This is a genomic window from Acidimicrobiales bacterium (genome assembly GCA_035512495.1).
In the GTDB taxonomy this organism is placed as follows: Bacteria; Actinomycetota; Acidimicrobiia; order Acidimicrobiales; family CADCSY01; genus DATKDW01.
Window position 1 is genome coordinate 1 of record DATKDW010000015.1, and the last position, 42035, is coordinate 42035.

Genomic DNA, 42035 nt, shown 5'->3' on the forward strand with positions numbered 1-42035 from the left:
CGTGTACACCGTCGTCGAGCTCATCGGGACGAGTACGGAGTCATGGGAGAAGGCGGCCGCAGCGGCGGTGACGACGGCATCGCAGTCGCTACGTGATCTTCGGGTGGCCGAGGTCGTCGAGCTCGACATGCAGCTCGAGAAGGGGAAGATCTCGGCATACCGCGCCAAGGTCAAGGTCTCGTTCAAGTACGAGCCGAGTGCAAAGTCTCCGGCAAAGAAGAAGGCCGCCTCCCGGCGGAGCTGAGACAGAGGGCGACGAGGGCTGGTGTCACCTCGTCTAGCGTGGCTCCATGGGTGCAACAGCTGAGGGCCGCGACTCGAGCCGAGAGGCGTCCATCGGCGCAATTGAGCTCGAACCGGTAGCCGGGACGGGCGGTGATGCGGGCGCGCACCACGTCATCTGGATGCTCGGTTCCTGGGTTGCCATCGTGGTGCTCGTGGCCGTTGGTGTGCTGGCCGTCGGTGCCGTCGAGGCGCCTGAGGACAGGGCCACCGCGGTCGAGACGATCACGGACCTCGGTGGGCTCCGGTCTGCGATCCCCGGCACGTCGGAGTCATCCCGACCCTTCCGCATGACCATGGAGATGGACATCGAGTCCGAGGGTGATGGCTTGTCGGGGTCGTTCGGAATGTCGATGGACATGCGCAGCGATGGCCAGCGCTCGGCGATCGAGCTGTCGATGCTCGGCCGAACCACTTCGATGTTGGCGTCCACCGACATCATCTACCTCCCTACGGTCGGCGGCGAGGGTTGGGTCGCCTACCGGATGCCCGACGTGGATACCGCAGCCACCTCGATGTTCAGGGGCGCCGACCCGCTGGCGATGCTCAACGCCATGTCATCGAGACACCCCGTGGAACTGGTCGGCCACGAGACCATCGATGGCATCGACGCGACGCACTACCGAGTGCGCAACGACGTCAGTGGGTTGCTCAAGGACACGGTCAGCTCAGAGAGCCAGCTCGAGGCGATCGAGCGGCTCGGCTTCGGCGCGTTGCCGACCATGACCGTCGATGCCTGGATCGATGCCGACGGCATGATGCGGCGAATGGACATGGGCATCGACGCCGCCGGGAGCACACTCACGATGGTCATGCGGATCTACGACGTCGAGGAGTCGGCGGAGATCACCATCCCAACTGACGCCGAGGGGCCATTCGATGTCGATCCCAGCGACCCTGCCGGGCGCTTCAACACGCACCTGATCGGCCTCCTCACCGGCTGACCCGGCCATGACTGTCCGTCCCGGTCAGCAGGCCTACGACCCCGGCAGCTGACCGCGCACGGCGCCGGCGGGGAACGGCTCGTTGTGGACGTTGACGTAGTAGCCGGCCGGGTTGGCAGCGATGTCGGCGGCAAGGTCGGCGTCGGCGACGGTGCATCCGTCCCACACACCGTCGTCACTGGGGTCACCGAGTTCGACCACGATCGGTCCGGCCTCGTCGGGAGTGCCCTCGTGGATGTGGGCGGCGGTGGGCGGGTCGATGTTGTCGACCGAGACCTCGAAGCAGATCTCGGCGCTGGCGAGGTCGATGGTGACCTCGGCCGCGCCGGAGCCATCATCGTCGCCGGGTCCGGGCACTTCGGCGTCACCCGACAGGTCGGCCGAGAGCTCGACCTCCCCTTCGGCTTCGTAGCCGGAGGCGGCGGTGGTCGTCGTAGTGTCGTCGCCCGGCGTGAGGGCAGGATCCTGGTCGTCCCCGCAGGCGCCGAGGAGCAGCGCGGCGGCGACGGGCAGAGCGAACAGGGACGAGCGGCGGAGCATTGGCACGGCGGAACCTCCTGGTGGCGTGGTCCCCATTGTGCCCGAGTGCACCCACGGGCGGTCCGCGTCCCTCAGCCCCCGGCGCGCTGGGACTCGGCCCAGGTGCGGCCGGCCTCCACGTCGAGGTCGTGCGGGAGGCCGAGCACCCGCTCGGCCACGATGTTGCGCTGCACCTCGCTGGTGCCCCCGCCGACGGTGAGGGCGGGAGCGAAGAGGTAGCCGTAGTGCCAGCCGTGGTCGTCGCTGCCACCGAGGGGACCGGCGGTCGCCAGCATCCCGGCGCTGCCGCACAGGTCCTTGGCGATGGCCATCACCTTCTGGCCGTGCTCGTCGGCCAGCATCTTGCGGATCGACGCCTCGGGGCCGGGCGAGCGGCCCTTCACCACGGCGCTCACCGTCCGCAGCCGGATGAGTCGCAGCACCTCGGCTTCGATGGCCAGATCGGCCAGGCGCTGGCGCATCACCGGGTCGGTCACCCCGCCCCGAGCCCGGACGAGGTCGAGCAGGTCGCCGGCCGACGGCCCGTTGCCCCACAGGGCGCCCCCCGACGAGAGGGAGACCCGCTCGTTGGCAAGGGTCACCTTGGCCAGCGCCCAGCCTCCGTGCTCCTCCCCGACGATGGCATCGGCTGGGAGCCGAACGTCGTCGAGGAACACCTCGTTGAAGGTGTGGCCGCCGGTCATCTCGATGATGGGGCGCACCTCGATGCCCGGCAGGTCCATGGGGCAGATGAAGTAGCTGATGCCCCGGTGCTTCGGCGCGTCGGGATCGGTCCGGGCGATCAGGATGCCGTAGGCGCTGTGGTGGGCGAGGGAGGTCCACACCTTCTGGCCGCTCACCACCCAGGTGTCACCGTCACGGACGGCGCGGGTCGAGAGGGCGGCGAGGTCCGATCCGGCGCCGGGCTCGCTGAAGAGCTGGCACCAGATCTCCTCGCCGCTCAGGATGGGCAGGAGGTGGCGCGACTGCTGCTCCTCCGTCCCGGCGTGGAGGAGCGTGGGGCCCGCCCAGCCGATCCCGATCGGGTTCGAGGGGCGACGCACGCCGGCGGCGCGGAGCTCGTCGTCGACGATCAGCTGGTGGATCGGGTCGGCTCCCAGGCCGAAGGGGCGGGGCCAGTGCGGCGCCACATACCCGGCCTCCGCGAGGGAACGACCCGACGGGGAGGGATTGGCCTCGAGCCAGGCGCGCACCGCCTTCCGGCGGGGATCGTCATCGTCGGGGAGCTCGAAGTCCATGCGCGGAACCTACCCCCGGTGGCTGACCCGGGCGTCAGCGACTGGACGGAGCACACCCCGGGGGTGCCTACACTCGTGGCCGTTCACCACGTCGTCGAGGGGGAGTGCCGCTGTGCCCGGTTGGAACATCGCAGAGATCTGGGAGGCTGTCGCCGAGGCCCAGCCCGAGGCTCCGGCACAGGTCCAGGGCGATCGCCGCCTCACCTGGGCCGAGTTCGACCGTCGGGCCGACGGGGTGGCCAAGGCCCTCCTCGACCTCGGCGTCGAGCGCCAGGACAAGGTCGCCCAGTACCTGCACAACTGCCCCGAGTACCTCGAGTCGCTCTTCGGCGCCTGGAAGGCCGGGCTCGTGCCGGTCAACACCAACTACCGCTACACCGAGTCCGAGCTCACCTACCTCTGGGACAACGCCGACGCCGTGGCCGTCGTCTTCCACGGCGCGTTCACCGAGACGATCGAGCGCATCCTCGCCGACGTGCCCCGCGTCCGGCTCTGGCTCTGGGTCGACGACGGCAGCGGCCCCTGCCCCGACTGGGCCACCCCCTACGAGGACGCCGCCGACTCGGCGACCGGGCGCACCGTGCCCGAGTGGGGCCGCGCCGGCGACGACCTCTACATGCTCTACACCGGCGGCACCACTGGCATGCCCAAGGGCGTCATGTGGCGCCAGGACGACCTGTTCCACCTCCTCAACTCCTCCTCGCCCAGCGCCTACGACGCCGATGGCACCATCGACGACGTCAAGGCCAAGCGCCAGTCGGAGGGCCCCGGCTTCGGCGCTATCCCAGCGTGCCCCCTCATGCACGGCACCGGCGCGCTCATCTCCTTCGCCATCCTCACCGGGGGCGGCACCATCGTCCTGCTGCCCTCCCGCTCCTTCGATGCCGAGGAGCTCTTCGACGTGCTCGAGAAGGAGCAGGCCAACGCCGCGGTCATCGTGGGCGACGCGTTCGCCAAGCCGATGGTCCGTGCCCTCGACGCCGAACCCGATCGCTGGAACATCTCCAGCCTGCTCATGATGTACAGCTCCGGTGTGATGTGGAGCGAGTCGACCAAGCAGGGGCTGCTGAAGCACAACCCGGGGATGATGCTCATCGACGCCCTCGGCTCGTCGGAGGCCATCGGCATGGGCACCAACCTCTCAGCCGGCGAGGACGCGGCCAAGACCGCCAAGTTCTCCCTGGGCGAGAACGCCGTGGTCATCACCGACGACGGCCGCCTGGTGGAGCCCGGCTCGGGCGAGATCGGCCGGGTCGGCATCAAGGGCCGCGTCCCCGTGGGCTACTACAAGGACCCCGAGAAGTCGGCTGCGACGTTCCCCGAGATCGATGGTGTCCGCTACTCCATCCCCGGCGACTACGCGACGGTCGAGTCCGACGGCTCGGTGACGCTCCTCGGCCGTGGCTCGGTGTGCATCAACACCGGCGGCGAGAAGGTCTTCCCCGAGGAGGTCGAAGAGGCCCTGAAGACCTACCCGGGCGTCCGCGACGCCGTGGCCGTGGGTGTGCCCGATGACAAGTTCGGCGAAGCCGTCACCGCCGTCGTCGAGCTCGACCCGGGCGCCGAGGTCGACGAGGGCGACGTCATCAAGCACGTCAAGGGCAGCCTCGCCGCGTTCAAGGCGCCCAAGCACGTCATCGTCGTGGAGACGATCGGCCGGGCCCCCAACGCCAAGGTCGACTACAAGCGCCTCAAGCAGCTCGCAGCCGAGCGCATCGCCGTCCGCTCGTAGGGGCCAGGCCCGTTTCGCCTCGCCCGGAGGAGGGCGCGTAGCGTCCGGCCATGGCAGATCTCGGGTACGACGGCAAGGTTGCGATCATCACCGGAGCAGGCGGCGGGCTCGGGCGCGAGCACGCCCTCCTGCTCGCCTCTCGGGGCGCTCAGGTCGTGGTGAACGACCTCGGCGGCTCGGTCAGCGGAGAGGGCGGCGGCAACGAGGGCCCGGCCCACACCACGGCCAAGGAGCTGGAGGACCTCGGCGGCGTCGCCGTGGCCGACACCAACAGCGTGGCCACGCCCGAGGGCGGTGAGGCGATCGTGCAGACCGCCCTCGACGCCTACGGCCGGGTCGACATCGTGATCAACAACGCCGGCATCCTGCGCGACAAGACCTTCCACAACATGACGCCCGAGTTCGTCGACCCCGTGATCGACGTGCACCTCAAGGGGGCGTTCAACGTCACCAAGCCCGCCTGGATCAAGATGCGCGAGCAGGGCTACGGCCGCATCGTCAACACCTCCTCGAACTCGGGCATCCTCGGCAACTTCGGCCAGGCCAACTACGGCGCCGCCAAGATGGGCCTCGTCGGCCTCACCCGCGTGCTCGCCGCCGAGGGCGGCAAGTACAACATCAAGGTCAACGCCCTGGCACCGGTGGCCCGCACCCGCATGACCGAGGAGCTCCTCGGCCCGCTCGCCGACAAGCTCGACCCCAAGCTGGTGTCGCCCATCGTGGCGTGGCTCGTGCACGAGGACTGCCCCGTGAGCGGCGAGATCTACTCCGCTGCCGGCGGCCGCATCGCACGGTTCTTCATCGGCATGACCGAGGGCTACTACAACGCCGACCTGTCGCTCGAGGACGTCCGCGACAACTTCGAGCAGATCCGCTCCGAGGACGGCTACACCGTCCCCTCGGGCCCCGGCGACGAGTTCACCCAGCTGCTCAAGCACTTCTCCTGAGCGACGGCCGGGGCGGTCACGCCTCCGGGACGTCGTCCACGGCCACCCCCGCGGCCGCCGCCGCCCGCTCGACCACCTCGAGGTCGGAGGGCAGCGGCTCGTGGGTCACGACACCGGCCACGCAGCGCTCGATCAACTGGCGCAGGGGCGGTGTGCGCTCGGCCAGGCCCGCAGCCTCCAGCTCGGCGATGAGCTGGCCGGCGACGTTGATCAGCGCCGCCGACAGGTGCGGCAACGACGCCGCGCTCACGCGAATCTGGTCGAACGCCTCGCCCACGTAGCCGGCGTGGTCGTGATCGTGGGGGCACAGTCCACGACGGCCCTGGTCGCCCTCCAGGATCGACGGCGGGAGGTCGCGGTGGAGGATCTCGTGGAGGATCGACCCGAGGTGCACGATGCACTCGTAGGCGGTGGTGACGTCGTTGACCCCGGTGGAGAGCGCTCGCAGGGCGATGTCGACCAGCTGTTGGATCCCGAAGCCGGCGTCTTGCTGCATCGACCGCTCGCGGCCCACCACGAAGGACCGGTGGACCTCGCGGGCGACGACCTCCTCGTCGGGCAGCGGGCCCCAGACCGTGGCCAACCGCGCCCCGACGTGGACGAAGGAACCGACCCTCCGGTCGACCCGCACCACGCCTCCGGGCGGGAGCGCATCCAGCAGGCTCTGGTCGCCCACCTGCTGGAGCCACCCGGTGCGCAGCGCCCGAACCACGAGGCCGTCGCCCACCGGCTCGGGGGGCTCCACCGCACCGGAGCGCCCCTCCCCCAGCTCAGGGAACCGACGGGCGATCAACGATGTGGTCTCGTCGGTCACCCGCCGGATGAGCGAGGTTGCCTGGAGGGAGTGCACCGTGCGGTTGACGTAGGCGAGGATGGCGAACACGGCGAGGATGGCCAGCACGAGACCAAGGAGGGTGCCCAGGTTCGGCACCACGTCGCTGCCCTCGCCCTCCACGCCCCGGACGGCCCGCAGGATGATCAACGAGTAGGTGAAGGTGCCGACCATGAACCCGATGGCGGCCTGCTGGAACCGGTCGCGGAGGAAGCCACGGAGCACCCGAGGTGAGAACTGGCTCGACGCCAGCTGCACGGTCAGGGCGGTCAGGGCGAAGACGGTGCCGGCAACGGTGATGGTGGCACCGGCCACGGTGCTGAGCAGCGCACGGGCGTTGTCGACGCTGAACTGGAGGAACCGGGGCAGCCGATCGCTGTCCACCGAAGCGTCGACCAGGATCATCGTCTCACCGAGGACCACCGCGCCGATGACGAAGATGCCCGGCAGGTAGAAGAGGCTCTCCCGGAAGTTGTCGCCGGCCTTCCGGAGCTTGAGGATCACGGGGGCGAGCCTAATGGGGGTCGTTCAGCGCCTCTTCTGGGACGCTAGACGTAGCCTTTCGCCTAAACGGGCAGGACCATCCTGCCGAAATATGATGTGGCACTGCGTTGACGAGATCCGCTCGTCGAGCGAGGGATGGTGCGCCATGGGGCCAGGAGGACGCTGAGGTGCTGGACAGCCGCTCCCTGGCGCGCGTGGCCGCTGCCCTCTGGATCGGATGCGGAGGCCTCGTGCTCACCGCCAGCACCGTCCTGCCGATGGGGCCGAGGGCCGAGCGACCGCTCGTCCTCATGCTCGGCACCTTCGCCGTCGCTGTGGGCGTCACGGTGTGGTACCTGCCGTGGCACCGCTGGCCCGACCGCGCCACCCTCGCCCTCGTCCCCCTGGCGCTGGTGGTCGTCGCCGGCTTCAACCGCGCCGCTGACGACCCGTGGCTCTACAGCCTCTTCTTCATGGCGGCCTTCGTCTGGGTGGGCCTGGCCCACCGCCAGGGGGTCGCGCTCCTCAGCGCTCCCCTCCTCGTGATCGCCTACCTGGTGCCCCTGATCGGCCGCACCGACGATCCGCAAGCGGTGGCGGCCCTCGTCTACATCCTGCCGACCTGCGTGATCCTCGGCGAAGCGTCGGCCTGGGTGGCGTCGCGCCTCCGACGGGCGGAAGCCGCGACCGCTGCCTCGGAGGCCCGCTACGCCGCCCTCGTCCGCCACGCCGCCGACGTGGTGTTCGTCTTCGACGGCGACGGCCAGATCACCTATGTCAGCCCGGCAGTCGAGCGGGTGCTCGGGACGACCGCAGCCGATCTCATCCGGGACGGCGCCCCGGCACTGCTTCACCCCGACGACCTTGCGGACGCATCGGCGTGGTTCCAGAGCGCCCTCGACGGTGCCATCCTCGACCGCCCGTCGCTCTACCGGGTCCGGGGGTTCGACGGGTGGCGGTGGATGGAGGGGACCGTCAGCGACCTGCGCCACGACCCACACGTCGCCGGCGTGGTGGTCAACGGGCGCGACGTCACCGAGCGGATCCGCGCCGAGCAGGAGCTTGCCCACCTCGTCGACCACGACTTCCTCACCGGGTTGGCCAGCCGTTCCGCCTTCCTCCGCCAGCTGGAGCGGGCGCTCGCCGACGACGCCAACGCGGTGACGGTGCTGTTCCTCGACCTCGACGGCTTCAAGGTCGTCAACGACTCTCTCGGCCACGCCGTCGGCGACTCGTTCCTGATCGCTGTCTCGGAGCGACTCCGCCGCATCGTGGGCGCCTCCGAGCACGTCGCCCGCCTGGGAGGTGATGAGTTCACCATCCTCGTGGCGGGCGACGATCCGACCCAGGCCTCGGGGCTGGCCCAGCGGATCGTCACCGCCCTCCGGGAGCCCATCGAGCTCGACGGTCGACGCATCGTCCTGACCGCAAGCATCGGTGTGGCGACGACCACACCAGGGGTCACCGAGCCGGCCGTTGCCCTGCGCCACGCCGACCTCGCCATGTACCGGGCCAAGGAGCTGGGCAAGGACCGCTTCGAGGTCTTCGGTGACGAGCTCGAGCGGCGCGTGCAACGTCGCCTCGACGTCGAGACCGAGCTCCGGATGGCCCTCGACCGCCAGGAGTTGGTGGTCCACTACCAGCCCGAGTTCGACGCGGTGGGTGACCGTCTCGTCGGGATGGAGGCGCTGGTGCGGTGGGAGCACCCCGAGCGGGGGTTGGTGATGCCCAACGACTTCATCGACGTCGCCGAGGAGAGCGGGCTCATCGGCCCCCTCGGCGCCTCCGTGCTCGTCCAGGCGTGCGCCACCGCGTCGAGGTGGCGAGCGGAGCACGGTGAGCACGCTCCCGTGGTGGGCGTCAACGTCTCGGCGCGCCAGCTGTCCGACCCCACCTTCCCCAGCCTGGTGGCGCGGGTCCTCGCCGACGCCGGCCTCCCGCCACACCGGCTCCGGCTCGAGATCACCGAGAGCTTGGTGGTCGACGCAGCCGCCCCGACGGCCCTCGGGCGGTTGAAGGCGGTCGGCGTCGAGCTGGCCATCGACGACTTCGGGACCGGCTACAGCTCGCTCAGCTACCTCGACCGCCTCCCGGTCGACGTCGTGAAGATCGACCAGTGCTTCCTCACCCCGATCGACACCACGGCCGACCGGTCACCGGTGATCGAGGCGACGATCGTGCTGGCACGCAGCTTTGGCCTGCTGGTGGTGGCGGAGGGGGTCGAGACGACGGACCAACGGGAGATGCTCCGCCGCCTCGGGTGCGACCGCCTCCAGGGGTACCTCCTGGGCCGCCCTGTCGACGAGGCCACTGCCACCGCCCTGCTGCGGTCACGGCGCGGCGCGGCACACTGGCCCGGCGCCGACCCCGCGGGCAGCGCCCGTCGGCGCTGAACTGACCCTGCGCTCAGCGCGGCCGACGCAGCGCCCAGACCATGCCTCCGACGAGGAGGAAGACGCCCGGGATGACCACGAGTCCCAGGAAGCGGGCTGATGCCACGCGGGCGTCGGTGAGGCCGAGGGGGCGGTCCACCGGCAGGTTCGCCGACAGTGCCACCAGCTCCTCGTCCTCGGCGAGCCAACCGACCGACCTGCTGAGGAGGCTGCCGTTGGCCGCCTGCTCGACGAAGGCATCGGTGGCGAAGTCGATGTCACCCACGACCACGATCCGGCTCCGACGCACGTCGCCCGCCACGTTGCGGGAGCGGTCGGCAGCTGCCGCCACCGTCACCGGGCCGGGTCGGTCGGTGGCGGGGTCGAACTCGGCGGCGAGCGGTTCCCGCTCAAGGTACGAGAGGGGCGAGGTCTCGGCGAGGCCCGTCACGGTGAGGCCCTCGGCGCCATCCTCATCGTCGACCACGACCTCCTGGACACCAGGGAGGTAGGTGGGCGGCAGGCGGCGCGGGATCGGGTGCGAGCCCGAGTAGCTGCGAACGATCGGGGCGGTGACATCGCCACCGAGGACCGCCTCCGGGTCCCCCTCGAACACGATCCCCCGTTCGATCCCCAGCCCATAGGGCGCCAGGAGCGGTGAGAGCTCGAGCCCCGAGAGCGGGTCGAGCAGCACGAGGAGCCGACCGTCAGCATCGACCCAGGTCACCAGGGCGTCGAGGGCATCGCCGAGCGGCTCGGTGGGGCTGGCCAGCACCACAACGGTGCACTCCTCGGGCACCTCCGGGTCGGCGAGCAGGTCGATCGTGGCCACGGTGTACCCCTCGGCCTCGAGGAGCCCGGCGGCGCGACCCAGGGCCGGGCCGCCCAGGGTCGCCCTCATCCCGGGCTCGCCGTGGCCGGCGGTGACGCACACCCGCACCTCCCGTCCGCGCACGAGGCGGGCGATGCCCGAGGTGAGGTCCTGCTCACCGGCGGTGGGGACGACCTCCACGCGGTCCCCCAGCTCGATGGCGACGCCACCGAGGAACGGGTCGACACCGAGGCGCTGCCGCTCGCCGGGAGCCTCGTCCGGGTCGAGCACCCGGCCCTCCACGTGCGGGCTCCTCGCCCCGTAGCGCTGGAGCCGGGTGACCGCCTCCACCCGGCCGGGCTCGTTGCGCCGGACGAACGCCGTGATGCGCACCTGACGGTCGAGGGCGTCGAGGACCTGCCCGGTCTGAGCGGTGAGGGAGTTGGTCCGCTCCGCCGTGAGGTCGACGGTCCCGCCCACGGCGCCGGCCAGGAGGGTGAGGGCCACCACCGCGACGAGGGCGACGGCGGTGGCGAGGAACCGGCGGATCACCGGCCGGAGCCCGGCGAGCGCCGCATCCCGACAGCGGCGGCGGCCAGCACCACAGCCCCCACCCCGACGGCGAGGAACCATGCAGCGTCGGCCGCGCCGATGGCACCCCCGGCAAAGAGCCGGAACCGCTCGCTGAGCGACACCCGCGCAAGGGTCGACCCGGCCGACAGCGCGGCGTCGCCACGGTCGGCGAACCACAGGACGAGGACACCGAAGACCGTCACCATGGCGGCGACGGGCTGCGAGGTGGTCAGCGCCGACGCCAGGACCCCGATGCCCGCCACCGCGGCGGCGAGCAGCGCCAGGCCCACGAAGCCGGCGACGGCCGGGCCCAGGTCGGGCTCACCCCACAGGGCGATGAGGACGACGTAGGTGGCCGCCGGTGCCACCACGACCAAGGTCGAGAGCCACGCCGCCAGCCACTTCCCCGCTGCCAGCGCGGAGCCGGGTACCGGTGCGACGAGGAGGAGGTCGAGGGTGCCGGAGCGCGCCTCCTCGGCGAAGGCGCGCATGGTGAGCAGCGGCACCACCAGCAGCAGGAGGAACCCGGCGATGGGGAACAGCGGCTGGACCACCGCCTGACCGCGACCCTGGAGCTGGTCGACGACCAGCACGGCGAGCACGGCATGGAAGGCGGCCCCCGTCAGGTACGGCAGCGGCGACGCCCACAGGGTCGCGAGGTCCTTTCGCAAGATGGTGCCGGTCACGGCGCCGACAGCTCGGCCTCGGCCACGAGGCGGAGGAAGCGTGCCTCGAGGTCGCCCGCCTCACCCGGTCGCTCCTCGGCCACCACGCGGCCGGCGGCGATGACCACCACGCGGTCGCACATCGCCGCCGCCTCGGCCAGCAGGTGGGTCGACACGAGGACCGCCGCGCCGTCGTCGGCGAGGGAGCGCACGAGGCTCCGGGCGGACACGACCTGCCCCGGGTCGAGGCCGATGGTGGGCTCGTCGAGGATGACCGACGGAGGCCGCCCGAGCACCGCCTGCGCCAGGCCCACGCGCTGACGCTGGCCCTTGCTCAACCGACCGATGGGCCTGGTGGCGAGGTCAGCTACCCGCGCCTCGTCCATGGCGGGCTCGACCGCGTCGGTCTCCAGCCGCTTGGTGCGGCAGCAGAACCGCAGGTAGCCCCGCACGCTCATCGTGTCGTAGGCGGTGAAGGCCTCCGGCAGGTAGCCCACGGGGCGGGTGACGTCGGACCGTCCCGCCGCCGGCTCGAGCAGGCCGAGCAGCATCCGCATGGTCGTGGTCTTGCCGGCACCGTTGGGCCCGAGGAACCCCACCACCTCGCCCGGGCCCACCGAGAAGGTGACGTCGCGGACGACCTCGCGCCCGGCGAAGCTGCGGGTGAGGCCCTCGGCGGCGATCACCGAGCCGAGGTTACCGCCGGCTCCCCCTCCGCGGCGCGAAGGTCGACGGTGCCGATCGTGGCGGCCGACGGAGGCGGGGTGTCGTCCTCCGGAGGTGACCCCTCGCCCGGGCCATCCGCCAGGTCGGTGAGCGCGGCAACGATCTTGTGGCGCACGCCTTGGACGATGCCCGCCAGCCCGCCGCGGGTGCGCACGATCACCTCGATGGCGAGGATCCCCGTGCCGATCGGCACGATCCAGCGGTTGTCGAAGTGGAGCAGGAACGGCAGCCCGAACACCACGAAGGCGCCGAGGAACGACCCCTGGATCGCACCGAGGCCGCCGATCATCACCATGAGGACCAAGACCAGGGAGATCTCCGTGGGGAAGTCGGTGGCGTTGACGTTGCCGACCCGCACGGCGAACACCAGGCCGGCCAGGGAGGCGATGCCGCCCGACACGGCGAACGCCAGCAGGCGGGCGCGCACGAGCGACACGCCGAGCGTCGCCGCAGCCTTCTCGTTCTCGCGCAGGGCGTAGAAGCTCCGACCGGTCTGCGACGTGGCCAGGTTGCGGACAACCCACATGCTGGCCAGCAGGAGGACCAGGCCGAAGAAGAAGAGCGGACGGTTGCTCGGGTCGTCAAGGTCGAACGGGCCCAGCTTCGGCGCCTCCATGGGCCGGCCGGTCTGCGCGCCGCCCACCAGCTCACTCTTGAAGAGGAACAGCTCGGCGGCGTAGCTGAACGTGAGGGTCACCACCGCGAGGTAGAGCCCCTTGATGCGAAGCGCGGGAAGCCCGATCACGAGGCTCACCGCCATGCCGATGACGATGACGAGGGGCACCGTGAGCAGGAACGGCACGTGGAACCGCGTGAAGAGGTTGGCTGCGGCGTAGGCGCCCACGCCGACGAGGGCCCAGTGTCCGAGTGAGATCTGGCCGGTGTAGCCCATCAGCACGGTGAGGCTCACGCCGACCATGGCCGTGATCACGACCATGACGAGGGTGTCGTTGGTGGCCGAGCCGGTGACCATGCTCACGGCGACGGCGAAGGCCGTCATGGTGGCGATGCCGGTCCACCCGATGGCAGCGGCGAAGGGCGACTCGCGGAGCCGCGCAGGGAGGTCGCGCATGGTCGGCACGAAGGCCACCTTGTCCTCCGTCTCCTCCCGCTGGCCGAAGATCCCCTGGGGTCGCAGGGCCAACATGGCCACCACGGCGACGAAGAAGACGGCGTCGGCGGCGCCGATGGTCGACCTGAAGTAGCCGGAGATCACCGCCTCGCCGATGCCGACCACAAGACCGCCGACAAGGGCCCCCGGCAGGCTCGTGAGCCCGCCGATCAGGGCTGCCGCCAGGGCGCGCACCAAGAAGCCGGTCGACAGGGTGGTGGTGGCGAGCGAGCCCTGGTTCGCGGCGAGCAGCACCCCCGCCACCGCGGCGAGGACGAGGCCGACGACCCACGTGAAGCCCGCCACCCGGTCGACCGAGATGCCGAGCAGCCGAGCCGACTCACCGTTCTCGGCGGCGGCCCTGATGGCGACGCCGAACCGGCTGACCTTGAAGAACACGGCCAGCGCGGCACCGATGAGCGGGACGAGGACGAGCACCTGGATGTCGCCCCCGGTGACGTTGACGTCGCCCAGCCCGATGAACGACCGCACGACGGTGGGGATGATGCGCAGCGTCTCGGCCTGCTCCTGGTTCCGCTCGAAGAGGATGAGCACGATGCCGACCACACCCTGCCCAATGGCCAGGGTGGCCACCAAGGTCACCAAGCGGGGGGCACGCCGGAGCCGGCGGAACAGGGCCCGCTCGAGCGCCCACCCGTTGAGCCCCACCAGCACCAGGGTGAGGAGGAATGCCACCACGAACCGCGGGCGGGTGGACTCCTCGAAGGGCAGGAAGGCCGCCCGCGCCGTGAACCACCACGTCACAAAGGCACCGAGGAGGCCGAAGAACGGCTGGGCGAGGTTGAGGACGCGCGTGCCCTTGTAGATGAGCACGAGGCCGAGGGCGAGGATGCCGTAGATGAGCCCGCGGCTGAGGCCGAGGACGATGTACGAGAAGAGCTGCTCCACTACGCGCCTCCTGCGGCTGCGTCGGCGAACCCGGCGGTGGCGCCGGCGAGGAAGACGGATCGCAGAAGGTCGCCGCGCTCGCTGAGCCCCGCCGACGGGCCGTCGTAGCGGACCTCGCCCTTCTCCATGAAGTAGGCCCGGTCGGTGTAGCCGAGGGCGAAGCTGGCCTGCTGCTCGACGATGACCACGGTCAGCCCCTCGTCCTCGACCATGCGCTGCACCGTCTCCATCAGCCGCTCGATCACGAGCGGCGCCAGGCCGAGGGAGAGCTCGTCGATCATCAGGAGCTCCGGGCGCGTCATGAGCGCCCGGGCTGTGGCGAGCTGTTGCTGCTCGCCGCCCGAGAGGGTGCCGGCGGGCTGGCCGGCGCGGTCGGCGATCCACGGGAAGTAGGAGGTGACGCGCTCGACCTCGGCGTCGATCTGCTTCTCGTTCGGGTAGATGTAGCCCCCCATGCGGAGGTTCTCGGCGACGGTGAGCGTGGGGAACAGACCCCGGCCGCCCGGCACATGGCCGAGCCCCCGCCGCACGAGCTGCTCCGCGGGGATGGTGCTGATGTCCTCGCCCTTCCACCGGATCGTGCCTGCGGTCGGCGACACGAGGCCGGAGGCCGCCTTGAGGACGGTCGACTTGCCGGCGCCGTTGGTGCCGAGCAGGGCAACGCGCTCGCCTCGGCGCACCTGGATATCGACGCCGTAGAGCACCTGCACCTTGTCGTAGAAGACGTCGAGGCCCTCGATCTCGAGGAGCACCTCCGCCTCCTCGTCGACCTCTCGGATCGTCGGTGCAGCCGTGCGCTGCTGCTCGGTGGGAGTGCCGAGATATGCCTCGAGCACCGCCGAGTCGGCCTGCACGGTCGCGGGCCGACCCTCGCTGAGGTTCTGACCCGCATCGAGGCAGTAGATCCAGTCGGCGAGGCCCATCACCAGCGGCATGTCGTGCTCGATCATCAAGATCGTGGCGCCCATCGTGCGCTTGATGTCGAGGAGCAAGGGTCCGAGCGCCTCCGTCTCCTTCTGGCTGATGCCGGACGCGGGCTCGTCGAGCAGGAGGAAGGTCGGCTCCAGCGCGAGCATGCAGGCCAGCTCCAGCAGTCGGAGCGTGCCGTAGCTGAGCTCGGAGGCGAACTTCTCGGCGAATGCCTGCATGCCCACCAGCTCGACGATGCCCTGGGCCTTCTCGAGGACGGTGCGCTCCTCGTCGCGCGCCGACGGCAGTCGGAACGCCTGGGACATGGTGCCGACGCGGTGGTGACGGTGAAGGGCCACGCGCACGTTGTCGACGACGGTGAGGTACGGGAAGAGCCGGACGTTCTGGAGCGTTCGCCCGATGCCCAGGTCGGCCCGCGTGCCGGGGGGCCGAGCGAGGAGGTCCTCGTCGCGGTAGCGGACGGTGCCCTGCGTGACCCGCTGGAAGCCCGAGATGCACTCCATGAGCGTCGTCTTGCCTGCGCCGTTGGGGCCGATGAGCCCGACGATCTCACCCTCGCGGACCTCGAGGTCGACGCCATCGAGTGCCGCGAGGCCGCCGAAGCGGACGGTGATGCCGTCGCATCGAAGGATCGCCGGAGCATCGGAGCGGGGTTCAGGAGGAGGCGGGACCGGCGTCGCCTTCTTCCGCGCCACCATCAGAAGCCGTCCACCAGGCCGGGCGTGATCATCTTGAACTTGTTGTTGGACTGCACCTCGAGCACGGTCATCTGGTTGGCCCCTTTCATGGTGTTCGTGGATCCAACGAAGGTGATGGGACCGCTGACGAGGTCGTCGTAGCCGCTGTAGGAGTTCCAGGCTCCCCAGAACCGCTCCCTCGTGAGGTCCGAGCCGGGAGCGGTGAGGGCGCCCTTGATGAACGAGACGATCTGGTAGCCCGACGCCCCGCCGCTGCCGTTATCGACCCAGTCCTTCTCGCCGTGGGCGGCGATCCACTGCTCACGAGCGGTCTTCATCCTCCCGCAGTTCGGTCCCTCGACCTCGGGTGCCATGTAGTAGCAGCCGCTCGACAGCCCCCGGACCCCATCCTGCGCCCACTTCGGCGTCATGAGGGCCGCCGCCGTGTCGCTGTCGTGGGCGAAGTTGGAGAACGAGTACGTCCACCCGCATGCCGCCCCGGCGGCGCAGCGCTGCACGATCTGCTGGGTCGTGAGGGGGTCGGTGAGGGGGACCACCACCTCGGTGTCGCTGCTCCGGAACTCCAGGATGTAGCCGTTGTAGTCGGGGTTCTCAGCAGGCTTCTGGTTCGCAACGGTGGTCGACACCACCATGCCGTTTGCCTCCAGCCGGCGCTTGAAGTCGGCGGCGACGGGCTTGATGAACTGCGAGTCGGACACGAGGATGCCGACCCGCAGGTCCTTGTACTTGTCGTCCTTGGCCATGAAGTCGGCCAGCTGGAGCGCGTGGGTGGTGTAGTTGGCGGCGAGCTGGTACATGCCCGGGATGGGGTTGTTCTCGTTGCCGCCGGCTGCGGTGTAAGGGACACCGCGCTTGGCCGCCTCGGCCGCCACGATGGCGACCTGGTCGATGCCGAGGGTCCCGCTCACCATGAAGTTCTTGTTGTCGTTGATCAGGGTCTGGGCGGCGTTGCGGGCGCCCTCGGATTCGAAGCGGTCGTCCTGGATGTCGAGGACGATCTTGCGGCCGTGGATGCCGCCGTTGTCGTTGATGAACTTGGCGTAGGTCCTGACGCCCTTGATGGGGTCGTCGGCGAGGCCAAGCGGCACGCCGCTGAAGGTGATCGGAGCGTGGACGCCGACCTTGATCTCGGAGTCGCTCACCCCGGTGCGGTCGCCCGCCGACTGGGGCTGGGGTGCGGGGGCAGACCCGCCGCCGCCCGTGCCACCGCCGCCGCCCGTGCCACCAGTGCCGCCGGTGCCACCGGTGCCGCCGGTGCCGCCGCCGAGCTCGGGCGCAGGTGCGCTCCCCGGCGCTGGGGCGTCAGGGTCGCCCGGTCCGGTGGGATCGCCGTCGTCGTCGCCCACTTCTCCCAGTCCCGGGACGGTGCCGGGCGCATCCGGGTCGTCGTCGGTGCCCGAGCGGGGTCCTGCCACCAGGTCGCCGGCGTCGACGGTGGTGCCGTCGTCGTCACCGGAGACGGCGATGACCCCCACCACGCCGAGGAGCACCAGCCACACCGACGCCACTCCGAGCGCCAGTGCCGTGCGGGCACCCTGTTGGCCCCGCAGGGTGCGTGCCTGTTCGAGGATGCTGCTCACCGTGACCCCAATCGATCTGGTCTGCAAAACGGACAAGTCATCCGACTACCCGACCACTTCGACGTCGTGACGCCAGCCTCCTGCCGGCAGTGACAGGCGTCACGCCGCGACCGGACGTTACTCCGTGCCGGCGTCTGCCGCCGAGGCCGCCACCGGCGAGGCATGGTGGACGACCATCCGCCACCTCTCCTCGTCTCGCACGAAGAGGTTGAGGGCAGCCATGGTGCCACCGACGCGAGCGTCGAGGAGGTTCTCGTCGAGCGACACCCAGGCCACGTCGCCGGTCTGCTCCACCTGCTCCCCGGTGAGGATGAACTGCATGCCCCGCCCGCCCTGGAACAGTGCGAAGAACGACGCCGAGATCGACGACCACCCTCGGAGGGTGACCCACCCAGGGTGGGTGCAGGTCGAGCGCTCGGAGTGCTCCCAGACCTCGGACATTGCGTCGAGGTCGGCCGCCTCGAATGCCTCGTAGAAGGACCGGTTGGCGGTGAGGACGGCGTCGTGGTCGCTGATGCCCGCACCCTACCGACGTGACCGACGGGCCCGGGGAGGTGCCAGGATGGCGCCCATGCGCGTCCCCTCCACCGATGGTGTCGAGCTGACGGTCCACGACCTCGGTGGCGACGGCCCGCCGCTCCTCCTGTGCCACGCCACCGGCTTCCACGGCAAGGTCTGGACCCCCATGGCGGAGTACCTCTCCAGCCGGTTCAGGCTCTGGTCGCTCGACTTCCGCGGGCACGGGATGTCTACGTCGCCCGTGGGCCGGGGCTTCGCCTGGGAGGGCTTCGGGGACGACGTCCTCGCCGTGGTGGACGCTCTCGGGCTCGACCACCTCGCCGGCATCGGGCACTCCAAGGGCGGCACCGCCCTGCTCCTGGCAGAGCAGGCACGGCCGGGCACCTTCACCTCGCTGGTGCTCTACGAGCCCATCGTCTTCCCACCCGACCTCGGACCGCCCGGCGGCCGGGGCGACGACAACCCGCTGGCCGCCGGCGCCGAGCGACGCCGGGAGGTCTTCCCGTCCAAGGAGGCCGCCTACCAGCACTACGCGGCCAAGCCGCCGCTCTCGGTCCTCGCCCGGGAGGCGCTGCGCGCCTATGTCGACCACGGCTTCGAGCCCCTCGGGGACGGCACGGTGCGCCTCCGCTGCCGCGGGGCCGACGAGGCCCAGGTGTACCGGATGGGTGGCTCCCACGGCGCCTGGGACGGCCTCCCGGGCGTCTCCTGCCCCACCACCGTCGCCACCGGCGGGACGGGCGGCACCATCAGCCCGGAGGTCGGCGCCCGCCTCGCCGCGCGGCTCGGGGCCGCGCGGCTCGAGGTCTTCGACGAGCTCGGCCACTTCGGCCCGCTGGAAGACCCCGGCCGGGTCGCCCGCTCGGTCGTCGCCGCCCTGACGGTGGCGCCATGAGCGAAGCGGCACGAAAGCGGGCGGTCGAGGCCCTCGGGGGGACACCGCCCGACGTCAGTCGCCCCCCTACCAGCCCCGTCCGCCAGGTCCTGCCGGCGGCGGTCAGCCGCCGAGTGGGCGACTTCGACCGCGCCCTCGAGGCGACGTCGAGCCGCCTGCGGGGCCGCCCTGTCGCCGACCGGATCTTCTACTCCGCCTCGGCGCTCGGCGACTTCAGCCTGGTCTGGCACCTGGTCGCCACGGGCCGGGCGCTGCGGTCCGAGCGCGACGAGCGGGAGGCGGTCCGCCTCGTCACCGCCCTGGCCGTGGAGTCGGTGGTCGTCAATGGCCTGGTGAAGTCGCTCTTCCGCCGGGAGCGCCCCAGCGTCGAGGACCCGCGGCCCCACCGGCTCCGCCGACCCCGCTCGTCCAGCTTCCCCAGCGGCCACGCCACCTCCGCCTTCATGGCCGCCACGATCCTGTCCGAGGGCGGCCGGCGCCGCTCGGCTCCGGCCTGGTACGCGCTTGCCGCCGTGGTGGCGGCCAGCCGGGTGCACGTGCGGATCCACCATGGCTCCGACGTCGCCGCCGGGGCGGTGATCGGCATCGGGATCGGCCAGCTGGTCCGCCGGCTCTGGCCCCTCCGCTGACCGCCCTCTCCGCGCCTCGGGGTGGGCGCCACGACCGCCGGGGCCTACGGTGGGCACATGGCGGACCATCGACTGCGCTTCGAGACGAAGATGTCCGAGCAAGAAGCGCTCATGTGGGCCCTCGAGCAGGACCCCGTCCTGCGCTCCTCGTTCAGCAACGTCACCTTCTTCGACCGGCCCCCGGACGTGGCCCGGTTCCGGTCCCGGATGGAACGGGCCATCCAGGTGCTGCCGCGGCTGCGCCAGCGGGTCTCGGAGCCCGCGGGCGGGCTGAGCAGCCCGTCGTGGGTCGACGACAGCCTCTTCGACCTCGACTTCCACGTCCGGCACATCGCCGTGCCCCCGCCCGGCACCGAGGACCAGGTCCTCCAGCTGGGGGCGCTGCTGTCGGGGGACGCCTTCGACCGGGCCCGACCCCTCTGGCAGTTCACGATCGTCGAGGGCCTGGAAGGCGGCCGCGGCGCCATGCTGCAGCGGATGCACCACACGATCACCGACGGTGAAGGTGGCATCCGCCTCTCCGCCATGTTCACCGACATCGATCGCGACGCCACCGAACCGCTCGGCGGGTCCTCGGCGGTCGTGGCGGCACAGGTCGAGGGCCGCTCCGCCATGACCACCGTGCGGGAGACGGTCGGCGACGCCGTGCGAGGCCCGCTCGGCGTCGCCCGCCGAGCGGTCGGGCAGGTGGGCCACATCGTGACCGACCCGCGCGGGGGCGCCGACGACGCGGTGGAGACCGCCCGCTCGGTCCTGCGCCAGCTCGCCGTCACCGAGCCCTCCCACTCCCCGCTCTGGTCGCAGCGGTCGCTGCGACGCCACCTCGAGGTGCTCAGCATCCCCCTCGACGAGGCCAAGGAGGCGGCCCACGCCCTCGACGGGACGGTGAACGACCTCTTCGTGACGGGGGCTGTCGGCGGCGCCGGCGCCTACCACCGTGCCCTCGGGTCCGAGGTCGACGAGCTGCGGATGGCCATGCCGGTGAGCACCCGCACCGACAAGGGCGCCGGGGGCAACGCCTTCGCCCCCACCCGAATGCTGGTCCCGGCGGGGATCGTCGACCCGCGGGAGCGCTTCGCGGCCGTGCAGGCGGTCCTCGCCGCCGCCAAGGGGGAGCGAGCCTCGGGTGTGACCGCCCAGCTGGCGGGGCTCATCAACGTCCTGCCCACGCCGGTGATCACCAAGGTGGCCCGACAGCAGGTCGGCACCGTCGACTTCACGACCTCGAACGTCCGCGGGGCGCCGTTCGACCTGTTCATCGCCGGCGCCAGGATCGAGGCGAACTACCCGATCGGACCCATGGCGGGTACCGCGTTCAACCTGACCACCATGTCGTACTGCGGCCGACTCGACATGGGTTGCGCCATCGACCTGGCGGCGATCGACGACCCCGCGCTCCTGCGCCAGTGCCTGGTCGACGCCTACGACGAGCTCCTCGCCCTGCGCCACTGACCCCCGCACGCGCCACGACCGCCCGGCGGGGCGGTCGTGAGGTCGGGGTCAGCTACCCGCCGAGCGGGCGGGCAGGGGCGTCAGGTGCTGACGGTCTCGGCTTCGGTCGCGGCCAGCAGCATCCGCACGTCGAGCAGGAGGTCGGACACCTCGTCGGTGGAGACGAGCTCGCGGTGCATCATCTCGGACAGGCCCTTGTCGATGACTGCCAAGGCGTCGGTGATGATCTTCGGCTCTCGGGTTTCGGTCATCGAGCTCTCCATCGACTCTACCTCTTCCTTTGCTCATCGACCCCGTCTGGCACTGCCTTGAGGACTGCTGTCAACCCTACCGGGCCGACGGGTGACCCCGGCACCACCCTGGGTCGCTGCATCTGCTGGCGGCCGTACCCAGCGCAGCGTGAGGCCATGCGCTCCGCCGTGGTCGAGCGCCTCGGCCGGAGGTAGGACGGGCCCGTCCTCTTGCCGGGTCACCGGCCGTGTCGGCGCCGGTAGGGTCCAGCGCCATGGACCCGAGCATCCCCACCGGAGTGACCTTCGCCAGCCTGCAGGCCCTCGGGGTGCCCGCCGCAATGGAGGTCGCGACGCGCGCTGAGGCCCTGGCCTACCGCTCGTTCTGGACCGCCGAGGTCAGCGGGCCCGAGGCGTTCTCGCTGCTCAGCGCGGCCAGCTGCGCGGCCCCGACCCTCGGTCTCGGCACCGGCGTGCTGGCGCTCCAGCTGCGCACGCCGATGGTCGTCGCCATGGCGGGCGCCACCCTCCAGGCGACGCGGCCCGACGCCGACATCGTCCTCGGGGTGGGGATCTCGTCGCCGGTCGTCACCGAGCGCTGGCACAGCGTCCCCTACGGCGAGCGCCCCCTGGCGCGGGTGCGCGAGTACGTCACCTTGGTCAAGGAGTGCCTCACCGGCGAGAGCGTCACCTTCGAGGGCGACTTCTACTCGGTCAAGCGGTTCCGCCTCGGCGTCCGCCTCGGCGACCGCAGGCCCAAGGTCGTCGTGGGGGCTCTCAACCCGAAGATGCTCCAGCTCTGCGGTGAGATCGCCGACGGCGTGCTGCTCAACTACCTGCCCGCCTCGCACGTTCCCTGGTCGGTCGAGCAGGTCCGCACGGGCGAGGCTGCCGCCGGACGCCCCGAAGGCGACTGCACCGTCTACGCCTACGTCCACGCCGGGGTCTGCGAGCGCGAGGACGGCATCGAGCTCGCCCGACGCGACCTGTTCTCCTACGCGGTCGTCGACGCCTACGCCCGAAACTTCGAGCGGGCCGGCTTCGGCGACGAAGTGGCCGCCATCCGGGAGGCGCACGCCCGGAAGGACCGCGAGGGCGCGCTGGCCGCGGTGAGCGACCGCATGGTCGACGCCATCGACGTGATGGGCGACCACGACCACGTCCACGCCACCATGCAGTCCTACGTCGACGCCGGCGTCGACGTGCCCGTCCTCATGCCGCTGCCGTGGGGCCCCGACCGCATGGCGGTCGTCGACGCCACTCTCCGCGCCGCCATCGGCGCCCCCGCCTGACCCGCCTACCATCCGGCCATGGAGCTCGCGGGCAAGGTCGTGATCGTCACCGGCGGAGGCAACGGCATCGGGCGGGCGCTGTCCCGTCGCTTCGCCGCCGAGGGGGCGGCCGGGGTCGTCGTCGCCGACCTCGACGGTGACGCCGCCACCGCCGTGGCCGACGAGATCACCGGCGCCGGCGGCCACGCCACGGCCACGCGCGTCGACGTCTCGGTGGAGGACGACGTCCGGGGCCTCGTCGAGCTCGCCGAGGAGCGCTACGGCCCGGTCGACCTGTTCTGCTCCAACGCTGGCATCGCCATCGGCGGCGGGGTCGAGGCGCCCGACGCCGACTGGCAGCGCATCTGGGACGTCAACGTGATGGCCCACGTCCACGCCGCCCGCGCCGTGCTGCCGTCCATGATCGAGCGGGGCGAGGGCTACCTCCTCCAGACGTGCTCGGCCGCTGGGCTCCTGTCCAACATCGGCGCCGCCCCCTACGCCGTCACCAAGCACGCCGCCGTGGCGCTCGCCGAGTGGCTCGCCATCACCCACGGCGACCAGGGCATCAAGGTCAGCGCCCTGTGCCCCCAGGGCGTGCGCACCAACATGCTGCTCGGGGCGAGCGGCGACAAGGACACCGGGGCCAGCTCGGTCCTCGCCGCCGCCCCGGCCCTCGAGCCCGAGGACGTGGCCGAGGTGGTCGTCGAGGGCCTTCGGGACGAGCGGTTCCTCATCCTCCCCCACCCCGAGGTGCACAAGTACCTGCGGAACAAGGCCGACGACCCCGATCGCTGGCTGGCGGGCATGCGCCGCCTCCAGGCCCGGGTCCGGGGCGTCTGAGCGGCCGCGCCGAGGGTCTCGACGCCCTCGGCCTCGCACCGGGCATGAGGGTCCGCTTCCGCCGCCACGACGGCGAGCGATGGAAGCCCGCCGTGGTCGAGCGCCTCGAGCGTGACGGCAGCCTGGGGCTGCGCGACCCGAGGGGAGCAGCCCGCGCCATCACCCTCGACCGCGTGGAGGTGGCGACCACCGGGCCCCGCGGCGGTCCGGCGTGGGAGCCGGCCCTCGAGCGGGCGGCACGCACCGAACAGCTCCGGATGCTCTGACGTGGGCCCGCCATGCTCAAGAACATCCCCGAATCGACCGATTGTGGCTCATGGAGGAGCGGCTCTCCGCGGATGAGGACCAGTGGTTGCGCGCCCTCCACTGGCTGGAGTGCATGGGGATGCAGCTCTCGCCGCCACTCGCCGAGCTCAAGGCCGAGCTCCTGGCGCGTGATCTCCGCGCCGCTGTTCGCGAACCGAAGTGGGAGGAGATCCTGCCCCCCACGACCCCACCGGCGACGGCTGGGCCTGCGACCGCACCGCCGGTGACGGCCGTCGACGACGACGGCTGAGGGCCTCCGGGAGCGCGGTCGGTCAGTTGGCCGGTGCGGCGAGGGGGTCGCTCATCTCGGCGACCGCACCGCCTCGGGGACCCGCTCCTCGCCCTGCGCCACGTCGGTCTGGCGGTGGGAGCCACGGGACGTGGAGCGGACGAAGGTGGCGGCGACCAGGGCGAGGCCGGCCAGACCGACGCCCACCAGGTAAGCCCGCACGAACGCCGGCCCGATGTTGTCACCGGCGTAGACGACGGTGAGGGCGGTGATGCCGAACGCCGCACCCACCTGGAAGAGCATGCGCTCCGACGCCGTGGCGATCCCGAGGTCGGACTCGCTCACCGAGTTGGCCAGCGACGCGGTGAGCGACGGGCGAGAGACCCCGTTTCCGACCCCCTGCATGACGAGGCCGGCGGCGATGAAGCCGATGGCCTGGGTGCTGGAGCCGATGACGAAGAGCCCCATCGAGGCGGTGAGCGAGGCCATCCCGGTCACGGCGGTGACCCGCTCGCCCACACGAGTGGCGACGTGGCCGCCGACGGGAGAAGAGAGGCTGAAGGAGAGCGGGCGCAGCACCATGAGGAGCGCCACCGCCGACAGCGACATCCCGAAGACGAAGCGCAGCAGGAGCGGGGCGAGGATGAAGCCGCCCATGTAGGCCGCGCCCGCGAAGAACGACGCCACCAGCGGCGCCGAGAAGTTCCGCCGGCGGAAGAAGTCGAGGGGCAGCAGCGGGTCGGTGGTCCGTCGCTCGACCCGCACGAAGAGGACGAGCCCGGCAGGGCCGACGATGGCCGCCGCCACCACGGAGGGGTGGTCGAAGCCCCGCTCGACGCCCTGGCTGAGGAGGTACATGAGCCCGGCGGTGCCCAGGGCAAGGGCGGTGGCGCCGGCGAGGTCGAAGCGGACGCGCGCCTTGCGGGTGGTCTCGCCGAGGATGACAACGGCGACCGCCACCGCGAGCAGGGCGAAACCCGCCTGGAGGACGAAGATCAGTCGCCACCCGAGCGCCTCCACCAGCGGGCCACCCACGACGAGGCCGATGCTCGGGGCGCCCGCGGCCACCAGTGACCACCAGCCCATGGCCTTCACCCGCTCCTCGGGGGCGAAGACGCTCATGATCAGCGCCATGGAGGTCGGCATTGTGGCGGCCCCGACCACCTGGGCGACGGTGCGGAACCCGATGAGCGAGCCCGCGTCCCAGGACAGGGCCGTGAGGGCTGCCACCACGGTGGCGGTCGTGAAGCCGACGAGGAACACCCGGCGGTGGCCGTAGAGGTCGCCCATCTTGCCGAGGATCGGCAGGGCCACCGCCGAGGCCAGCAGCGGCGCCGAGATGACCCAGGCAAGCACTGTCTCGCTGGTGCCGAGGTCGAGGGCGATGTCACCGAGGGAGACGGTGAGGATGGTGATCGGGAAGCTGGTGGCGAACATGCCCGCCAGCGCGGTCAGCAGCACCCACCGGGGGTAGCGACCCCGAGCCTGCAGGCGCTCGACGACGCGCGCTCGGGTCCGGCCAAGGGCGGTGGCATCGGGCACCGGGCCACCCTAAGGGCGACCTTCGAAGTGTCACACCCCCTCGTCATGCTGGTTCCCATGAGGTTCCTGATCCGACGCCACCGCCCCACCACCGCCCCACGACCCGCCCAGGCTCCCGCCTGTGCCGACTGCGCCCACGGCCAGCTCCACTGTCACCACACCCTGGTCCTCCACGCCGACGGCACCGCCGAGTGCGAGGGGTACCCACGCTGCGGGCTCGACGCCGGCGCCCACGACCACTGGGTGGCCTGCACCGAGCTGGTCGCCTGCGGGTGCACCGGTGCCGACCACGACGGCTGGGCCGGACTGGCCGCGGCGGCCTGAGCAACCGGCGGACGGGCGCCTAGGAGCGGGCCGGCGCCAGGTCGCGCACGGCCTGGCGCAGGTCGATCTTGAAGGGCATCACCGCCAGCGCCGATGTCGTCACCCCGTTCTCGAAGTACCGGTCGAGGTGCTCGCGGCACGCCTCGGGCGAGCCGTGCACGATCAGCTGGTCGACGACCTCGTCGGGGATTGCCTCGAGGGCGGCCTTGCGGTCACCCGCCTTCCAGTGGTCCCACATGGGCTTGAGCTGCTCGCCTCGTCCGAGCCACTCGTGGAAGGCGGCGTACACCGGGACGTTGAGGTAGGCAGCGATGGCGAAGCGACCCATCGCCCGCACGGTGTCGGCGTCGGTGGAGGGGCAGACGAAGATGCGGGCGACGATCTCCTTCTCGACCCCACCCCCGGCCTCCTGGACGATGGGCGCCACCGTCGACACGTCGTCGGCGCTGAGCCAGTTGATGATGGCGCCGTCGGACTCGCGCCCGGCGAGGCGCAGCATCCCCTCGCGCAGGGCGGCGATGAGCAGCTGGGGCTGCTGCTCCGGGGGTCGACCGAGGGCGAAGCCCCCGACCTTGAAGGTCTCGTACTCCTCCTTCACCTTCTCGCCCGTGAGCGCCTTGCGCAGGAAGCGGACCATGTCGCGGGTGTGCTGGTAGGGCTGCTCGAAGGGGATGTCGTTCCAGCGCTCGACGATGACGTTGCTCGAGGTGCCGATCCCGAACGCGACCCGGCCGGGAGCCGCCTCGGCCAGGGCGGCCACGCTCATGGCCATGAGGGCCGGTCCCCGGGTGTAGGCCGGGACGATGGCGGTGCCGAGTCGTAGCGACGGCGCCCACACCGAGGCCAGCGCCAACGGCGTGAAGGCGTCGGTGCCGTTGGCCTCGCTCGACCACGCATCGGTGTACCCGAGGTCCTCGAGCTCGCGGAACCAGTCCCGTTGCTCGTGCAGGGGGACACCGTCGAAGGGGACCGTCATGCCGTAGCGCCTCATGGAGGCGACGCTAGTGGGCCCCGCGTGACCGCGGTCTCGCCAGGACGCAGCAGTCGAGATGCACCAGTCAGGAAAAGGACTAGTCAACCCCTCAAGTCAGACCCCGTCCGTGTCGAAGAACAGGGGCACAGGGTTGCTGGAGGTCACGATGGGGGTCCGGGGGTCGACGCTTCGCACACGTCGGACGACGCTGGCCATGCTCACCCTCGTCACCTTCCCACTCGTCTCGGCCGCGCCCCTCCAGGCCGCGCCCGCCAGGGGCGAGGCCTCGGGGCCCCGCCATCACCACGACGACGGCCATCCAGGCGAGGCGAAGGGGCAGGCCAAGGGCCACGACAAGGAGGACGCCGAGGACGGTGGGCCCGACAAGCCCGGCTCCCGCTGGGTGAGGACCCCCTCCGGCTATCAGAGCGCCGGTCCGGACGACGATCCCGACCCTGGCCCCCCACGGGGCCGAGAGAGCGCTCCCGGGCAGGTCGACGACAAGCCCCAAGGCGGCGACCACCCCGACGACGGCACCCCCGGGCCTCCCGGCGGCGACCACCCCGACGTCGGCACCCCCGGGTCTCCCGGCGGCGACCAGGACGCGGACACCCCGCCCGCCACCACCCCGCCCGGCACCACCCCGCCCGCCACCGTTCCACCGGCGACCATCGACGAGGTCGCCTTCCCTGACCCCGACGCCTCGACGACGATCGAGCTCGGCACCGCGCTCCAGCCCCGAGTGGTCCCCTCCTCCACCCCGGAGCGCTCGGTCGACCTGATCCGCCTCTCCGCCATCGCCCCCGCCGGGCCGGTCGACCCGCCCGCCGGCACGACGCCGGCCACACCTGCAGTGACCCCGTCGGCCCTCCAGGCGCCCTTCGGGCCACCCATCGGCCGCGACGACTTCGGCGAGGTCGTCACCGTGACCTTCCCCCTCACGCTGGCGGCCATCGTGCTGGTGTTCCTCCTCCTCCACGGCCGTGGCGACCGGCGCGACCCCAAGCTGCTGGAGGCGCCCCTCGACGGCGGGTCCGACCGGGTCGACTTCTCGTGAGGACGACCGACCAGAGCGAGCTCGTGCCCCTGACCGAGCGGCTCACGGGGATCCAGGCCGTCCGGACGGTGTCCGCTGCGGCGGTGGTCCTCACCGTCCTGACGATGGGCGAGCGGCTCGGCGACCCCTGGATCGGCCTCGTCCCGCTCGTCGTCGGCCACCTCGCCGCGACCTGGGTCCTCGAGCTGGTGAGACGGCGCAGCGGCCGGCGCGCCCTGGCGACGGTGTCGTGGCTCCTCCTCGCCGACGGCATCGTGCTGGCGGTGGCGGTGACCACCACCGGCGGTCCCACCAGCCCCCTGGTGGGGCTCGTCTACCTGCACCTGGTCGCCGTCACCCTCCTGACCTCCTACCGGACCGCGCTGCGCGTGGCGGCGTGGCACGCCCTGCTGCTCGTCGGCGCCCACGTGGCCCCGTCCGCACCGGCCGAGGGCGACGCGGTGCCCATCGCGGTGCTGGTGGCGGTCTCGTACCTGGTCCTGGCCGGTGCGACCGCAGCGCTCGCCGCCGTCAACGAGGGCGCGCTGCGGCGCGGCCGGCAGGACCTCGCCGCCCTGGTGGAGCTGAGCACCGAGCTCGAGGCATCCCTGGCGCCCGACGACCTCGCCACGACCGCGGTCGGCCACCTGCGCCACCGGCTCGGCCGGCCGGCGGCTGCGGTGATCGTGCGCGACCACCGGCGCTGGTCGGGGGTGGTCGACGGCGGGCGGGGCCCGGTCGGGCTCGAGAGCGAGGCCGCCGTCGACGCCGTGGTCATCCGCGCCGCGAGCGAACGTGCCCCGGTCCTCGTGCGCGAGCTGTCGCCCGACGACGATCCCTTCCTCCACCGCCTTCTGCCCGGCGCCCTCAACGTCGTGGTCGCACCGCTGATCGCCGACGGCCAGCACCTCGGCTCCGCCGTGGTCGTCTGCGGGCCCTCGGCCCGGACCGGTCTCAGCCAGGCGTCGCTGGCGAGCCTGTCGCAGACAGCGTCCATGGTCGCCCTCACGCTGCGCAACTCGCGCCTCGTCGCCGAGCTCGAGGCCCTCGCCGGGCGCGACCCGCTGACCGGCCTGGCCAACCGCCGGGCGTTCGACGACGCCCTCGAAGCCGAGGTGGCCAGGGCGAGGCGCGCCGGGACGCCCCTGAGCCTGGTGATGATGGACCTCGACCGGTTCAAGGAGGTCAACGACGTCCACGGCCACCAGGTCGGCGACGAGGTCCTCCGACAGCTGGGGGTGGCGCTGGCGACGGCGGCCCGGACAGGCGACGTGGTGGCACGCTACGGCGGCGAGGAGTTCGTGATCCTCTGCCCGGGGTGCGACTCGGATCAGTCCCTCGCCGTGGCCGACCGGTTGCGGCGGGCCGCCGAGCAGGTGACGGCGCTCCCGGTGACCGCCAGCGCGGGGGTCGCCACCATGCCCCCTCACGCCACCGACGGCTCGGCGCTGGTGGCCGCCGCCGACCTCGCGCTCTACCAGGCCAAGGACGCCGGACGAGACCGGGCGGTCCGCCTGGCGGTCGGGAGTCTCACTGTCACACCCGCTGTTCACAATGGGTGACATGGAGAACCAGCTCACCCTCGTCGACGCACCCCGGGCGTGGAAGCTCGACCGGCGCACCCGCGAGATCGGCCGCAAGGGCGTGGCCGAGGCCCGCGAGGCGCTCCGCCAGGCACACTCGGGCGATGGCCACGGCACCCCCGCCGAGGCCGCCTGAGGCGCTCACCGTCGTCGCCGCCTAGATTCCGACCATGCCGTCCGACACCGAGATCGTCATCGTCGACGCCGTCCGCAGCCCCGTTGGGCGACGCGGCGGCGGCCTGTCCACCATGCACCCCGCCGACCTGCTCGGTGGCGTGCTCACCGAGCTGATCGACCGCTCCGGCATCGACCCGGCTGCCGTCGGCCAGGTCGTGGGGGGCTGCGTCAGCCAGGTGGGTGAGCAGTCCTTCAACGTCGCCCGCACCGCCTGGCTCACCGCCGGTCTCCCCCTGGGCGTGGCCGCCACGACGGTCGACACGCAGTGTGGGTCGTCCCAGCAGGCAACCAACCTCGCCGCCTCCCTCGTGGGCGCGGGCGCGGTCGACGTCGCGATCGCCTGCGGTGTCGAGGTCATGAGCCGGGTGCCGATCGGCTCCAACACGAAGAACGGCCCCGGCCGGGCCATCCCCGGCTCCTACTTCGAGCACTACGAGTTCACCTCGCAGTTCGAGGGAGCCGAGCGCATCGCCGAGAAGTGGGGCATCTCCCGCGACGACGCCGACGCCTTCGGCCTCCGCTCGCAGCAACGCGCCGCCGCCGCATGGGAGCAGGGCCACTTCGAGCGGGAGGTCGTGGCCATCGAGGCCCCCGACCTCGACGACGACGGCAAACCCACAGGCACCAGCCACACCGTCAGCCGCGACGAGGGGCTCCGCGAGACCTCGATCGACAAGCTGGCCACGCTCAAGCCCGTCGCCCGCGAGGACGGCGTCCACACTGCCGGTTCCTCCTCCCAGATCTCCGACGGTGCCGCCGCCGTGCTGCTCATGAGCCGTGGCCGCGCCGAGGCACTGGGCCTGCGACCCCGTGCCCGGGTCGTCGACCAGTGCCTGGTCGGCGTCGACCCGGTCCTGATGCTCACGGGGCCCATCGACGCCACGCAGCGCGTCCTCGACCGCACCGGCGTGGGCATCGACGACATCGACACCTTCGAGATCAACGAGGCGTTCGCCTCGGTCGTCCTGGCCTGGGCCAAGGAGACCGGGGTCGACATGGACCGGGTGAACCCCAACGGCGGGGCCATCGCCCTCGGTCACCCGCTCGGCGGCACCGGCGCGGTGCTGACCACCAAGGCCCTCCACGAGCTGGAGCGCATCGAAGGGCGCTACGGCCTGGTCTCGATGTGCTGCGGCGGCGGCCTCGGCACCGGGACCCTGCTCGAGCGGCTCTGAGCCGACGCGGGGTTCCCAGTGCGGGGACCCCGCTGTCACACCCCCACGCCACACTCGATGCCGTGACGAGGCAACGCCTGCTTCCCATCACCGTCCTGGTGGCCGCCCTCCTCCTCGCGTGCGGTGCCGACGAGGCCGTCCACGACCCCCCGGGCCGGGCCGAGGTGGTGCGGGTGGTCGACGGCGACACGATCGTGGTGCGCATCGCCGGCCAGCGGAGCGACGAGCGGGTCCGGCTCATCGGCATCGACACGCCCGAGACCGTCGACCCCCGCTCCCCCGTCGAGTGCTTCGGCGAGGAGGCGAGCGCCCGGGCCAAGGAGCTGCTGCCCCCCGGCACCGCCGTCCGCCTCGAGCGCGACGTGGAGGCCCGCGACCGGTACGAGCGACTGCTCGCCTACGTCTACCGCGCCGCCGACGACCTCTTCGTCAACCTCGCCATGGTCGAGGAAGGGTTCGCGGCCGTGCTCACCTACCCGCCGAACGTCGCCCACACCGAGGCCTTCGTGACCGCAGCCGCCGAAGCCCGGGCCGCCGGGCGGGGCCTCTGGGGCGCCTGCCCCGATCCCTGACCGGTGTCGGTAGCGTTGGCGTCCGTGACGACCCTCGCCGAGCGCCTCGGACACCACGCCGACGCCCGCCTGCTGATCGTCAGCTGCGACGACCTCGGCTCGAGCCACGCCGCCAACGTCGGCTGCTACGAGGCCCTCCGCGACGGCATCGCCACCAGCGCCGGCCTCATGGTGCCCTGCCCCTGGGCACGGGAGGCCGCCGCCCACTACCGGGGTGAGGATGTCGGCGTGCACCTGACCCTCAACGCCGAGTGGGACCACTACCGCTGGGGCCCCCTCACCATGTCGCCCTCGCTCCTCGACGGTGACGGCGGCCTGCCCCGCACCCGTGAGGAGGTCTGGGACCACGCCGACCTCGACGAGGTCCGCCGCGAGCTGCGCACCCAGGTCGAGCGGGCGATCCTGTGGGGCTTCGACGTGAGCCACCTCGACTCGCACATGGGCACCATGCAGCTTCGGCCCGAGTTCTTCGACCTCTACCTCGAGCTGGCGGTCGAGTTCGCCCTGCCCATCCGGTTGCCGGGCACGCCCTCGGAGCGGGTGGTGGGCTTCCCGTTCCGTCGGGTGGCGACCGAGGAGGGCGTGGTGTTCCCGGACCACTTCGTGCACGTGGTGGGCACCGGAAGCCGCCGAGCGCTCGAGCGGACGCTCTTCGACCTGGCTCCCGGTGTCACCGAGCTCCGGGCACACCCTGCCGTCGATGCTCCCGAGCTGCGTGCCATCTCGGCCGACTGGGCCGACCGGGTCGACGACCACGCCGCCCTCACCACCGACCGCGAGGTGCAAGCGATGGTGGAGCGCAGCGGCGTGGTCCTGATCGGCTTCCGCGAGCTGCGGGAGCTCCAGCGCTCCGGGGTCTGAGAGCTAGAAGGTCGTCTCCTCCTTCAGCTTCTCCTGGATCTCCTTGTACTCGGGCTTGGAGGTCAGAGGCATGAGGCTCATGATCTTGGCCATGTTGCCGGTGACCTTGACCCGGCCCTGCATGAAGGCGGCGTTGGCGTCAAGCTCGCCCTTGGCGATCTTGAGGGCGTCCTCGTAGGAGTTGGTGAGGGTGACCTCGGCGTCGGGGTCCTCCCCGAGCGACTGCTCGAGGGTCTTGCCGTTCTCGATGACGGTGTAGTACTTGACCTCCTCGCCGTCGTTGGCCACGTCGGCCGGGGCGCCGGTGATGACCTGTTGCATGCGCACCGAGGCGCCGGGCGTCTCGGGGAAGGCCTGGGCAAGCTCCTTGGCGCGGTCCATGTACTCCTGGGTGAGGTACTTCGGCATGCGTTTGCTCCTGGGTCCGGATCGGTCGGTACGAGCGGGACGATAGTCCCCGGGCGGACCCCGCTGACAGGGTCGTCAGCCGACGCGCTGTCGGAGCCCGGCGAAGAGGTCGTCCTCGGGCGTCCCGGTGTCGACCAGCGAGCGGGCCAGCACGTAGTCGTCGTAGGGGTGCACGACGCGTTGCTCCTCGGGCGGGATGCCGAACCAGAACGGCGAGTTGGGGTCGATCTGGGTCCGATGGGCCAGGAGGGCATTGGCCCGAACCTCGAAGTGGTCGCTCACGTCGACTCGGGTGGTGATCCGGTCGTCTTGGCCCATGCGGGCGAGGCGCTCTTCCGTGAACGGCGATTCGAGACCGAGCTCGAGGAACTTCGCGTGCATCGCCAGCATCCGGGACCGCGACCAGACCGTGTAGTACAGCTTCATCGGCTGCCAGGGCTCGCCGGCGTCGGGGAAGGCCGTCGGGTCACCGGCGGCCTCGAAGGCCAGCACCGAGATGTCGTGCACCCGGAGGTGGTCGGGGTGCGGGTAGCCCTTCTGGTCGTCCCCGTAGGTGACGAGCACCTGCGGGCGGTGCCGGCGGATGGCCGCCACCAGCCGCTCCACGGCTTCGTCCTCGGGCGCCCGGGCGAAGCAGCGCGGGTCCTCGTTCTCCGGCGAGTCAGGCATGCCCGAGTCCCGGTAGCCGAGGAACGTGAGCTCGTCGTAGCCGATGACCTCCATCGACGCCGCGAGCTCCTCCATGCGCACCTCAGCCAGGCGCTCGCGCACCTCGGGGGTGTCCATCGCCGGGTTGAGGATGCTGCCCGCCTCGCCCCCGGTGCAGCACACGAGCACGGTCCGGATCCCTTCGGCGTGGGCCCGAGCGACGGACCCGGCGCCCTTCGACGCTTCGTCGTCGGGATGGGCGTGCACCGTCATCAGGCAGAGCTGGTCGTCGGCATCCATGCCGGGAACGCTACCGGTGACGGCTGCACTCCCCCACCCCGCTCCCGGGGGACCGCCTAGCCTCGGCGCCGTGGAGGACCCCGAGGTGTGGCGCTGGATCTGGCTCGGCGGAGCCGTGGTGGGCGTGGTCGGCGAGATGGCGGCCGCCGGGACGTTCTTCCTCCTGCCCTTCGGGGTGGGCGCGGCCGTGGCCTTCGCCCTCGCCTTTGCCGGAGCACCGCTGGTGCTCCAGTGGCTGGCGTTCGTGGCCGTGTCAACCGTCGGCGTGGTGGCCACCAGGCCCGTGGCCCGTCGCCTCGAGGCGGGCTCACCCACGGCAGGTGTGGGAGCCCGGCGGCTCATGGGCGAGATCGCCACCGTCCTCGACGACATCCCGGCGGGCACGCACGAGACCGGCCTGGTGCGGGTCGGTCGCGAGGAGTGGCGGGCCGAGAGCCGAGACGGCACCCCGGTTCCCACCGGCACGAGCGTCCGGGTGATCGACGTGGTCGGCACCCGGGTGGTCGTCTGGCCCGTCGACGAGCTGGACCCCGCCACCGGCGAGCATCCCGACCCCCGACCCGACCACAAGGAGCCCTCGTGACCCTCGTCTACGTCCTCGCCGCCATCGGATTCGTGCTGCTGGTGTACGTGGCGTCCAGCCTCAAGATCGTCCGCCCCTACCAGCGCGGCATCGTCGAGCGCCTCGGCCGCTACAAGGAGACGGTCGACCCGGGGCTGCGGGTGATCATCCCCGGCATCGACCGCATGACCCTGGTCGACATGCGTGAGCAGGTGATCGACGTGCCTCCCCAGGAGGTCATCACCGAGGACAACGTCGGCACCTCGGTCGACGCCGTCGTCTACTACGAGGCCACCGACGCCCAGCGCCTCGTCTACAACGTGGGCAACTTCATCCTCGCCGTCACCAAGCTGGCCCAGACGAACCTGCGAAACGTGATCGGCGACATGGAGCTCGACGAGGCCCTCACCTCGCGCGACAAGATCAACAACGCCCTTCGGGCCATCCTCGACGACGCCACCGACAAGTGGGGAGTCCGGGTGGTCCGGGTGGAGATCCAGCGCATCGACCCGCCGCCCGACGTCATGTCGGCCATGCACGAGCAGATGAAGGCCGAGCGCACCCGCCGCGCCGTGGTCACCGAGGCGCAGGGGTCGCGAGAGGCCGCCATCACCCGGGCCGACGGCGAGAAGGCCTCGGCCATCCTCGAGGCCGAGGGACGCAAGCAGCGCAACATCCTCGACGCCCAGGGAGAGGCCGAGGCGGTGCGGGCGGTGGCCAAGGCCGAGAAGTACCGCCAGGTCACCGTGGCCGAGGGTGAGGCCGACGCCATCCGCACCGTGTTCCAGGCGATCCACGACGGGAACCCCACCAACGACGTCCTCGCCCTCAAGTGGTTCGAGGCACTCGCCCACGTCGCCGACGGCCAGGCGACCAAGATCTTCCTCCCGGCCGACGGCTCTGCCGGCCTCCTCGGGGCCCTCGCGGGCGTGAGCGAGGTCCTCAAGGAGACGCCCGCCGCCTACGGTGGCGACTGAGGTGGCCCGGACCCCCTTCGAGGCCGTCAACCAGTACGTCGAGGCGGCAGCCCGGATCATCGGCCTCGAGGACGACATGTACGACGTACTCACCACGTCGTACCGGGAGATCTCGGTGCAGGTGCCCGTCCGGCGCGACGACGGGAGCCTGCTGGTGGTGCGGGGCTACCGGGTCCAGCACAACGGGGCGCGGGGACCGTACAAGGGCGGGATCCGCTACCACCCCCACGCCGACCTCGAGGAGATCCGGGCGCTGGCCTCGCTCATGACCTGGAAGACGGCGCTGCTCGACATCCCCTACGGGGGGGCAAAGGGCGGCATCGAGGTCGACCCCACCGGCATGAGCGACGCCGAGCTGGAGGCCATGACCCGGCGCTTCACCCACGGCATCAGCCACATCCTGGGCGTCTACCGCGACATCCCCGCCCCCGACGTGAACACCAACGCCCAGACCATGGCGTGGATGATGGACGCCTACTCGGCCCGCAACGGCTACTCCCCCGCCATCGTCACCGGCAAGCCGGTGGAGCTCGGTGGGGCTCCCGGACGGGAGGCGGCCACCGGGCGCGGACTGGTGTACCTCCTGTCGGCGGCGGCCAGGCGGTGGGGCCTCGAGCTCGAGGGGATGACCCTCGTCATCCAGGGCTTCGGCAACGTCGGCTCCTGGGTGGCGATCGAGGCCGCCGCCCTCGGCGCCAAGATCATCGCTGTGTCCGACATCGCCGGCGGCGTGCACGATCCCGCCGGGCTCGACGTCGACCGGCTCCTGTCACTCGTGCACACCCGCCGGTCGGTCACCGAGATCGGTGTCGGCGATCTCATCTCGAACGAGGAGCTGCTCACCCTCGAGTGCGACGTGCTCGTGCCCGCCGCCCTCGGCGACGTGCTGCGGGAGGACAACGCCGACGCGGTGCGCGCCACCATGGTCATCGAGGGGGCCAACCACCCCACCACCCCCGAGGCCGACGACATCATGCGGAGCCGCGGGATCAAGGTGGTGCCCGACGTGCTCGCCAACGGGGGCGGCGTCACCGGCTCCTACTTCGAGTGGACCCAGAACATCCAGCAGTTCCGGTGGTCAGAGGAACGATTCAACACCGAGCTGAAGACCAGGATGGTGGAGGCGTTCGCCAACGTCACCAGCTGGGCCGAGAAGCACGACGTGGGGCTGCGTACCGCCGCCTTCGCCCTCGCCATCGAGCGTGTGGCGCGCGCCGAGCGTCTCCGCGGCTACATCTAGGGACCCGACGGGCCCTGCGGGCCTCGGACGAGGCGGCCGGGGAGCGGGCCAAGGGCCTCGCCGCCGGCGTAGGTCTCCACCCCGCTGACGAAGGTGTGCAGGTAGCCGTCGGCCCGCTGCAGGAGGCGCTTGCCACCGGCTGGCAGGTCGAAGGCCATGTATGGCGGGCGCAAGCACAGCCCGGCGTGGTCGACGACGTTGACATCGGCCTTCATCCCGGGTGCCAGCACGCCCCGGTCACGGAGCCCGACGGTCTCGGCGGTGTCCCGGCACTGGCGGCGCACGACCCACTCGAGGGGCAGGCCCTCGGCACGGTCGCGGGCCCAGTGGGCCAGGAGCGTCGTCGGGTAGCTGGCGTCACAGATCGTGCCGACGTGGGCGCCGCCGTCGGCCAGGCCGGGCACCAGGTGCTCGTCGGCGAGCATCTCGCGCACCGCGTCGAGCGAGCCGTCGACCCAGTTGTGGAACGGGAGGTAGAGGAATGCCTGCCCGTCATCGGCGAGGAGGAGGTCGTAGGCCAGCTCGGCGGAGGTGCACCCTTGGCGCTCCGCCCGGCGGGCCAGGGAGCGGTCGGGGTGGGGCTCGTAGTCGGGCGGGTCGCCCAGCTCGAACACCCGGTCGAGCATGCCGAGCAACCCCGGCGGGCCCTCGGCCGCCTGGGCAAGGATCGTCGCTCGCACCCCCGGGTCGCGCAGGGCGCCCACCCGCTCCTCGAGGGAGCGGGTGGCCACCTCCCGGTACGCCGGCACCCCCACGAAGGGGTTCAGCGTGGCCTGCAGGCCGAGCAGCACCCCGATGGCACGGGCGCCCACCTGGCCTCGGACGGGCAACCCGTCGGCCGCCGCCCCAGCGATGCGGTCACGAAGGTCCCGCCACGGCGCCCGGTGGTCCTCAGCGGCCACGGAGATCGACAGCGGGCAACCCGACTCGGCCACCATGCGCCGCATGGTGGCGAACTCGGCGTCGAGATCGCTGAAGTCGGACACCACCTGGAGCACGCCCGCACCGCCGATCGCCGACGCGATCCCGACGAGCTCCTCCACCGAGGCCGTGAGCGTCGGCGTGGGCTCGCCTCGACTCGTGCGGTGGTTGGTGGTGCGCGACGTGGTGAAGCCGAGGGCTCCGGCAGCTACGCCCTCGCGTGCGATGCGGCCCATCTCGGCGATCTCGTCGGGCTCGGCCACTTCGCGGCGGGCGCCGCGCTCGCCCATGACGTAGAGGCGGACAGCGCCGTGCGGCACCTGCGCGGCCACGTCGATGTCGAAGGAGCGGGCATCGAGGTGGTCGAGGTACTCGGGGAAGCTCGTCCACGCCCACGGGATCCCTTCGTGCAGCGCCGTGCCGGGGATGTCCTCCACGCCCTCCATCAGCTCGATGAGGCGGTCGCGGTCGTCGGGCCGGCACGGGGCGAAGCCCACGCCGCAGTTGCCCATCACCACCGTGGTCACGCCGTGCCAGGCCGACGGGACCATCCGCTCGTCCCACGTCGCTTGGCCGTCGTAGTGGGAGTGGATGTCGACGAAGCCCGGGGTCACGATGGCGCCACCGGCCTCGATCACCCGCCGCGCGCCGCCCTCCACCCGACCCACTGCGGTGATCCGATCTCCCGTGACCGCCACGTCGCCGGCCACCGGCGGCGCCCCGGTGCCGTCCACGATCGTGCCCCCGCTGATGATCAGGTCGTGCTCGGCCACGGCTCTCCCTCCGCCTCGGATTGGGTCAGCGCCCGCCGGTGCCGGCGTCGACGCTGTCGTCGATGGGCACCAGGGTGTCCTCGCCGGTCTCGTCGTCCTCCATCAGCACCCAGCCACACATCTCGGCGAGGATGGCCTCGCCGGAGCCGGGTCCGCTGGCGATGAGCTCGTCCTCCGGTCGGAGGACCTCCCGCCCCCCCGGTCGGTAGACGTAGCGACCGCCTCGGCGGATGGCCAGGATGTGGAAGCCGGGGTCGATGTCGAGTCGCAGGTCGGCGAGGCTGGAGCCGTCGACCCGGGATCCCTCGCCCACGGGGATCCGCATGACGACCTCGTCGGCGTCACCGAGGGCGATGGAGACGATGGGATGGACCTCCTCGCGTCGCTCGATGAGCCAGACCATCTGCTGGGCGGCGTCGCCGAGGTCCTCGGCCGACTGGGCCAGGTGGAGCAGGCCTCGGAGGGGCGACGGATCGAGGAACTCAGCCGACGAGCGCAGCACCCAGATCTCGAGGCGCTCCTTCATCTCGTCGAGGCGGTCCTCGAGGTGGTTCACCTCGGCGGCGAGGCCGACGTCGCGGTGCACCAGGGCGGACCAGGCAAGGCCCACGCAGGTCGTGGAGATGTTCTTCATCTCCACCAGCACGTCGACGGCGCGGTCGAGGTCGGTGGTGACGACCTCCTCGGGCGGCGCAGGCGGGTCCCAGTCGGGAGCGCCGGCCAGCTGGCGCAGGCGCGGGATGCCTGCCGGCGAGCCGTGGAGGAACAGCACGTCGCCCGGCAGCAGGACCTCCTCGCCGCCGACGTCGGTGATCCAGTCGCGCTCGCGGTGGATGGCCACCACCCGCATGCCGGCCACCACCGGCAGCTCGAAGTCGCACAGCAGCCGGTGGGCGAAGTGCGAGCCCTCACGCAGCAGCACCCGGTGGGCGACCTCCTCGGCCCCCGACAGGTCGGCCACCAGCTCGCGGGGGATGCCGAGGCGGTGGGTCACGATGCGGGAGATGTCGACCGCAGCGTTTCCCATGCGTTCGATGGAGGAGATGATCTGCAGCACCGACGCCATGGCGTCGGCCTCGCGGGGCCCTCGGGCGGCGATGACGCACACCGCCCGCATCTCGTGCACCAGGACCGTGAGGCGGTCCTCCAGCTCGTCGACCTCCTCGGCCATCTCGAGGTCGCCGAAGTACACCGAGGCGTAGGCGAGGTCGAGCATGAGCTCGAAGGTGTCCTTGGACTCCGAGAGCATGGTCCGAAGGTTCCGAGGTCTGTCGTCCACAGTCACTCCAGGGTAGGCCGCCCCGTCAACCGATGCCGACGGCGACGATGGCGAGGATCAGGGCGAAGGCGCCGACGAGGTCGACCGACGAGGTGACGAGCGGGATGCCGTAGGTGTCGGGGTCGACGTGCAGGCGAAGGGCGGCGAGGGCGCCGTAGTACGCCACGAGCACCACGAAGCAGGTGGCGAGGACGCCGCCGATGAGGGTCACGCCCAGCATGCGGAGCCAACCGGGGCTGGCCAGCCCGGTCACGACGGCCCCGATGTCGACCACCACCGAGACCAGCACGAACAGCGGCACGGCGAGGACGAACGTCAGGGCGATGTCGCTGCGCGCCCGCCCCTCCGGCACCCGGCTGGCCCGGATGGTGCCCAGGTGGAGGGCACTGGTGAGGCGGCTGGAGAGGATCCCCCCGAGTGCGCCGGCGCTGGCCAGGAACGGGGGTACCACGATCAGCAGCGCAGGGAACTCGATGAAGCTGTCCAGCCGCTTCTCGATGGTGATGCCGGCGACGAGTCCGACGAGGCCGGCCAACAGGACGACGGGGAGCGACTCGATGAGGACGCGGTGGAGGATCACCAGCTTCGAGCGCAGGCCGATCACCAAGGTGGTCAGCGAGAGCGCCGTGAGGACGGTGGCGAGCACGGGAGTGACGACGTCGATGCTCACCAGCAGCGTGGAGAGGAAGATCGCGGGAAGCGTCACCATGTCGCCCGCTGCGGTGATGACCGGGGCCATCACGTTGTCCATGTCCCAGCCCTTGCGGACCGAGCCGGCCGCCAGGGCCACGGTGAGCACCAGCACCACGATCGACGACATGATCCCGGCGAGGACCGAGATGACCACCAGGTCGGGGATCGAGATCGTGCCGGGGAGCCCGAACGCGATCGCCACGCCCTTGGCCATGAACGCCAGCGCCAGTGCGGTCGAGAGCGAGAGGACCACAGAGGCGAGCACGTTCTGGCCGACGACGGTGTCCGGCCGGCGGCTCAGGCCGAAGGTGCCGGTGTGGATGGTGGTGCTGAGCCGGCTGCCGAGGGCGCCGAAGATCGTCCCCCGCATGCCGATGGCGGCCGGCACGAGCACGAGGAGGCCGGGAAGGGCGACCAGGGTCGACTCGATCGAGCCGAGGGTGAGACCGGCCACGAAGCTGGCCAGGAGCGAGACTCCCAAGGCCACCAGGCTCTGTCGGGCCCCGGCGAGGTCGGGTCCGAGGAGGCTGACCAGCCGTTGCAGGGGCCGGGGTCGCTGGAGCCCCTGCACGGGCACGGGTGGTCGCAGGCGGGGCATCTCGGGACCCGAGTCTGCCCGACTCGGGACCGCGAGAGGGGCGCCCCCCGACCGGAGACGGTGCTACCGTTCCGCGCCGACGAGCGGGTACGTGCAACAGGCCGACCCCAACAGCACCAAGGGGGATCGGTTGTGGCAACCGGTACCGTCAAGTGGTTCAACGCGGAGAAGGGCTACGGGTTCATCCAACGTGAGGGTGGCTCCGACCTCTTCGTGCACTACACCGCCATCCAGGGCTCGGGCTACCGCTCCCTCGAGGAGGGCCAGGCCGTCGAGTTCGAGGTGACCCAGGGCCCCAAGGGCGACCAGGCCCAGAACGTGACGATGATATAGGGACCCCGTCCATGGCCCCCGAGCTGGACGACCGGCTCCGGTCCGAGCTCACTGCGAACCTCGAGCGCCACGAACGCCTCGCCCTCCCCCTCGAGGGCAGGCGCCACGCCGCGGTGGCCGTCGTCGTGGTGGGCAGCGACGCCGAGCGCGACGGCGTCGACGCCCACCCCGCGGCCTCCGGCAACCTCGTCCACATCCCCGGCGCGGAAGGGATCGAGCTCACCGGGAGCGTGGCCGGCACCGCCGGCGGGCCCGCCGTGCTGCTCACCCGTCGGGCCGCCACGTTGCGGGCCCACGGCGGCCAGTGGGCGCTGCCCGGCGGCCGCATCGACCCGGGCGAGTCACCCGTGGACGCGGCCCGCCGCGAGCTGCTCGAGGAGCTGGCCCTCGACGTGGGCGAAGGGGAGGTCCTCGGCATCCTCGACGACTACGCCACCCGGTCGGGCTACGTGATCACCCCGTTCGTGCTCTGGGGTGGGCCCGACCCCCACATGGTGCCGGACCCCGCCGAGGTCCTGTCGGTGCACCGGATCGCCTTCCGGGAGCTGTGCCGGCCCGACTCCCCCCGGTTCGTCACCATCCCCGAGTCGGACCGGCCGGTGGTCCAGCTGCCCATCGGCGGCGACCTCCTCCACGCACCGACCGGCGCCGTGCTCCTCCAGTTCCGGCGGGTCGCCATCGAGGGCGTGACTGAGCGCGTAGCCGACTACGAGCAACCCGTCTTCGCCTGGCGTTGATCGAGCGCCGCTGCGCGGTTTAGGTCAGTGGGACAGCGACTCGGACGGCACGCCGACCTCCACGGTCCCCGCCTCGCCGTCGACGGTGACCAGGGCCCCATCGGGGATGGTGGTGGTCGCCACGCCGGTCCCGAGGACGCACGGGATCCCGTACTCGCGGGACGCGATCGCAGGGTGCGACCCCATCCCGCCCGTGTCCGCCACGACCGCAGACGCCAGCCCGAACAGCGGCGTCCATGCAGGAGAGGTCATCACGCAGACGAGCACGTCGCCGGGCTCGAGGCGGTGGGCGTCGGCGAGGTCCAGGATGACGCGAGCGGGGCCCGTCACCACACCCCGCGACACCCCGAGCCCCTGCACGCCGCTGCCCGTGGCCGGTGGTGAGGAGTCCTCGGGAGCCCCTTCGGCCCCGCCGATCACCTCCGGCGGGACGACGGTTCGCCATCGCTCGTGCGCGGCACGGCGCGACGCCACCAGCGGCCCGAGCTCGCCCTCCCCCGCCTCCACCTCGGCGGGCAACAGGAAGAGGATGTCCTCGGCGTCGGCGATCACGCCTCGCCGGGCCAACCCACGGCC

43 protein-coding genes are annotated in these 42035 nt (G+C 71.6%); 24 read left to right on the plus strand and 19 right to left on the minus strand.

Annotation, left to right across the window (positions count from 1 at the left end):
• Together VMN58_01170 and VMN58_01175 are read left to right on the plus strand one after the other, a co-directional pair.
• A partial coding sequence (locus VMN58_01170; GenBank protein ID HUF31799.1) for a dodecin family protein occupies positions 1–244 on the plus strand: 244 nt, incomplete at its 5' end.
• A 46-nt stretch (positions 245–290) separates the two neighbouring features.
• On the plus strand, positions 291–1226 hold the full coding sequence (locus tag VMN58_01175) for a hypothetical protein (protein ID HUF31800.1): 936 nt from the start codon (positions 291–293) through the stop codon (positions 1224–1226).
• A gap of 33 nt (positions 1227–1259) precedes the next feature.
• Here VMN58_01175 and VMN58_01180 read toward each other — a convergent pair whose 3' ends face one another.
• Together VMN58_01180 and VMN58_01185 are read right to left on the minus strand one after the other, a co-directional pair.
• Positions 1260–1766, minus strand: a complete 507-nt coding sequence (locus VMN58_01180; GenBank protein HUF31801.1) for a CHRD domain-containing protein — start codon at positions 1764–1766, stop codon at positions 1260–1262.
• A 71-nt stretch (positions 1767–1837) separates the two neighbouring features.
• Complete coding sequence (locus tag VMN58_01185; GenBank protein HUF31802.1) at positions 1838–3004, minus strand: acyl-CoA dehydrogenase family protein; 1167 nt, start codon at positions 3002–3004, stop codon at positions 1838–1840.
• A gap of 112 nt (positions 3005–3116) precedes the next feature.
• Between VMN58_01185 and VMN58_01190 the strand changes: the two genes are divergently transcribed.
• Both VMN58_01190 and VMN58_01195 read left to right on the plus strand, forming a co-directional pair.
• Complete coding sequence (locus VMN58_01190) at positions 3117–4736, plus strand: acyl-CoA synthetase (protein ID HUF31803.1); 1620 nt, start codon at positions 3117–3119, stop codon at positions 4734–4736.
• 50 nt (positions 4737–4786) lie between these two features.
• Positions 4787–5683, plus strand: coding sequence for an SDR family NAD(P)-dependent oxidoreductase (locus tag VMN58_01195; protein HUF31804.1), 897 nt, complete (start codon positions 4787–4789; stop codon positions 5681–5683).
• Positions 5684–5699: 16 nt separating this feature from the next.
• Here the strand turns inward: VMN58_01195 and VMN58_01200 are convergent, their stop codons facing one another.
• The gene (locus VMN58_01200) at positions 5700–7019 is read right to left on the minus strand and encodes a DUF2254 domain-containing protein (GenBank protein HUF31805.1); all 1320 of its coding nucleotides are present in this window, start codon (positions 7017–7019) and stop codon (positions 5700–5702) included.
• A gap of 167 nt (positions 7020–7186) precedes the next feature.
• Here VMN58_01200 and VMN58_01205 point away from each other — a divergent pair, with 167 nt between their 5' ends.
• Positions 7187–9391, plus strand: coding sequence for an EAL domain-containing protein (locus VMN58_01205; GenBank protein ID HUF31806.1), 2205 nt, complete (start codon positions 7187–7189; stop codon positions 9389–9391).
• Positions 9392–9404: 13 nt separating this feature from the next.
• On the opposite strand, the gene VMN58_01210 is transcribed toward VMN58_01205, so the two are convergent.
• The 7 genes from VMN58_01210 to VMN58_01240 all read right to left on the minus strand — a co-directional run bounded on the left by VMN58_01210 (position 9405) and on the right by VMN58_01240 (position 17889).
• The gene (locus tag VMN58_01210) at positions 9405–10733 is read right to left on the minus strand and encodes a GldG family protein (GenBank protein HUF31807.1); all 1329 of its coding nucleotides are present in this window, start codon (positions 10731–10733) and stop codon (positions 9405–9407) included.
• The gene (locus tag VMN58_01215; protein HUF31808.1) at positions 10730–11440 is read right to left on the minus strand and encodes an ABC transporter permease subunit; all 711 of its coding nucleotides are present in this window, start codon (positions 11438–11440) and stop codon (positions 10730–10732) included. Before VMN58_01215 ends, VMN58_01210 begins: the two co-directional genes overlap by 4 nt.
• On the minus strand, positions 11437–12105 hold the full coding sequence (locus tag VMN58_01220; protein ID HUF31809.1) for an ABC transporter ATP-binding protein: 669 nt from the start codon (positions 12103–12105) through the stop codon (positions 11437–11439). Before VMN58_01220 ends, VMN58_01215 begins: the two co-directional genes overlap by 4 nt.
• Positions 12102–14165 carry an ABC transporter permease gene (locus tag VMN58_01225; protein ID HUF31810.1) on the minus strand — a complete coding sequence of 688 codons (2064 nt, stop codon included), beginning with the start codon at positions 14163–14165 and terminating at the stop codon, positions 12102–12104. Before VMN58_01225 ends, VMN58_01220 begins: the two co-directional genes overlap by 4 nt.
• Entirely contained in the window at positions 14165–15793 is a 1629-nt protein-coding gene (locus VMN58_01230; protein ID HUF31811.1) for an ATP-binding cassette domain-containing protein, read from the minus strand. Before VMN58_01230 ends, VMN58_01225 begins: the two co-directional genes overlap by 1 nt.
• A complete protein-coding gene (locus tag VMN58_01235; protein HUF31812.1) occupies positions 15793–17373 on the minus strand; it encodes an ABC transporter substrate-binding protein in 1581 nt (526 codons plus the stop codon). The genes VMN58_01230 and VMN58_01235 overlap by 1 nt, the downstream gene beginning before the upstream one ends.
• Before the next feature lie 117 nt (positions 17374–17490).
• Positions 17491–17889: a nuclear transport factor 2 family protein gene (locus VMN58_01240; GenBank protein HUF31813.1), complete on the minus strand. Its 399-nt coding sequence runs from the start codon at positions 17887–17889 to the stop codon at positions 17491–17493.
• 55 nt (positions 17890–17944) lie between these two features.
• Between VMN58_01240 and VMN58_01245 the strand changes: the two genes are divergently transcribed.
• Genes VMN58_01245 through VMN58_01255 form a run of 3 tightly spaced genes read left to right on the plus strand, consistent with a single transcriptional unit; the run spans position 17945 to position 20868 of the window.
• A complete protein-coding gene (locus tag VMN58_01245; GenBank protein HUF31814.1) occupies positions 17945–18787 on the plus strand; it encodes an alpha/beta hydrolase in 843 nt (280 codons plus the stop codon).
• The gene (locus VMN58_01250) at positions 18784–19416 is read left to right on the plus strand and encodes a phosphatase PAP2 family protein (protein ID HUF31815.1); all 633 of its coding nucleotides are present in this window, start codon (positions 18784–18786) and stop codon (positions 19414–19416) included. The genes VMN58_01245 and VMN58_01250 overlap by 4 nt, the downstream gene beginning before the upstream one ends.
• A 57-nt stretch (positions 19417–19473) precedes the next feature.
• Positions 19474–20868, plus strand: coding sequence for a wax ester/triacylglycerol synthase domain-containing protein (locus tag VMN58_01255; protein ID HUF31816.1), 1395 nt, complete (start codon positions 19474–19476; stop codon positions 20866–20868).
• An 80-nt stretch (positions 20869–20948) separates the two neighbouring features.
• Here VMN58_01255 and VMN58_01260 read toward each other — a convergent pair whose 3' ends face one another.
• Positions 20949–21119: a hypothetical protein gene (locus VMN58_01260; GenBank protein ID HUF31817.1), complete on the minus strand. Its 171-nt coding sequence runs from the start codon at positions 21117–21119 to the stop codon at positions 20949–20951.
• A gap of 254 nt (positions 21120–21373) precedes the next feature.
• Here VMN58_01260 and VMN58_01265 point away from each other — a divergent pair, with 254 nt between their 5' ends.
• From VMN58_01265 to VMN58_01280, 4 genes are read left to right on the plus strand one after another with little or no spacing between them, the layout of a single operon-like run.
• Entirely contained in the window at positions 21374–22390 is a 1017-nt protein-coding gene (locus VMN58_01265; protein ID HUF31818.1) for an LLM class F420-dependent oxidoreductase, read from the plus strand.
• Between the two features lie 18 nt (positions 22391–22408).
• Positions 22409–23212: an SDR family oxidoreductase gene (locus tag VMN58_01270; protein HUF31819.1), complete on the plus strand. Its 804-nt coding sequence runs from the start codon at positions 22409–22411 to the stop codon at positions 23210–23212.
• A 44-nt stretch (positions 23213–23256) separates the two neighbouring features.
• Positions 23257–23478, plus strand: a complete 222-nt coding sequence (locus tag VMN58_01275) for a hypothetical protein (GenBank protein HUF31820.1) — start codon at positions 23257–23259, stop codon at positions 23476–23478.
• Between the two features lie 50 nt (positions 23479–23528).
• Positions 23529–23768 carry a hypothetical protein gene (locus VMN58_01280; GenBank protein HUF31821.1) on the plus strand — a complete coding sequence of 80 codons (240 nt, stop codon included), beginning with the start codon at positions 23529–23531 and terminating at the stop codon, positions 23766–23768.
• A 51-nt stretch (positions 23769–23819) separates the two neighbouring features.
• Here VMN58_01280 and VMN58_01285 read toward each other — a convergent pair whose 3' ends face one another.
• Complete coding sequence (locus VMN58_01285) at positions 23820–25289, minus strand: MFS transporter (GenBank protein ID HUF31822.1); 1470 nt, start codon at positions 25287–25289, stop codon at positions 23820–23822.
• A gap of 57 nt (positions 25290–25346) precedes the next feature.
• Here VMN58_01285 and VMN58_01290 point away from each other — a divergent pair, with 57 nt between their 5' ends.
• Entirely contained in the window at positions 25347–25613 is a 267-nt protein-coding gene (locus VMN58_01290) for a hypothetical protein (protein HUF31823.1), read from the plus strand.
• 19 nt (positions 25614–25632) lie between these two features.
• On the opposite strand, the gene VMN58_01295 is transcribed toward VMN58_01290, so the two are convergent.
• Positions 25633–26604, minus strand: coding sequence for an LLM class F420-dependent oxidoreductase (locus VMN58_01295; protein HUF31824.1), 972 nt, complete (start codon positions 26602–26604; stop codon positions 25633–25635).
• A gap of 196 nt (positions 26605–26800) precedes the next feature.
• Between VMN58_01295 and VMN58_01300 the strand changes: the two genes are divergently transcribed.
• From VMN58_01300 to VMN58_01325, 6 genes are all read left to right on the plus strand, one after another.
• Positions 26801–27643, plus strand: coding sequence for a hypothetical protein (locus tag VMN58_01300; protein ID HUF31825.1), 843 nt, complete (start codon positions 26801–26803; stop codon positions 27641–27643).
• Positions 27640–29184 carry a sensor domain-containing diguanylate cyclase gene (locus tag VMN58_01305; GenBank protein ID HUF31826.1) on the plus strand — a complete coding sequence of 515 codons (1545 nt, stop codon included), beginning with the start codon at positions 27640–27642 and terminating at the stop codon, positions 29182–29184. Before VMN58_01300 ends, VMN58_01305 begins: the two co-directional genes overlap by 4 nt.
• Before the next feature lies 1 nt (position 29185).
• Positions 29186–29341 (plus strand): hypothetical protein, encoded by a 156-nt coding sequence (locus tag VMN58_01310; protein HUF31827.1) that lies wholly within the window; start codon positions 29186–29188, stop codon positions 29339–29341.
• A 34-nt stretch (positions 29342–29375) separates the two neighbouring features.
• The gene (locus tag VMN58_01315) at positions 29376–30557 is read left to right on the plus strand and encodes a steroid 3-ketoacyl-CoA thiolase (protein ID HUF31828.1); all 1182 of its coding nucleotides are present in this window, start codon (positions 29376–29378) and stop codon (positions 30555–30557) included.
• 62 nt (positions 30558–30619) lie between these two features.
• Positions 30620–31129: a thermonuclease family protein gene (locus VMN58_01320; GenBank protein HUF31829.1), complete on the plus strand. Its 510-nt coding sequence runs from the start codon at positions 30620–30622 to the stop codon at positions 31127–31129.
• A gap of 24 nt (positions 31130–31153) precedes the next feature.
• Positions 31154–31990 carry a polysaccharide deacetylase family protein gene (locus tag VMN58_01325; protein HUF31830.1) on the plus strand — a complete coding sequence of 279 codons (837 nt, stop codon included), beginning with the start codon at positions 31154–31156 and terminating at the stop codon, positions 31988–31990.
• 3 nt (positions 31991–31993) lie between these two features.
• On the opposite strand, the gene VMN58_01330 is transcribed toward VMN58_01325, so the two are convergent.
• Both VMN58_01330 and mca read right to left on the minus strand, forming a co-directional pair.
• Entirely contained in the window at positions 31994–32398 is a 405-nt protein-coding gene (locus VMN58_01330) for an SCP2 sterol-binding domain-containing protein (GenBank protein HUF31831.1), read from the minus strand.
• A gap of 75 nt (positions 32399–32473) precedes the next feature.
• Positions 32474–33346: a mycothiol conjugate amidase Mca gene (mca, locus tag VMN58_01335; protein ID HUF31832.1), complete on the minus strand. Its 873-nt coding sequence runs from the start codon at positions 33344–33346 to the stop codon at positions 32474–32476.
• Between the two features lie 70 nt (positions 33347–33416).
• Between mca and VMN58_01340 the strand changes: the two genes are divergently transcribed.
• The 3 genes from VMN58_01340 to VMN58_01350 are packed head-to-tail and all read left to right on the plus strand — an operon-like array spanning position 33417 to position 36125.
• The gene (locus VMN58_01340) at positions 33417–33929 is read left to right on the plus strand and encodes an NfeD family protein (GenBank protein HUF31833.1); all 513 of its coding nucleotides are present in this window, start codon (positions 33417–33419) and stop codon (positions 33927–33929) included.
• Entirely contained in the window at positions 33926–34885 is a 960-nt protein-coding gene (locus VMN58_01345) for an SPFH domain-containing protein (GenBank protein HUF31834.1), read from the plus strand. Before VMN58_01340 ends, VMN58_01345 begins: the two co-directional genes overlap by 4 nt.
• A gap of 1 nt (position 34886) precedes the next feature.
• On the plus strand, positions 34887–36125 hold the full coding sequence (locus VMN58_01350) for a Glu/Leu/Phe/Val dehydrogenase dimerization domain-containing protein (GenBank protein HUF31835.1): 1239 nt from the start codon (positions 34887–34889) through the stop codon (positions 36123–36125).
• Here the strand turns inward: VMN58_01350 and VMN58_01355 are convergent.
• From VMN58_01355 to VMN58_01365, 3 genes are read right to left on the minus strand one after another with little or no spacing between them, the layout of a single operon-like run.
• Positions 36122–37819 carry an amidohydrolase family protein gene (locus VMN58_01355; GenBank protein HUF31836.1) on the minus strand — a complete coding sequence of 566 codons (1698 nt, stop codon included), beginning with the start codon at positions 37817–37819 and terminating at the stop codon, positions 36122–36124. The genes VMN58_01350 and VMN58_01355 overlap by 4 nt on opposite strands.
• Positions 37820–37844: 25 nt before the next feature.
• Positions 37845–39098, minus strand: a complete 1254-nt coding sequence (locus VMN58_01360; GenBank protein ID HUF31837.1) for a TrkA C-terminal domain-containing protein — start codon at positions 39096–39098, stop codon at positions 37845–37847.
• Between the two features lie 25 nt (positions 39099–39123).
• Positions 39124–40389, minus strand: a complete 1266-nt coding sequence (locus VMN58_01365) for a magnesium transporter (protein HUF31838.1) — start codon at positions 40387–40389, stop codon at positions 39124–39126.
• A 132-nt stretch (positions 40390–40521) separates the two neighbouring features.
• On the opposite strand from VMN58_01365, the gene VMN58_01370 reads away from it, so the two are divergent.
• Both VMN58_01370 and VMN58_01375 read left to right on the plus strand, forming a co-directional pair.
• Entirely contained in the window at positions 40522–40722 is a 201-nt protein-coding gene (locus tag VMN58_01370) for a cold shock domain-containing protein (protein HUF31839.1), read from the plus strand.
• A gap of 11 nt (positions 40723–40733) precedes the next feature.
• Complete coding sequence (locus VMN58_01375) at positions 40734–41459, plus strand: CoA pyrophosphatase (GenBank protein ID HUF31840.1); 726 nt, start codon at positions 40734–40736, stop codon at positions 41457–41459.
• Between the two features lie 24 nt (positions 41460–41483).
• Here the strand turns inward: VMN58_01375 and VMN58_01380 are convergent.
• On the minus strand, positions 41484–42035 hold a 552-nt coding region (locus VMN58_01380), incomplete at its 5' end, for a PEP-utilizing enzyme (GenBank protein ID HUF31841.1).

Coding starts and splice junctions, on each gene's coding strand:
- VMN58_01175 (HUF31800.1), top strand. CDS start 291: ATGGGTGCAACAGCTGAGGGCCGCGACTCGAGCCGAGAGGCGTCCATC.
- VMN58_01180 (HUF31801.1), bottom strand. CDS start 1,766: ATGCTCCGCCGCTCGTCCCTGTTCGCTCTGCCCGTCGCCGCCGCGCTG.
- VMN58_01185 (HUF31802.1), bottom strand. CDS start 3,004: ATGGACTTCGAGCTCCCCGACGATGACGATCCCCGCCGGAAGGCGGTG.
- VMN58_01195 (HUF31804.1), top strand. CDS start 4,787: ATGGCAGATCTCGGGTACGACGGCAAGGTTGCGATCATCACCGGAGCA.
- VMN58_01230 (HUF31811.1), bottom strand. CDS start 15,793: ATGGTGGCGCGGAAGAAGGCGACGCCGGTCCCGCCTCCTCCTGAACCC.
- VMN58_01245 (HUF31814.1), top strand. CDS start 17,945: ATGCGCGTCCCCTCCACCGATGGTGTCGAGCTGACGGTCCACGACCTC.
- VMN58_01250 (HUF31815.1), top strand. CDS start 18,784: ATGAGCGAAGCGGCACGAAAGCGGGCGGTCGAGGCCCTCGGGGGGACA.
- VMN58_01255 (HUF31816.1), top strand. CDS start 19,474: ATGGCGGACCATCGACTGCGCTTCGAGACGAAGATGTCCGAGCAAGAA.
- VMN58_01260 (HUF31817.1), bottom strand. CDS start 21,119: ATGACCGAAACCCGAGAGCCGAAGATCATCACCGACGCCTTGGCAGTC.
- VMN58_01265 (HUF31818.1), top strand. CDS start 21,374: ATGGACCCGAGCATCCCCACCGGAGTGACCTTCGCCAGCCTGCAGGCC.
- VMN58_01270 (HUF31819.1), top strand. CDS start 22,409: ATGGAGCTCGCGGGCAAGGTCGTGATCGTCACCGGCGGAGGCAACGGC.
- VMN58_01275 (HUF31820.1), top strand. CDS start 23,257: ATGAGGGTCCGCTTCCGCCGCCACGACGGCGAGCGATGGAAGCCCGCC.
- VMN58_01280 (HUF31821.1), top strand. CDS start 23,529: ATGGAGGAGCGGCTCTCCGCGGATGAGGACCAGTGGTTGCGCGCCCTC.
- VMN58_01290 (HUF31823.1), top strand. CDS start 25,347: ATGAGGTTCCTGATCCGACGCCACCGCCCCACCACCGCCCCACGACCC.
- VMN58_01295 (HUF31824.1), bottom strand. CDS start 26,604: ATGAGGCGCTACGGCATGACGGTCCCCTTCGACGGTGTCCCCCTGCAC.
- VMN58_01300 (HUF31825.1), top strand. CDS start 26,801: ATGCTCACCCTCGTCACCTTCCCACTCGTCTCGGCCGCGCCCCTCCAG.
- VMN58_01310 (HUF31827.1), top strand. CDS start 29,186: ATGGAGAACCAGCTCACCCTCGTCGACGCACCCCGGGCGTGGAAGCTC.
- VMN58_01315 (HUF31828.1), top strand. CDS start 29,376: ATGCCGTCCGACACCGAGATCGTCATCGTCGACGCCGTCCGCAGCCCC.
- VMN58_01330 (HUF31831.1), bottom strand. CDS start 32,398: ATGCCGAAGTACCTCACCCAGGAGTACATGGACCGCGCCAAGGAGCTT.
- mca (HUF31832.1), bottom strand. CDS start 33,346: ATGGATGCCGACGACCAGCTCTGCCTGATGACGGTGCACGCCCATCCC.
- VMN58_01365 (HUF31838.1), bottom strand. CDS start 40,389: ATGCCCCGCCTGCGACCACCCGTGCCCGTGCAGGGGCTCCAGCGACCC.
- VMN58_01375 (HUF31840.1), top strand. CDS start 40,734: ATGGCCCCCGAGCTGGACGACCGGCTCCGGTCCGAGCTCACTGCGAAC.